Here is a 57384-nt window from a genome sequence, read left to right on the forward strand (position 1 = left end):
GCTGTGGGCGTCGCTGAACCAGCGCATGGTCGAATTCCTCGACTCGGTCACGCTTCAAAAACTGGTCGACGACCAGCTCGCCAAAGGCGTGCAGGTCGAGAACAAGCCGGTCATCAAGCGTGCGATCTCGGCCCAGCCGGTGGTCAAGCCAATGCGGATCAACGCACCGAATTCGGTGTTTGCGCTGGGCAACGTTTTCGCCAAGTCGTGATGTGGTCGGTGCCTTCGGGCACCGCGCCGAACGCCCCCGATTCAACAATCTTCTTCCTCCGCCAGCCCGAGCCAGCCATGGACGTCACTCCTCATTTCCCGATCTACCTTGACTACGGCGCGACCACGCCGGTCGATCCGCGCGTTGTCGACGCGATGATTCCCTGGTTGCGCGAGCATTTCGGCAACCCGGCGTCGCGCAGTCATGCCTGGGGCTGGGAAGCCGAAGAGGCGGTCGAAAAGGCTCGTGGCGAAGTGGCCGACCTGATCGGCGCCGACCCGCGCGAAATCGTCTGGACCTCGGGCGCCACCGAATCGAACAACCTCGCGATCAAGGGCGCGGCCCAGTTCTACAAGGGCAAGGGCAAGCACCTGATCACGGTCAAGACCGAGCACAAGGCGGTGCTCGACACGATGCGCGAGCTGGAACGCCAGGGCTTCGAAGTCACGTACCTCGACGTGCAGGAAGACGGCCTGCTCGACCTCGACAAGTTCAAGGCCGCGATCCGCGCCGACACCATCCTCGCGAGCGTCATGTTCGTGAACAACGAGATCGGCGTCGTTCAGGACGTGGTTGCGCTCGGCAACATCTGCCGCGAAAAGGGCGTGATCTTTCATGTCGACGCGGCACAGGCCACCGGCAAGGTCGAGATCGACATGGCAAAGCTGCCCATCGACCTGTTGAGCCTGGCTTCGCACAAGACCTATGGCCCCAAGGGCATCGGCGCGCTGTACGTGCGCCGCAAGCCGCGCGTCCGGCTGGAAGCCCAGATGCACGGCGGTGGCCACGAGCGCGGCATGCGTTCGGGCACGCTGCCCACGCACCAGATCGTCGGCATGGGCGAGGCCTTCCGGCTTGCCAGGCTCGAGATGAAGGACGACATCGCCAAGGCCGCCGCATTGCAGAAGCGCCTGCTCGACGGCCTGAAGGACGTGGAGCAGGTCTTCATCAACGGCGACCTCGAACGGCGCGTGCCGCACAACCTGAACATCAGCTTCAACTACGTCGAAGGCGAGTCGCTGATCATGGGCATCAAGGGTCTGGCGGTGTCGTCGGGCTCGGCATGCACGTCGGCCAGCCTGGAGCCCAGCTACGTGCTGCGTGCGCTGGGCCGCAGCGACGAGTTGGCCCACAGCAGCCTGCGCATGACGATCGGCCGCTTCACGACCGAGGAAGAGATCGACTACGCGATCTCCACCATCAAGCACAACGTGGCGAAGCTGCGCGAACTCAGCCCCCTGTGGGAGATGTTCAAGGACGGCATCGACATCAGCACGATCCAGTGGTCGGCCCACTGATATCCACGCCCTGATCAAGTTCAAAGAGGTAACCCCATGGCATATTCACCCAAGGTCATCGACCACTACGAAAATCCCCGCAATGTCGGCTCGTTCGAAAAGGGCGACGACTCGGTTGGCACCGGCATGGTTGGTGCACCGGCCTGCGGCGACGTCATGAAGCTGCAGATCAAGGTCAACGCCGAAACCGGCGTGATCGAAGACGCGCGCTTCAAGACCTACGGCTGCGGCTCGGCCATCGCTTCCAGTTCGCTCGTGACCGAGTGGGTCAAGGGCAAGACGCTCGACGAAGCGGCTGCGCTCAAGAATTCGCAGATCGCCGAAGAACTGGCACTGCCGCCGGTCAAGATCCATTGCTCGATCCTGGCCGAAGACGCGATCAAGGCCGCCGTGAACGACTACAAGGCCAAGCACGGCGCCCCGGCGCAAGCTGTATCGGAAGCAGCGGTTCACTGAGATGGCTGTGACGCTCACCGAAGCGGCCGCGCGCCACGTCACACGCTACCTCGGCAAGCGGGGCAAGGGCGTGGGGGTACGGCTGGGCGTCAAGACCACCGGTTGCTCGGGCCTGGCCTACAAGCTGGAGTACGTGGACGAGTTCGCCCCGGAAGACGTCGTGTTCGAAGACCATGGCATCAAGGTGCTGGTCGACCCGAAAAGCCTGGCCTACATCGACGGCACGCAGCTCGACTTCGTGCGCGAAGGCCTGAACGAGGGCTTCAAGTTCATCAATCCGAACGAGCGCGATCGCTGCGGCTGCGGAGAGAGCTTCCGGATTTAGCCCACCCCCGAGGCGGCTCACTTCGTGTAGCCACTTCCCCCTCTAGGGGGCAACACCAGCGGCCCGGCAAAGCCGGTTCCGCGGTGTTCCCCGAGCTGGCACCGACACAGCCGCCGCTGACTTTGCAGGCGGTTTTTTATTGCCATGAATCTCCAAGACACCGATTTCGAACTGTTCGACGTGCCGACGACCTTCGCGCAGGACCGCGCCGCACTCGATGCGCGCTGGAAGGAACTGCAGCGCGAGGCGCACCCCGACCGCTTTGCGGCCCAGGGCGCCTCTGCACAGCGCGTGGCGATGCAATGGTCGGTTCGCATCAACGAGGCCTACCAGCGTCTCAAGAGCCCGATCCGGCGCGCGAGCTACCTGTGCGAGCTGAACGGCTCGCCGATCGAGGCCGAGAACAACACGGCCATGCCGGGCGATTTCCTGGTGCAGCAGATGGAGTGGCGCGAGGCGCTGGAAGACGTGGCTGACGAAACCGGCCTGGATGCCTTGCGCGACGAGGTCGACGCGGGCCGTGCGCGCGCGCTGTCGGCGCTCGACTGGCTGATCGACGAAAAAGGCGACTACCCGGGCGCGGCGCGCCAGGTCAGAGCCCTGATGTTCATTGAGCGTTTTGCCGAGGACATCGATGCCAAAGCCGCGCAGTGGGGACAATAGCGACATGGCATTGCTGCAGATTTCCGAACCGGGCCAGGCGCCCGACCCGCACCAGCGGCGCATCGCGGTCGGTATCGACCTCGGCACCACCCACTCGCTCGTCGCTGCGGTGCGCAGCGGCGTGGCCGAGTGCCTGCCCGATACCGAGGGCCGCGTGCTGCTGCCCTCGGCGGTGCGCTATGTCGACCGCGAGCGCCGCCAGATGGGCTTCGATGCGCTGGCCGCGCGCGCCGGGGATCCGGCCAACACCATCACCTCGGCCAAGCGGCTCATGGGCCGTGGGCTGGCCGACATCGCGAACCGCGATGCCATGCCGTACCGTCTGGTCGACGAAGGCGGCATGGTCAAGGTGCAGACGGCCGCCGGCCTGAAGTCGCCGGTCGAGGTCAGCGCCGAGATTCTGGCGACGCTGCGTTTTCGCGCCGAGGACAGTTTTGACGACGAGGTCTACGGCGCCGTGATCACCGTGCCGGCCTATTTCGACGAGGGCCAGCGCCAGGCCACCAAGGACGCGGCCGAACTGGCCGGCCTCAACGTGCTGCGCCTGATCAGCGAGCCGACCGCGGCTGCCATTGCCTACGGCCTCGACAACGCGAGCGAAGGCGTCTACGCGGTCTACGACCTCGGCGGCGGCACCTTCGACATCTCGATCCTTCGGCTCACGCAGGGCGTGTTCGAGGTGGTCGCCACCGGCGGCGACTCGGCGCTGGGCGGCGACGACTACGACCATGCGCTGGCCGATCTCGTGCTGGCGCAAACCGGTCTGAAGGCCGACAGCGACACCGACAAGGCCGCCTTGCTGGCGGCCGCGCGAGCCGCCAAGGAAGCGTTGTCCGACACCGATTCGATTGCTTTCCAAGCCCAGTTGGCGGGCGCTGAAGTCCGTCTCGATCTGAAACGCGAGCAATTCGACGGAGCTACCCGGCCGCTGACCGACCGCACCATCGCCGCCGTGCGCAAGGCACTGCGCGACGCGAAGCTCAAGCCTGAAGCGTTGCAGGGCATCGTGCTGGTCGGCGGCGCCACGCGCATGCCGCAGATTCGCGAAGCAGTGGCTGCGTTCTTCGGCCGGCCGCCGCTGACCAACCTGAACCCCGACGAGGTCGTGGCGCTCGGCGCCGCGATCCAGGCGAACCAATTGGCCGGCAACGCCGGAGCCAGCGACCTACTGCTGCTCGACGTGATTCCGCTCTCGCTCGGCATCGAGACCATGGGTGGCCTGGTCGAGCGCATCGTGCCGCGCAACCAGACGATCCCGACCGCAATGGCGCAGGATTTCACCACCTACCAGGACGGACAGACCGCGCTGGCCCTCCATGTGGTGCAGGGCGAGCGCGATCTGGTGGCCGACTGCCGCAGCCTGGCGCGGTTCGAGTTGCGCGGCATCCCGCCAATGGTTGCGGGTGCTGCACGCATCCGCGTGACCTTCACGGTCGATGCCGACGGTCTGCTGAGCGTGGGCGCGAAGGAGCAAGGCAGTGGCGTCGAGGCGCACGTGACGGTCAAGCCCTCGTACGGGCTGTCGGACGACCAGATCGCGGCGATGCTGCAGGAAAGCTTTTCGACCGCCGCTGCCGACATGCAGGCCCGCGCGCTGGTCGAAGCCCGCGTCGATGCCGACCGCATGCTGCTCGCGACCCAGAGCGCACTCGACGCCGATGGCGATCTGCTCGAGGCCGAGGAGCGCGCCGCCATCGCATCGCTCATGGTTGCGCTGCGCGAAGCGCGCGGTGCGACCGAAGCAGCAACGGTCGAAGCTGCCACTAAGGCACTGGCCGACGGCACCGAGGCCTTTGCCGCACAACGCATGAACCAGGGCATCGCGCGCGCGCTGTCGGGCCGCAAGGTCGAGTCTCTCTAGAAGCACAAGTAGATGCCCATCATCAAGATCCTCCCGCATGCGGAGTACTGCCCGCAGGGCGCAGAAGTCACCGCGCCAGCCGGCACCTCGATCTGCGAGGCGCTGCTGGACAACCACATCAACATCGAGCACGCCTGCGAGATGAGCGCTGCCTGCACCACCTGCCACGTGCTGGTGCGCCAGGGCTTCGAGTCGCTCAATCCGTCGGACGAAACCGAAGACGATCTGCTCGATCGCGCCTGGGGGCTGGAGCCGCAGTCGCGGTTGAGCTGCCAGGCGATACTGGCGCAGAAGGACGTGACGATCGAGATCCCCAAATACTCGATCAATCACGCCAAGGAGAATCATTGATGAGCGCAGCGCCGGGCCGCCCCGAGCAAGCTCGCACCCCCTTGGGGGGTGGCGAGGACACGAAGTGCCGAGACAGGGGGCACACATGAGTCGCCAGATCGTTCTCGATACCGAAACAACCGGGCTCTCTGCCGAGAACGGCGACCGCGTGATCGAACTCGGCTGCGTCGAGCTGTTCGCCCGCAAGCTGACCGGCAACGACCTGCACATCTACTTCAACCCCGAGCGCGAGAGCCACGAAGACGCCCTCAAGGTGCACGGGCTCACCACCGACTTCCTGCGCGACAAGCCCAAGTTCGCCACGCTGGCGGGCGACGTTGTCGAGTACCTGCGCGGCGCAGAACTCATCATTCACAACGCCGCCTTCGACGTCGGCTTCCTCAACAAGGAGCTCGAACTGGCCGGCCTGCCGCCGCTGCGCACCTTCGTCGGCGAGATCACCGACACGCTCGCGATGGCCAAGCAGGTGTACCCGGGCAAGCGCAACTCGCTCGATGCGCTGTGCGACCGCTTCGGCGTGGATCGCTCCAATCGCACTTTCCACGGCGCCAAGCTCGACGCGCAACTGCTGGCCGACGTCTACATCAACCTCACGCGGGGACAAGACGCGCTGTTGATCGATGTGGCGTCGAACGAGCCCACGCTCGGCATGGCGATCGCGGTGGATCTGCGCAGCTTTGCGCTGCCGGTGCTGCGCGCAGGCGAGCATGAACTGGCCCTGCACGAGGCTGCGTTGCAGCAACTCGACAAAGCCAGCAACGGCCGCACACTGTTTCGCCAAGCTGGCGAAAATGCTGTGGCATAATCGCGGGCTTCGCACGAAAGTGTCGAACATTTCTGGCGGTGCCAGCAGCCCTCGCGGCTGTTCCAGGTACCGCTCGGGGCGGTTAGCTCAGGGGTAGAGCACAGCATTCACACTGCTGGGGTCGGAGGTTCGAAACCTCCACCGCCCACCAATTTCCTTCGTATTTGCGCACGCATGTCGGCCCCGGCCGACGCATGGTTGCGCGTGTCCACCGTGGCGGTCGACGCGCATCGGCGGTAGAAAGAAGCGAAGCGAAAGGAGGCCCGGCATGGCCACATTCCCCGATTTGCCCACCCCGATCACGCCCAACCCGGACGACCCCGCCGATTTGCCGGTTGAGCCCGACCAGGGGCCCGGCACGCCGCCGATCGAACCCGACGAGCCCGGCAGTCCGGCTCGCATGGCATTCCGTCGGGCCGGCGCTTGAACGCAGTCCCGTTGCGCGGCTAAGCTCGCGCGATGGATGAATTCGATTGCGCCGTCATCGGTGCCGGCGTGGTGGGTCTGGCCGTGGCGCGCGAACTGGCGCTCGCCGGGCGCGAGGTAATCGTGCTGGAGGGCGAAGGCGCGATCGGTACCGGCACCAGCTCGCGCAACAGCGAGGTGATTCACGCCGGCATCTATTACCCCAAGGGGTCGCTGAAGGCGCAGTTGTGCGTCGAGGGCAAACACCTTCTCTACGACTACCTCATCGCGCGCGGGCTGCCCCATCGCCGCTGTGGCAAGCTCATCGTGGCCACTTCACAGGCGCAAGTCGCCCAGCTCGACGCGATTCGCGCCAGGGCCGTCGACAACGGCGTCGATGACCTCGAATGGCTCACGGCCGATCAGGCTCGCGAGATGGAGCCGCAGTTGCATTGCCTGGCGGCACTGCATTCGCCCAGCACCGGCATCGTCGACAGCCATGCGCTGATGCTGAGCCTGCAAGGCGAACTCGAAAACGCCGGTGGCGTGGTGGCGCTCAAATCGCCGGTTGCGGGTGCCGAATGTGGGCCCGGGTCGATCGTCCTGGCCGCTGTGGACGGCACGCAACTGCGTTGCCGCAGCGTGGTCAATGCGGCAGGGCTGGGCGCACCTATGTTGGCGAAGCGGTTCGACGGGCTGCGTGCCGATGCCGTGCCGACCGCGTACTTTGCCAAGGGCAACTATTTCACTCTGGCCGGCCGCGCGCCATTCACGCGCTTGATCTACCCGGTGCCGGAAGCGGCGGGCCTCGGCGTCCATCTCACGCTCGATCTGGGCGGGCAGGCCAAATTCGGGCCTGACGTGCAATGGGTGGATTCTCCGCAGGATCTGGTCGTCGACCCGATCCGGAGCGAAGGCTTCTATGCCGAGGTGCGCCGCTACTGGCCGGCGCTTGCAGACGGCGCGCTCGTGCCCGGCTACGCCGGCATCCGGCCGAAGATCTCCGGGCCGGGCGAGCCGGCCGCCGACTTCATGATCCAGGGGCCGGCGCAGCACGGCGTGGCGGGGCTCGTCAATCTGTTCGGCATCGAATCCCCCGGGCTGACCAGCAGCCTGGCGATAGCCCGCCGCGTTGCGCAATTGCTGGCAAAAGTCTGAGCGCGGGCACGAAAAAGACCCGCGCAACCCATGTACGATGGAACGGCACGCCGCTTGCAGGCGTGCGGTGGCCGGCGCGGTGCCGGCGCAACTCACGGAGGGACGATTTCAATGACTGCATCCACTCAAAACCTCGAAGCGGCTGCCAACGCGGTGGCTGAAGATCTGGCGAACGACGTGCGCGGCGTTCTGGCCAGCAAGGAACTCGACGCGGTCCCCCACATCAAGGCGCTGCGCCAGCGGGTGGATGCCAAGTTGGCGATCGCCCGTGAACTGGCCGCCGAAAAGGGCAAGCTCGCCGCCAAGAAGGCGCGCGACGCGGCCGACACCGCCAACGCCTACGCGCACGATGAACCGTGGCAGATCGCCGGTGCCGCCCTCGCGGTCGGCGTGCTGGTGGGTCTGCTGCTTGGCCGCCGCAGCTGAGCGCGCGGCCCTACACGCGCAACGCCCGCCGCCTGAACGCCTGAATCGCAGGCTGGAGGCCTGTCGATGAAGCTCATGTCGCTGTTCGGGCTGGACGCCCGGCTGCGTCGGCTGCGCATTGCGGCCGGTGAGGGCGCGCTGGCGGCGGAAGACCGCGTTCAGCTGGTGCGCATGGCATGGGAGGACGAGAAGCGGCGTCTCAAGCAGATGCTGGTTCTGGTGATCGCCGTGCTGGGCCTCACCACGGTCACGGTGGCCTTGCTGTCGGTGGCAGTGGTGGTGCATTTCTGGGACACGCCGAGCCGCACCACGGCGGCCTGGTCGGTGGCCGGGGTATGGATCGCGCTCTGGCTGAGCGCCGTGGTGGCACTCGTGTCGACGCTGCAAGGTGCGAAGAGTGCCTTTGCACCCACCCGTCGCGAGTTCGAGCGCGACTGGGAATGGGCACAACAGCGCTTTGGCCTGGGTGGAGATCACGACGAGGAGGGCGACGCTGCCGCACCTTCCCCGCGTCCGGCCACGCAGGCGGAACTGCTCGCCCGCATCGAACGGCAGCGCCAGCGCATTGCGGTGCTTGAAACACCAGCGCCGGCGGCGACGCCCGGCGCCCCTCCACCCGACGAATCGCCAGCCGCCGCGGCGTTGCGCATAGCGCGGCAGCATCCGGTTGCTTCCGGCGTGGCTGCCGCCGCGGTGGTGGCAGCCCTCGGGCCGCGCCGATTGCTGCGGTGGGCCGCACTGATCGCGCCCGTGCTCTGGCGCATGCGTTGAACGGATGAGCGCTCAGGCGCTCTTCAGCGCCTTCGCGGCCTCGCGCACCAGCGCGGGGCCGCGGTAGATCAACCCGGTGTAGATCTGCACCACGTCGGCACCGGCCGCGATCTTGGCCCTGGCATCGGCCGCATTCAAAATGCCGCCCACGCCGATGATCGGGAACCCCTTCCCCAATGCTGCACGCAGCTGCGCAACCACACGGTTGCTGGCCTCGCGCACTGGCGCGCCCGAGAGGCCGCCGCTTTCGTTGCCGTGCGGCAGGCCCGCCACCGCATCGCGCGCCAGCGTGGTGTTGGTCGCGATCACGCCATCCATGGCGTGGCGCTTGAGCGTCGCGGCAATCACGGCAACCTGTGCTTCTTCGAGATCCGGCGCGATCTTCACGAACAGCGGCACGCGCTTGCCGTGCGCCGCGGCCAGTGCCTCCCGCCGTTGCGCCAGCGTGCCCAGCAGCGCATCGAGCGCCTCGTCGCTTTGCAGCGTGCGCAGGTTGGCGGTGTTGGGGCTCGAGATGTTGATCGTCACGTAGTCGGCGTGCGGATACACCCCTTCGAGGCACAGCAGGTAGTCGTCGGTGGCGCGCTCGATCGGGGTGGCCGCGTTCTTGCCGATGTTGAGGCCGAGCAGCATCGGGCCCGAACGGCCGGCGCGCTTGCGAAACCGTGCGCGCTGCACGTTCGAGATGAACGCATCGAGCCCTTGGTTGTTGAAGCCGAGGCGGTTGATCAACGCTTCGCGCTGCGGCAGGCGGAACATGCGCGGCTTGGCATTGCCGGGCTGCGCTTTCGGGGTGACCGTGCCGACCTCGACGAAGCCAAAGCCCATGGCTGCGAAGGCGTCGATGCAGCGTGCGTTCTTGTCGAGCCCGGCGGCAAGGCCGACCTTGTTGGGAAAGCTCAACCCCGCCAGCGTGACCGGGTCTTCCACGCGCGCGGCCGTGTAGACGCAGGCCAGCGGTGTGTTCTGCGTGCGGGCCAGCCCGTCGAGCGTGAGTTCGTGCGCATGCTCCGCGTCGAGGCCGAACAGGAAAGGGCGGGCGAGGGCGTAGGGCAGCAACAGCGACATCGGATAATCCAGGGCTTCAGACAGACAACGACAACCCAGGATTCTCCCCGATGACCGCCAGCCCGCTCCCCCAAGACGAACTCAAGACCCAGGTCGGCCGCGCCGCGCTCGACTACGTGGTGGCCGGCGAGATCGTCGGCGTCGGCACCGGCTCGACGGTCAACAAGTTCATCGAGGCGCTGGCGACGATCAAGCACACGATCCGCGGCGCGGTGTCGAGCTCGGTGGCTTCGACCGAACGCTTGCGTGCGCTCGGCATCGAGGTGTTCGACAGCAACGAGGTGGAGGAACTGGCCGTGTACATCGACGGCGCCGACGAGATCGACGGCCACGGTTTCATGATCAAGGGCGGTGGCGCGGCGCTCACGCGCGAGAAGATCGTCGCTGCGCAGTCCCGGCGTTTTGTCTGCATTGCCGATCTGTCGAAGCGGGTCGAGGTGCTTGGCGCGTTTCCGTTGCCGGTGGAAGTGATTCCGATGGCGGCGCGCCGCGTGATGCGCCAGTTCGAACGGCTGGGCGGACTGGCCCAGGTGCGCGAGCGGGACGGCCTGCCGCTGGTCACCGACAACGGCCAGCACATCGTCGACGTGACGGGCCTGAAGATCACCGATCCGCTCGCGTTCGAGACCGAGGTGAGCCAGTGGCCCGGCGTGGTGACGGTGGGCGTGTTCGCGCACCAGAAGGCCGACGTGTGCCTGCTCGGCACACCGGACGGCGTTCAGACGCTTGTCTTCGGCGGCGCGGCGTCGCTCAGAACTTGATGCCGGCCGGGTTGCTCTGCGTCGGGCCGGTTGCGGCGGGTGGAGGAGCCGGCGCAGCCGCCGGTGCGGGCGCTGCCGCGGGACGCGGGGGCGCTGCCTGTTGGACCGCCACCAGCGGTTGGGCCGGCGGACGGTTGTAGCCTGCCGGCAATTGGTTGCTCTTGGGGTAGCCGGCCGCGTCGAGGTACTGCGACCACTCACCGTCCGAATAGCCCTTGAGCTGCTGCGCGCCGATGGTCAGCAGCGGCAGCGAGTTCTGCCCGCTCAGGCGCTGGAGTGCGTCGATGTCTTCGTTGGTCTTGACGATGCGTTCGTCGAACGGAATGCCACGCGTGGTCAGCATCGAGCGCGCGGTGCCGCAGGGTACGCAGTCTTCGCCGGTGTAGATCGTGACCGGGTAGCGCTGAACCACCAGGCGCAATTCGTACGGCAGGCCCGCGCCGGTGGCGCCAGCCGCCGCGCCGCCGCCGCGTGGCGCGGTGGGCTGCACGTTGGCGGCCGGCGGCTGATCCGAGAAGGTGACCTTGCCATTCTTGTCGACGTTGCGGTACACGGGCTGCGCGATGGCGCCAGCGGCGACCAGCAAGAAGGCAAGCGCAGTGAGACGGGGGGTGGAAAGGGTCATCGGAAACTCCGGGTCAACGAATGACCCGAGTATCCATCAGGCCGCCTCGACTTCGGCCATGCCCTGGTGGCGCAACAGTGCATCGAGCTGCGGTTCGCGGCCGCGGAAGGCCTTGAACGACTCCATCGCGCTGCGGCTGCCGCCGGCCTCGAGAATCGCCTGCCGGTACTTGCGGCCGGTCTCGATGCTCGGCTCGCCATTGCTGCCCACGGTTTCCTCGAAGGCCGCATAGGCGTCGGCGCTCAGCACCTCGGCCCACTTGTAGCTGTAGTAGCCGGCTGCGTAGCCGCCCGAGAAGATGTGGCTGAAGGTGTTGGGCGTGCGGCTGAACTCGGGCGAGGGCATCACCGCGACCTCGCTGCGCACCTCGCCCAGCAGCGCCATCACCGCGCCGGGAGCGGCCGTCGCGGCGTCGTAGCGCGTATGCAGCAGCATGTCGAACAGCGAGAACTCGATCTGGCGCAGCGTCTGCAGGCCGCTCTGGAAGTTCTTGGCCGCGGTCATCTTGTCGAACAGCGCGCGCGGCAGCGGCGCGCCGGTGTCGACGTGCGAAGTCATGTGCGAAAGAACGTCCCACTCCCAGCAGAAGTTCTCCATGAACTGGCTCGGCAGCTCGACCGCATCCCATTCGACGCCGCTGATGCCCGAGACATCGCGCTCGTTGATCTGCGTGAGCATGTGGTGCAGGCCGTGGCCGAACTCGTGGAACAGCGTGGTCACGTCGTCGTGCGTGAGCAGCGGCGGCTTGCCGTCGACGCCTTCGGCGAAGTTGCAGACCAGTTGCGCGATCGGCGTTTGCAGCGCGCCGGTGTCGGGCCGCAGCCAGCGTGCGCGCACGTCGTCCATCCAGGCGCCGCCGCGCTTGCCGGCGCGCGCCGACGGGTCGAGGTAGAACTGGCCGATCTTCTGCCCTGCGCGCTCGATGCGGTAGAACTCGACGGCCGGGTGCCACACCGGTGCGCCGTCGCGTTGGATGTTCACTTCAAACAGCGTCTCGACAATCTTGAACAGGCCGGCCATCACCTTCGGCGCGGTGAAGTACTGCTTGACCTCCTGTTCGCTGAAGGAATAGCGCGCCTCCTTGAGCTTTTCGCCCACGTAGCTCCAGTCCCAAGGCTGCGGGTCGCTCATGCCAAGCTGCTCGCTCGCGAATGCACGCAGGTCGGCCAGGTCGCGCTCCCCGTAGGGCCTGGCCTTGGCGGCGAGGTCGCGCAGGAACTTGATCACCTGGTCGGGCGAATCCGCCATCTTCGGCACCACCGAGAGTTCGCCGAAGTTCTTGTAGCCGAGCAACTGCGCTTCTTCCTGCCGCAGAGCGAGGATCTCGCGGATCAGCGCCGTGTTGTCGAGCGCCGGATCGCCGAACTCGCTGGCGCGCGTGACATACGCGCGGTAGAGCGTCTGGCGCAACGCGCTGCTTTTTGCAAACTGCATCACGGGCAGGTAGCAAGGCATCTTGAGCGTGAGCTTGTAGCCTTCCTTGCCCTCGGATTCGGCCGCCGCACGCGCGGTACTGACCACGTCTTCGGGCACGCCTTCGAGTTCGCCCAGGGCCGCGTAGTACGCGAAGGCATCGGTGGCGTCGAGGGCGTTCTCGCTGAACTTCTGGCTCAGCTCGGCCTGGCGTTCCTGGATCGCGGCAAAACGCTCCTTGGCTGCGCCCTGCAATTCGGCGCCGCCAAGCACGAAGTTGCGCACCGCGTACTTGTGGGCCTGGCGCTGCTCGGGGTTCAGCGTGGCCGGGTCGATCGCCTTGTACTTGGCGTAGAGACGCTCGTCGGAGCCGAGCCGCGTCCAGAACGCCGTGACGCGCGGCATGGCGTCGTTGTAGGCGGCGCGCAGTTCGGGCGTGTCCGCCACCGCATTGAGATGGCCGATCGCGCCCCAGGCGCGGCTGAAACGCTCGGTCGACACATCGAGCACCTTCGCAATGGCCAGCCATTCGGCCGGGAACGCCGGCGCGGTGACGGTCTGCAGCGCGGTATCGGCCTCGGCCAGCAGCACGTCGACCGCAGGGGCAACATGCTCGGGCCGGATCTGGTCGAACAGCGGGAGGTCGGTGAAGTCGAGGAGCGGATTGGGGTTCATGGTTTCAATCAATTTGCGGCGCGTTCGGCCGCTTCAAGGGTGTTCACCAGCAACATCGTGATGGTCATGGGGCCCACGCCGCCGGGCACCGGCGTGATCCAGCCGGCCACTTCGCGCACGCCGTCGAAGTCGACATCGCCGCAGAGCTTGCCTTCGTCGGTGCGGTTCATGCCGACGTCGATCACGACCGCGCCGGGCTTCACCATGTCGGCCGTGAGCACATTGCGCTTGCCGACGGCGGCGACGATCACGTCGGCCTGGCGCGTCATGGCGCCGAGGTCGGGCGTTGCGCTGTGGCAGATGGTCACGGTGGCGCTCTGGGCCAGCAGCATCAGCGCCATGGGCTTGCCGACGATGTTGCTGCGGCCGATCACCACCGCATGCTTGCCGCGCAGCTTGTAGCCGATGGACTCCAGCATCTTCATGCAGCCGTAGGGTGTGCAGGGCCAGAAGCCGGGCGCGCCGGTCATGAGCGCGCCTGCGCTCGCGACGTGGAAGCCGTCGACGTCCTTGGCCGGCGAGATGGCTTCGATGACCTTTTGCGCGTCGATGTGGGCGGGCAGCGGCAACTGCACCAGGATGCCGTGGATGGCGGGGTCGTTGTTGAGCGCATCGACGCGTGCCAGCAGGTCAGCTTCGCTCAGTTCGGCCGGGTACTTTTCCAGGACCGAGTGCAGGCCGTTGTCTTCGCAGGCCTTGACCTTGTTGCGCACGTAGACCTGGCTGGCCGGGTTTTCGCCGACCAGCACCACGGCGAGGCCGGGCGTGACGCCTTTCGTCCTGAGGGCGGCGGCGCGGGAGGCGACCTCGGTGCGCAGGGTGCGGGACAGCGCGGTGCCGTCGATCAATTGAGCCGTCATGGGTTTCGATTCTCCAAGTAAAAACGCCCGCTGACGCAGGCGTGGCGGGCATTCATGGCTATCGCGGCGATAGGGTCGTCTAGGCCTTGGCCGGGGCGGCCTGCCCGAGCGCGATCTTGAGCAGATCGGCCACGGTATTGGCGTTGAGCTTCTCCATGATGTTGGCGCGGTGCGCTTCCACCGTCTTGATGCTGATGCCGAGGTCGTCGGCGATCTGCTTGTTCAGGCGACCGGCGACGATGCGCTCGAGCACCTGTGCCTCGCGGCCGGTGAGCTTGGACAGCAGCGCGTCGCGGCTGGCCGATTGCTGGTGCTGCGCAAAGGCGCCGCGGGCGTGCTCGAGCATGCGCTCGACCAGCGTGACCAGTTCCTCGTCGTTGAAGGGCTTCTGGATGAAATCCATCGCACCCTTCTTCATCGAGTCGACCGCCATCGGCACGTCGCCGTGGCCGGTGATGACGACGATCGGCAGCGGCGAGCGGCGCTCGATCAGCCGATCCTGCAACTCGAGACCGGTCATGCCGGCCATGCGGATGTCGACGATCAGGCAGGCCACTTCGCGCGGGTCGTAGCGCGACAGAAAGGACTCGGCCGAATCGAAACAGCGCACCCTGTAGTCCTTGCCTTCCAACAACCACTGGAGGGAATCGCGCACTGCTTCGTCGTCGTCGACGACGTAGACCGTGCCCTTCTTCGGAATCAAACTCATGCGGGTACCTTTGCCTCGTCGCTTGCTACGGAATTGATAGCGTCAAGCACCGGAATCCAGAAGGAAAAACGGCACCCGACGACCTCTGAACCATTGTAGAGGTTCTCTGCCTGCATACGGCCGCGGTGCGACTCGACGATGGTGCGGCACAGGTTCAGCCCGATGCCCATGCCTTCGGGCTTGGTCGAGAAGAAGGCCTCGTAGAGCCGGTCCATCACCTCGGGCGCCAGGCCCATGCCGGTGTCCTGCACCGAGAACTCGACGGCATTCTGGCCTTCGGCCATCCTCGGCAACACGCGCAGCTCGACGCTGCGGCGCGCCAGCGGCCGATCGGCCGCGTCGATCGACTCGGCTGCGTTCTTCAGCAGATTGACCAGCACCTGCTCGATCAGGATCGGATCTACGCGCAGGATCGGCAGCCGCGCCGCCACGTAGTGGTTGAGCCGCACGTTGCGCCGGCGCAGTTCGATACCGGCCAATTCGACCGCTTCGCTGACCATTGCGCCGACCTCGGCCGGCGTGCGGTTCGGCTCGCTGCGCTTCACGAAGGAGCGGATGCGCTGGATGATCTGGCCGGCACGCTGCGCCTGCTTGGACGTTTTGTCGAGGGCCGCCAGCAACGCTTCGTTGTCGATGGTCTGGCCGCGGATGCGCGAGGCCATGCCGTTGCAATAGTTGGTGATGGCGGTCAGCGGCTGGTTCAGCTCGTGTGCCACGCTGGAGGCCATCTCGCCCATCGTGATCAGGCGGCTGGCGGACTGCGCGCGATCCGCCTGTGCGGCCGACAGATCCTCGGCGTCGCGCCGCGGTGTGATGTCGGTGGCGATCACCATCTGTGCCAGCCGGCCGTCGACCCAGGTCAGGTAGCGCGAGCGCACTTCGAGCCACTTGCCGAGCTCGGGCACGAAGATCTCGTTGTTGGCCGGCTGCGCGCCGGTCAGCGTGTCGATCGGCAGGCCGGCGAACGGGTCGACGTCGTCCAGCCCCTCGTCGTGCGCCTGGGACGCCGGCACGCCAGCCTGCGCCACCATGCCGAGGTGGCCGATGGTGTCGGAGCCGAACCAGCTGCGGTAGAGCTTGTTGGCGAACAGCAGTTCCTCGCTGCCGAGCGGTGCCACCGACACCGAGGCGTCGAGCGCTTCCAGCACCGTGGTGAAGCGCTCGTGCGAGGCCGACAACTGCTCGCGGATGCGCGTGGGCTCGGTGATGTCGGTCATCGACGTCATCCAGCCGGTTTGATGTCCGCGCGCATCGATCAGCGGCGACACGTACAGGCGGGCGCTGAACACGCTGCCGTTCTTTCGCTTCACGCGCACCTGAAAGCCGCCGGGCAGGGCGCGGCCATGCAGCTCTTCCTCGAGCCGCTCGTTCATCACCTCGCGGTCGGATTCCAGCCAGTAGGGGAAAGGCGGCGTCTGGCCGACCAGCTCGGACTCGCTCCAGCCGGTCATCGCGCAGAACGCCGCGTTGACGTAGGTGATGCGGCCTTCGAGATCAAGCACGCGCATGCCGGTCAGCATGGAGTTCTCCATCGCCCGGCGGAAGTTGGTTTCGGCCATCAGCGCCTGTTGTGCCTGCAGGCGCCGCCGGGTGTGGCGCCACGTGCCGATCAGCATCCAGCTGGTGAGCACGCTGAGCGCGACCACCAGCCAGAACAGCCCGTTGCCGACGATGCCCTGCGAGGTGCGGTAGGCCTGTGCGCGCAGCAGCAGGCCGTTGCCGACCGGTGACACCGGTACCTCGTATTCGTTGGTGTGCTCGGCCCAGGGCAGCAGCCGCGCGCCGGCCTCGCGCGGATTGACGGTGTTGCCGGCGATCAATCCGTCCTTGGCGTCGAGCAGCGACACCGCATAGCGTGCCGACACCTCGGGCGGGATGCCGTAGCGCAGCAGCCCGTCGATCGAGAACTCCCCGAGCACCACGCCGGCAAACAGGCCCTGGTCGAACAGTGGAATGTGGAGCTGCAGCAGGCTTGGCGGATCGCTGCCCGCCACCGGCTGCGAAAACACCGGCTGGCGCAATTCGCGCGCGAGCGCGTAGTTGGTTTCGATATCGCCCGGACGCAGCACCTCGCCGATCGCATGTTGCTGGGCCGGATGCAGGCTGGGTGCCCCATAGGCCGCGCGCACACGGCGCCGGTCGTCGATCCAGGTCACGGCCTGCAGCTCGGGGAACTGGCTCACCAGCGACTCGGACCGGCTCGCGAACTCGGTCGGATCGATCTCGCGATTGGATGCATCGCGCGCGATGCGCATCAGCTGCTCCTGCCGCTCGAGTAACCGCAACCGCACGCGCTGCTGGGCGTATTCGACATCGCGCTTGACCGACTCCTGCTCGCGCCCGAGCTCTTCGGCGCGCAGATACCAGAAGGCCGACACGATGGCCGCCAGAAACAGCAACACCGCTGCCAGCGGCGCCAGCATGGCGACCGCGTCCTGCAACACCGGCGTTTGCCTGCGCCACCAGCGGCGCCACCACGACAACGGCGACGCGCTCACGACCTGGCGCGCTGCAGTGACGGGGGAAGAGAGGGGCATCGCGCGAGTTTAGGGGAACCCCCGACTTGTGCCGCTGGACACGCCTGAAATGGCTTTCGATGGGGCAGGCGATTAGCTGCCCCATCGCCCAACAAGTACTGCAATACGTTTCATAATAAGAAATCGATACGCACCATTTGAAATCTCTAAAAATTTGTGCGAAACTGCCGCGCGATGCAAACCCGGCGGTAAATTGCTGCCATCCACATCCAGGAGACAAACAACATGTCGGCAAATCCCGAGAATCTTTTTGGCTCGGCCGCGAACGACGCGGACAGGCAGGAAACGCGTGAATGGATGGACGCACTGTCCGCCGTGATCCAGAGCGAGGGCCCGGAGCGCGCCCACTTCCTGCTCGAGCAACTGCTCGAACATGCGCGCCAGAACAGCATCGACATGCCGTTCTCGGCCAACACCGGCTACGTCAACACCATCGAGCCCGACCAGGAAGCGCGCTGCACCGGCAACATCGAAGTCGAAGAGCGACTGCGCGCCTACATGCGCTGGAATGCGATGGCGATGGTGGTCAAGGCCAACCGCCATCACCCTGTCGATGGGGGCGACCTCGGTGGCCACATCGGCTCGTTCGGCTCGCTGGCCCACATGTTCGGCGCCGGCTTCAACCACTTCTGGCACGCCGAGAGTGAAAACCACGGCGGCGACTGCCTCTACATCCAGGGCCACGTGTCGCCGGGCGTCTATGCGCGCGCCTACCTCGAAGGCCGCCTGACCGAAGAGCAACTGCTGCACTTCCGCCAGGAAGTCGACGGCAAGGGCCTGTCGAGCTACCCGCACCCGAAGCTGATGCCCGAGTTCTGGCAGTTCCCGACCGTGTCGATGGGCCTCGGCCCGCTGATGGCGATCTACCAGGCCCGCTTCCTCAAGTACCTGCACGCCCGCGGCATCGCCAACACCGAGAACCGCAAGGTCTGGGTGTTCTGCGGCGACGGCGAAATGGACGAGGTCGAGTCGCTCGGCGCCATCGGCCTGGCCGCCCGCGAGAACCTCGACAACCTGGTGTTCGTCGTCAATTGCAACCTGCAGCGCCTCGATGGCCCGGTGCGCGGCAACGGCAAGATCGTGCAGGAGCTCGAAGGCGAGTTCCGCGGCTCGGGCTGGAACGTGATCAAGCTGCTGTGGGGCAGCGAATGGGATCCGCTGCTGGCGCGCGACAAGGATGGTGCGCTCAAGAAGCTCATGATGGACACGCTCGACGGCGACTACCAGGCCTTCAAGGCGAACGACGGCGCGTATGTCCGTAAGCATTTCTTCGGCCGCGATCCGCGCACGCTCGAGATGGTTGCCCACATGACGGACGACGAGATCTGGCAGCTCAAGCGCGGCGGCCACGACCCGAAGAAGGTCTATGCAGCGTTCCATGCGGCCGTCAACCACACCGGCCAACCGACGGTGTTGCTGATCAAGACCGTCAAGGGCTTCGGCATGGGCAAGAGCGGCGAGGGCAAGAACAACGTGCACCAGACCAAGAAGCTCACCGACGAAGACATCAAGGCGTTCCGCGACCGCTTCAACATTCCGATTCCCGACAGCCAGCTGGCCGAGATTCCGTTCTACAAGCCGGCCGACGACACGCCCGAAATGCAGTACCTGCACGAGCGCCGCAAGGCGCTGGGCGGTTACCTGCCGCATCGCCGCACCAAGGCCGATGAGAGCTTCACGGTGCCTTCGCTGGAAACCTTCAAGTCGGTGGTCGAGCCCACGGCCGAAGGCCGCGAGATCTCGACCACGCAGGCCTATGTGCGCTTTCTCACGCAGCTGCTGCGCGATCAGGCGCTCGGCCCGCGCGTGGTGCCGATCCTGGTCGACGAAGCGCGCACTTTCGGCATGGAAGGCCTGTTTCGCCAGATCGGCATCTACAACCCCGCAGGACAGCAGTACACCCCGGTCGACAAGGACCAGGTCATGTACTACCGCGAAGACAAGGCCGGCCAGATCCTGCAGGAAGGCATCAACGAAGCCGGCGGCATGGCCAGCTGGATTGCGGCAGCCACGTCGTACAGCACCAACAACCGCATCATGGTGCCGTTCTATGTGTACTACTCGATGTTTGGCTTCCAGCGCATCGGCGACCTGGCCTGGGCGGCCGGCGACATGCAGGCGCGGGGCTTCCTGCTCGGCGGCACCTCGGGGCGCACCACGCTGAACGGCGAAGGCCTGCAGCACGAAGACGGCCACAGCCACATCCTGGCCAACACCATCCCGAACTGCGTCAGCTACGACCCGACCTTCGCGCACGAAGTCGGCGTCATCCTGCACCACGGCCTCAAGCGCATGGTCGAGCGCCAGGAAAACGTCTACTACTACCTGACGCTGCTCAACGAGAACTACCCGATGCCCGGCCTACAGCCCGGCACTGAGGAACAGATCATCAAGGGCATGTACCTGTCCAAGCAGGGGCCGGCTCTGAAGGCCAAGGCGCCGACCGTGCAGCTGCTCGGCAGCGGCACGATCCTGCGCGAGAGCTTCGCGGCGCAGGAACTGCTCGAGAAGGACTGGGGCGTGAGCGCGAGCGTGTGGAGCTGCCCGAGCTTCAACGAACTCACGCGCGACGGCCAGGATGCCGACCGCTGGAACCTGCTGCACCCGACCGACACGCCGCGCGTGCCGTTCATCGCGCAGCAACTCGCTGCCAGCACCGGCCCGGTGGTTGCCTCGACCGACTACATGAAGGCCTATGCCGAGCAGGTGCGTCCGTTCATTCCGAAGGGCCGTACCTACAAGGTGCTGGGCACAGACGGCTTCGGCCGCAGCGACTTCCGCAGCAAGCTGCGCGAGCACTTCGAGATCAACCGCCATTTCATCGTGGTGGCCGCACTCAAGGCACTCAGCGAAGACGGCACGCTGCCGGCCGCCAAAGTGGCTGAAGCGATCAAGAAGTACGGCATCGACGCCGACAAGATCAACCCGCTTTACGCGTAATCATCAACGCCACAAGGCGGGAGACACACAACATGGCAACAGTGGAAGTCAAAGTGCCGGACATCGGCGATTTCGATGAAGTCGCGGTGATCGAGGTGCTGGTGAAGGTGGGCGACACGGTCAAGGCCGAGCAGTCGCTGATCACGGTGGAGTCGGACAAGGCGTCGATGGAAATCCCGTCGAGCACGGCCGGCGTGGTGAAGGAACTCAAGGTCGCCGTTGGCGACAAGGTCAAGGAAGGCTCGGTCGTGCTGGTGGTGGAGGCCGAAGGCGCCGCCGCCGCTCCCGCCCCTGCAGCCGCTGCGGCCCCTGCAGCCGCGCCTGCCCAGGCGGCTGCACCCGTGCCTGCTGCGGCGGCGCCTGCAGCGGCGGCTGGCCCGATCGACGTCAAGGTGCCGGACATCGGCGACTTCAAGGACGTGGCCGTCATCGAAATCCTGGTCAAGGCCGGCGACACGATCAAGGTCGAGCAGTCGTTGATCACGGTCGAGTCGGACAAGGCGTCGATGGAGATTCCCTCGTCCGCCGCCGGCGTGCTGAAAGAGCTCAAGGTCAAGGTCGGCGACACGGTCAACATCGGCGATCTGATCGCGGTGATCGAAGGCTCGGGCGGCGGTGCTGCGGCACCCGCGGCCGCACCGGCCCAGGCTGCAGCCGCGCCTGCGCCGGCCACCGCATCGGCTCCCGCTGCTGCGGCGCCGGCGGCGTCCGCAGCAGCAGCGCCTGCTGCGCACCAGCCGACGGTGGCTCCCAGCGCCGGTCTGCCGCACGCATCCCCCTCCGTGCGCAAGTTCGCGCGTGAGCTCGGCGTGCCGCTGGAAGAGGTCAAGGGTTCGGGGCCGAAGGGGCGCATCACGCAGGAAGACGTCCAGGGCTTCACCCGCGCCGTGATGAGCGGCCAGTCCAGCACCAAGGCGGCCGGCGCGAAGGCACCGGCGGGCGGCGGCGGTGCCGATGGTGCGGCGCTGGGCCTGATCCCCTGGCCCAAGGTCGACTTCACGAAGTTCGGCAGCGTCGAGCGCAAGGATCTGTCGCGCATCAAGAAGCTCAGCGGTGCCAACCTGCACCGCAACTGGGTGATGATCCCGCACGTCACGAATAACGACGAGGCTGACATTACCGAGCTCGAGGCTTTCCGCGTCTCCACCAACAAGGAGAACGAGAAGTCCGGCGTCAAGGTGACGATGCTGGCCTTCGTGATCAAGGCGGTGGTGGCGGCGCTGAAGAAGTTCCCGGATTTCAATGCCAGCCTGGACGGCGACACGCTGGTCTATAAGCAGTACTACAACGTTGGCTTCGCGGCCGACACGCCCAACGGGCTCGTGGTGCCGGTGCTGAAAGATGCCGACAAGAAGGGCATCCTGCAGATCAGCGTGGAAATGGGCGAACTCGCCAAGAAGGCGCGCGACGGCAAGCTGGGCTCGGCCGACATGCAGGGTGGATGCATGTCGATCAGCTCGCTCGGCGGCATCGGCGGCACGCACTTCACGCCCATCATCAATGCGCCCGAAGTCGCCATTCTGGGCCTGTCCAAGGGCCAGATGAAGCCGGTATGGGACGGCAAGCAGTTCGTGCCGCGCCTGACGCTGCCGCTGTCGCTGTCGTACGACCACCGGGTGATTGACGGAGCTTTGGCGGCGCGCTTCAACGCGTACCTGGGGCAGGTGCTCGCCGACTACCGCCGCATCCTGCTATGACCACGGTGGTGGCCGCCCGCAAGGGCGGCCAGGTGGCAATGGTGGCCGACTCGCTCGTGACCTTCGGGGACACGCGCATGTCGCAGCGCATGGAGGCCAACCGCAAGATGTTCAAGGTCGACGATGCGGCCGGACAAAGCGTGATGGCGGTGGCCGGCTCGGCCGCGCACTTCCCTGCGTTGCGGCATGCGCTGGCCAGCATCTCGCGCGAGGAGCTGCGCCTGGGCAGCAAGGACGAGGTGTACCGCACCTTTCTGCAGTTGCATCCGGTGCTGAAGGACTCGTTCTTCCTGCAGACCAAGGAAGACGAGCACGAGCCCTACGAATCGAGCCAGTTCACCGTGTTGCTGGCCAACCCGAGCGGCATCTACGGCATCTACAGCTACCGCGAAGTGTTCGAGTTCAAGGAGTTCTGGGGCATCGGCTCCGGACGCAGCTTTGCACTCGGCGCCATGCATGCGGCTTACCCCAAGGCGCGCAGTGCGCTGGAAGTCGCGCAGGCCGGCATCGCCGCGGCTTGCGAATTCGATCGCAATTCGGCCGAACCGGTCGACGTTCTCACACTCAAACTCAAGGTGTCCAAATGAGCGAACAACAAATTCAGGTGCCCGACATCGGTGACTTCGACGAAGTCGCGGTGATCGAGGTGCTGGTGAAGCCAGGCGACACGGTCAAGGTCGAGCAATCGCTGATCACGGTCGAATCGGACAAGGCCTCGATGGAAATCCCGTCATCGGCAGCAGGCGTGGTCAAGGCGCTGGCGGTGAAAGTCGGCGACAAGGTCAAGCAAGGCTCGGTGGTGCTGACGCTGGAAGTCGATGGCGCCGTGGCGCCCGCTGCTGCGCCGGCAGCAGCCCGCGCGCCGGCCGCCGCAGCAGCGAAACCGGCCGCAGCGCCGCCCCCGGCGCCGGCCCCCGCAGCTGCATCGAGTTATGGCGGCGCGGTCGATGTCGAATGTGATGTGGTTGTTCTCGGCGCTGGCCCCGGCGGTTATTCGGCCGCCTTCCGCGCGGCCGACCTCGGCCTCAAGGTGGTGCTGGTCGAGCGCTACGCGACGCTCGGCGGCGTTTGCCTGAACGTCGGCTGCATTCCATCGAAGGCGCTGCTGCACGTTGCGTCGGTGATGGACGAGGTCAAGCACTTCGAGTCGCTTGGCGTCACGTTCGCAGCGCCGACGGTCGACCGCGCCAAGCTGCTGGGCCACAAGAACAAGGTGGTGGGCAAGCTCACCGGCGGCCTGACCGCGATGGCCAAGATGCGCAAGGTGACCGTGGTGCGCGGCGTCGGCAATTTCATCGACCCGTACCACCTCGAGGTGGAAGAAACCTCGGGCACGAGCTGGGACACGACCGGCAAGAAGCAGGTCGTCAAGTTCCGCAACGCCATCATCGCGGCTGGCTCGCAGTCGGTCAGCCTGCCGTTCATGCCGAAGGACGATCCGCGCATCGTCGACTCCACGGGCGCGCTCGAGATGGGCACCGACCCGAAGCGCATGCTGATCCTGGGCGGCGGCATCATCGGCCTCGAAATGGGCACGGTGTATTCGACCCTCGGCGCACGGCTCGACGTGGTCGAAATGCTCGACGGCCTGATGCAGGGCGCCGACCGTGACCTGGTCAAGGTCTGGCAGAAGATGAACACGCCGCGCTTCGACAACATCATGCTCAAGACCAAGACCGTGGGCGCCGAAGCGACCAAGGAAGGCATCAAGGTCACGTTCGAGGGTGAACAGGCGCCGAAAGAGCCGCAGGTCTACGACCTGGTTTTGCAGGCCGTGGGCCGCAGCCCGAACGGCAAGAAGATCAGCGCCGAGAAGGCCGGCGTGGCCGTGACGGATCGCGGCTTCATCAACGTCGACATCCAGATGCGCACCAACGTGCCGCACATCTTCGCGATCGGCGACATCGTCGGCCAGCCGATGCTGGCGCACAAGGCGGTGCATGAGGCGCACGTGGCGGCCGAGGTCATCGCGGGCGAGCAGAAGGGCGACAAGGAACTGTCCAGCGCCGCCTTCAACGCCCGCGTGATCCCGAGCGTGGCCTACACCGACCCCGAGGTGGCGTGGGTCGGCCTCACCGAAGACCAGGCCAAGGCCGAAGGCATCAAGGTCAAGAAGGGCCACTTTCCGTGGACGGCTTCCGGCCGCGCCATCGCCAATGGCCGCGACGAAGGCTTCACAAAGCTGCTGTTCGACGCCGAGACGCATCGCATCCTGGGTGGCGGCATCGTCGGCACCCATGCGGGCGACATGATCGGAGAGATCGCGCTGGCCATCGAGATGGGCGCGGACGAAGTCGACATCGGCAAGACCATCCATCCGCATCCGACGCTGGGCGAGAGCATCGGCATGGCGGCGGAAGTGGCGCACGGCACCTGCACCGATCTGCCGCCTTCAAAGCGTTGAACCTGCAGGCGCAGCAGTGCCGCCCATGAAAAAACCCGCCGCCGGCGGGTTTTTTCATGGGGGCGGTCGATGACCGCGCTGCCGTGGGTTCAGTCGCCAGCCTTGGCGGACGGCCCCTGCGCCGCTTCGACCCGGCGCGCGCCATTGAAGCGTCTTTGCCAGTAGCTGCCCGTCATGTCTTCGACGCGCACTTCCGCGCCGGGTTTCGGAGAATGGATGAACTTGCCTTCGCCGACGTAGATGCCGACATGGCTGAATGCGCGCCGCATGGTGTTGAAGAAAACCAGATCACCCGGCTTCATGTCGGCGCGCGCCACCGGCTGGGTGGCTGCGGCCTGCTCTTCAGCGCGACGCGGCAGCACGAGGCCGACCGTCTGGTTGTACATGGCGCGGACGAAGCCGCTGCAATCGAACCCCGTTTCGGCGGTGTTGCCGCCGCGGCGGTAGGGAACACCGAGAAATCCGATGGCGCTCACCACGAGTTCGGAGGTGCGGTCGGTCACCGTCTGGCGAACTTGATCGAGTTGCCCGATCAAACCCTTGTCGCCAAGCACGCGTTCCATGTCGTCTGAGCGTTCCTGGTGCGGCGCAGCATGCGCTGCGAAGGCAAGGAGGAGGGAAGCGGGTAAGACGAAAAAACGCATGGTGCGTAGGATATTGATGACAAACAGTGATGTCAATTTCATGCGAGTTCGCGATTTTGCATGTAAGTGCTTGTCCTGCATATGTTTTTTTTAAAATTCGTTATGTGATATGTAAAGATGCACCGATTCGGATCGCGCCCTGTCACGGCGATGTAATCCGAAAGTTTGTTAAACAGCTTCAATGGCTTGCAACGGGTCTTTAACTTCCGACTTCACAAACCTGAGGAACGGCAATGCATAGCAAATTCGGGGCCCGTTGGTGGTGCACGCGGGCCGGCTGGCTCATTGCGGGTGTTTGCTGCGGTGCAATAGCTGCACCGCGACCGGTCATTCTGGTCAGCGGGTTCGACCATCCGTGGGGCGTGAGTTTTCTGCCCGAAGGCAGATTCCTGGTGACGGAACGACCGGGGCGGCTGCGCGTGGTCGAGGCCGACGGCAAGCTCGGCGCCGCTGTCACGGGCCTGCCGGCCATTGCGGCCGGAGGCCAGGGCGGCCTGCTCGACGTGCTGGTCGACTCGGCGTTTGTGCGAAACCGCACCGTGTACTTCTGTTTTTCGGAGCCCGAGGCGGGCGGCGGCAGTGCCAACAGCACCGCGCTGGCAAGCGCGCAGCTGTCGGCCGACCGCAGCCGGCTGGAGGGCTTGAAGATCCTTTTCAGCCAGAAGCCCAAGTTCGCCAGCCGCTCGCACTTCGGCTGCCGCATCGTCGAGTCCGGCGACGGCAACCTGTTTCTCACGCTCGGCGACCGCTTCAGCCGCAAGGAAGATGCGCAGACGCTCGACAACCACCACGGCAAGGTGATCCGCATCCGGAAAGACGGCACGGTGCCGAACGACAACCCCTTTGTGGGCAAGGCCGGCGCGCTGCCCGAGATCTGGAGCTACGGCCATCGCAACGGCCAGGGCGCTGCACTCGCGTCGGACGGCCGTTTCTGGATGACCGAGCACGGGCCGCAGGGCGGCGACGAGATCAACGTGGCGCAAGCCGGTCGCAACTACGGGTGGCCGGTGATCACCTATGGCGAGAACTACGGCGGCGGCAAGATCGGCGATGGCCTGACCGCGAAAGACGGCATGGAGCAGCCGCTGCATTACTGGGTTCCTTCGATCGCGCCCTCGGGCATGACCTTTCTCACGAGCGATCGCTACGGCGCCGGCTGGAAGGGCAACCTGTTCGTCGGCTCGCTGAAATTCGGCTATCTGGACCGCATCGAGCTCAAAAATGGCAAGGTCGTGGCCGAGCACAAGCTGCTGCAGGAGGGCCGGGCGCGGATCCGCGACGTCAAGCAGGGGCCGGACGGGCTGCTGTACGTGCTGACCGATGAATCGAACGGCCAGCTGATCCGTTTGATGCCGGATTGATCGGGCGGCCGGCGCGACCTGTTCGGTGGTACGGTCTAGCCCCCGTTTCAAAAGACACCCGCTCCCATGCTGCTCGACGCCTCCCAATCCCAACTCGTGCTGGTCGACTACCAGGCACGTCTGATGCCGGCGATCTTCGAAGGCGATGCGGCCGCGGCCAATGCGGTGCGGCTCGGCCAGCTTGCAAAACTGGTCGACGTGCCGGTGTTCGGTACCGAACAGAACCCGTCGAAGCTCGGCGAGAACCTGGCCGCGATTCGCGCCCTGTGCCAGCGCACCTTGTCCAAAATGCATTTCAGCGCCGTGGAAGAGGGCCTGGGCGAATGGCTGCGCGTGCCGGCCAAAGCGGCGCCGCAAGGAAACGCGCGCAGCCTGCCCAAGCATCTGCAGAAGCCGCCGGCTGCGGCCGAAGAGCGCAACACCATCGTCATTGCAGGCTGCGAAGCCCATGTCTGCCTGCTGCAGACCGCGCTCGACTTGCTGGAAGACGAGTTCGAAGTCTGGGTCGTGACCGACGCCTGCAGTTCGCGCACCGAGCGCAACCGGGACGCCGCGTTCGACCGCCTGGCCGGTGCCGGCGCCGAACTCGTGACCACCGAGATGGTCGGCTTCGAGTGGTTGCGCAGTGCCGAGCATCCCGCGTTCCGCGAATTCCAGGCGCTGATCCGCTAGTCAGGAGACAACTGCATGGGTGCCTACAGCGACTTCTACCGCCGTTCCGTCGATGACGCCGAGGCTTTCTGGGCCGAGCAGGCGAATCTGATCGACTGGCAGACGCCTCCGCGGCAAATCCTCGATGCAAGTCGCCCGCCGTTCGCGAACTGGTTCGTCGGTGGCACCACCAATCTCTGCCACAACGCGGTCGACCGGCACCTGGCTGCGCGCGGCGACCAACCGGCGCTGATCTTCGTCTCGACCGAAACCGGCGTCGAACGCAGCTACAGCTTCGCCGAACTGCATGCCGAGGTTCAGCGCGTGGCTGCGAGCCTGATCGAACTCGGCGTAGGGCAGGGCGACCGCGTGCTGATCTACATGCCGATGATTCCCGAGGCAGCGTTCGCCATGCTGGCCTGTGCGCGCATCGGCGCGATCCACTGCGTTGTGTTCGGCGGCTTCGCGAGCGGCTCCCTCGCCTCGCGCATCGAGGATGCCGAGCCCAAGGTGGTCGTCAGCGCCGATGCAGGCTCGCGCGGCGGCAAGGTGCTTGCCTACAAGCCGTTGCTGGACGAGGCCATCCGGCTGTCGAAACACAAGCCCGCCAGCGTGCTGCTGGCCGACCGTGGCCTGGCCGCCATGGAGTTGGTGGCGGGCCGCGACCATCTGATGGCCGCCCTGGCCCGCAAACACCTGAACGCCGTGGTGCCCTGCGTCTGGCTGGAATCGACCGCCATCAGCTACACCATCTACACCAGTGGCACCACCGGCAGGCCGAAGGGCGTGCAGCGCGACACCGGCGGCTATGCGGTGGCGCTGGCGGCCAGCATGCAGCACATCTTCGACGGTCGGGCCGGCGAAACCTACTTCTCGACCAGCGACATCGGCTGGGTCGTGGGCCACAGCTATATCGTCTACGGGCCGCTGATCGCCGGCATGGCGACCCTCATGTATGAGGGCTTGCCCACCCAAGGGCTGGATCGGCAGCCGGATGGCGGCATCTGGTGGCGCCTGGTCGAAAAGTACAAGGTCACCGTGATGTTCAGCGCCCCGACCGCGGTGCGCGTGCTCAAGAAGCAGGATCCGGCGCTGCTGAAGAAATACGACCTGTCGAGCCTGCGCGCGCTCTTCCTGGCCGGCGAGCCACTGGACGAGCCGACCGCGCGCTGGATCAGCGACGGGCTCGGCGTGCCGATCATCGACAACTACTGGCAGACCGAATCGGGCTGGCCGATCATCACCATCGCCAATGGCGTCGAGAAGAAGCCAAGCAAGTTCGGCAGCCCCGGTGTGCCGATGTACGGCTGGCGCGTGAAGATCCTGCACGAGTCGACCGGCGAGGAACTCACCGCGCCCAACCAGAAGGGCGTCGTCGTGATCGAGGGCCCGACACCGCCCGGCTTCATGCAGACCGTCTGGCGCGACGACGCGCGCTTCGTCAACACCTACTGGAACAGCATTCCCGGCAGGATGGTCTACTCGACCTTCGACTGGGGCATCCGCGACGAAGACGGTTACTTCTACATCCTGGGCCGCACCGACGACGTGATCAACGTGGCCGGCCACCGCCTCGGCACGCGCGAGATCGAGGAAAGCATTTCCGGCCATGCCGACGTGGCCGAGGTTGCGGTGGTCGGTGTCGCCGATCCGTTGAAGGGGCAGGTGGCGATGGCCTTCGTCGTGCCCAAGTCGGGCCATGCGGCAACCGATGCCGACGCGGCGCTGAAGCTCGAAGGCGAAATCATGAAGCGCGTCGCGGACCAACTCGGCGCGCTGGCGCGGCCCGCGCGCGTGCGCTTCGTGACAGCGTTGCCCAAGACGCGCAGCGGCAAGCTGTTGCGGCGCGCGATCCAGGCCGTGTGCGAGCAACGCGATCCGGGCGACCTGACCACCATCGACGATCCGGCCTCGCTGCAGCAAATCAGACAATCGATGACGCCTTGAAAGCCTGGTGAAAGGCTCGCATGTTGTGTCACATTCAACGTGGCACAATGCCGGGGTACCTAGGCCCCTTCCCCAGCCACAGTCGCATCCGCCAATCGGTTCAGCCGTGTCGCGGAAGGTTTCTTGAACCAGCTAGTGCTTCCTCCAGGGAAGCGAAGGTCAGCGCAATATGAGCAACTCGACGCCGTCGGCGTACCAAGCCTATCAGGGCAATACCTACCTCTTCGGCGGCAATGCGCCCTATGTCGAAGAGATGTACGAAAACTACCTCGCCAATCCGGGCAGCGTGCCTGACAACTGGCGCTCGTATTTCGACGCACTCCAGAACGTGCCCGCCACCGACGGCAGCAACACCAAGGACGTGGCGCACCTGCCGGTGATCAACGCCTTCGCCGAGCGCGCCAAGCAGGGCACCACGCGTGTGGTGCAGGCCAGCGGTGCCGACTCCGAACTCGGCCGCAAGCGTACCGCGGTGCAGCAACTGATCGCCGCCTACCGCAACGTCGGCGCCCGCTGGGCCGATCTCGATCCGCTCAAGCGCACCGAGCGGCCGTCCATTCCCGAACTCGAGCCCTCGTTCTACGGCTTTGCCGACGCCGATCTCGAAACGGTGTTCAACACCAGCAACACCTTTTTCGGCCGCGAAACGATGTCGCTGCGCGACCTGTTGAACGCCCTGCATGAAACGTACTGCGGCACGATGGGCGCCGAGTACATGTACACGACCGACCAGAACCAGAAGCGCTGGTGGCAGCAAAAGCTCGAGAGCGCGCGCACCAACCCGCAACTGAGCGTCGAGCAGAAGAAGCATGTGCTGAACCGCCTGACCGCCGCCGAAGGCCTCGAGCGCTTCCTTCACACCAAGTACGTCGGCCAGAAGCGTTTTTCGCTGGAAGGCGGCGAAAGTTTCATCGTTGCGATGGACGAGCTGATCAACCAGGCCGGCGCCAACGGCGTGCAGGAAATCGTGATCGGCATGGCCCACCGCGGCCGCCTCAACGTGCTGGTCAACACGCTCGGCAAGATGCCGGCCGACCTGTTCGCCGAGTTCGACCACACCGCACCCGAAGACCTGCCGAGCGGCGACGTCAAGTACCACCAGGGCTTCAGCTCGGACGTGACCACGCCCGGCGGCCCGGTGCATTTGAGCCTCGCGTTCAACCCGTCCCACCTCGAAATCGTGAACCCCGTGGTCGAAGGCTCGGTGCGCGCGCGCATGGACCGTCGCGGCGACACGGAAGGCGACTCGGTGCTGCCGATCATCGTGCACGGCGACGCGGCCTTTGCCGGCCAGGGCGTCGTGATGGAAACGCTGGCGCTGGCCGAGACCCGCGGCTACTACACCGGCGGCACGGTGCACATCGTCATCAACAACCAGATCGGTTTCACCACCAGCGACCCGCGCGACAGCCGCTCGACGCTGTACTGCTCGGACATCGTCAAGATGATCGAGGCGCCGGTGCTGCACGTGAACGGCGACGACCCCGAAGCCGTGGTGCTGTGCACGCAGCTCGCATTGCAGTACCGCCAGGAATTCAACAAGGACGTGGTGGTCGACATCGTCTGCTTCCGCAAGCTGGGCCACAACGAGCAGGACACCCCCTCGCTCACCCAGCCGCTGATGTACAAGAAGATCGCCCAGCATCCCGGCACCCGCAAGCTCTACGCCGACAAGCTGGCCGCGCAAGGGCTGGGCGACACGCTCGGCGACGACATGGTCAAGGCGCAGCGCGCCGCCTTCGACGAAGGCAAGAACACCATCGATCCGGTGCTCACCAACTTCAAGAGCAAGTACGCGGTCGACTGGACGCCCTTCCTCAACAAGAAGTGGACCGACGCCGGCGACACCGCCATTCCGACCGCCGAATGGAAGCGACTGGCCGAGCGCATCACGACCGTGCCGGCCGGCTTCACCGTGCACCCGCTGGTGAAGAAGGTGCTGGACGACCGCGCCGCCATGGGCCGTGGCGACGTCAACATCGACTGGGGCATGGGCGAGCACATGGCTTTCGCCTCGCTGGTGGCCAGCGGCTATCCGGTGCGCCTGTCGGGCGAAGACAGCGGCCGCGGTACCTTCACGCACCGCCACGCCGTGCTGCACGACCAGAACCGCGAAAAGTTCGACGAAGGCACCTACACGCCGCTGCAGAACGTTGCCGACAACCAGGCGCCGTTCGTCGTGATCGATTCGATCCTCTCGGAAGAAGCCGTGCTGGCCTTCGAGTACGGCTATGCCTCGAACGACCCCAACACCTTCGTGATCTGGGAAGCCCAGTTCGGCGATTTCGTCAACGGCGCGCAGGTCGTGATCGACCAGTTCATCGCATCGGGCGAAGTGAAGTGGGGCCGCGTCAACGGCATCACGCTGATGCTGCCGCACGGCTACGAAGGCCAGGGCCCGGAACACAGCTCGGCACGCATCGAACGCTTCATGCAACTGAGCGCCGACACCAACATGCAGGTCTGCCAGCCGACCACGGCCAGCCAGATCTTCCACCTGCTGCGTCGGCAGATGGTGCGCAACCTGCGCAAGCCGCTGATCATCATGACGCCGAAGTCGCTGCTGCGGAACAAGGACGCGACCTCGCCGCTGTCCGAGTTCACCAAGGGCGGTTTCCAGACCGTCATTCCCGACAGCAAGGAGCTCAAGGCGGAGAAGGTCAAGCGCGTGATCGCCTGCTCGGGCAAGGTCTACTACGACCTGGCCAAGAAGCGCGAGGAACGCGGCGGCGACGACGTGGCGATCCTGCGCGTCGAGCAGCTCTATCCGTTCCCGCACAAGGCCTTCGGTGCCGAACTCAAGAAGTACCCGAACCTGGTCGATGTGGTGTGGGCGCAGGACGAGCCGCAGAACCAGGGCGCCTGGTTCTTCGTGCAGCACTACATCCACGAGAACATGCTGGACGGCCAGAAGCTCGGCTACTCCGGCCGTGCCGCGTCGGCCTCGCCGGCTGCCGGCTATTCGCACCTGCACCAGGAACAACAAAAAGCGCTGGTCGACGGCGCGTTCGGCAAGCTCAAGGGCTTCGTGCTGACCAAGTAATTCCAACCTCACGACACAACTTAGAAGCACGCGAAGCGGAGCCAAACTCAAATGTCTATCGTAGAAGTCAAAGTCCCCCAGCTGTCCGAATCGGTGGCCGAAGCCACCATGCTCACCTGGAAGAAGAAGGTCGGCGATGCCATCGCCATCGATGAAATCCTGATCGAAATCGAGACCGACAAGGTCGTGCTCGAGGTGCCGGCGCCCTCGGCCGGCGTGCTGGCCGAGATCGTCCAGCCCGACGGGGCCACGGTACTGGCCGAGCAATTGATCGCGAAGATCGATACCGAAGGCAAGGCCGGCGCCGCGGCGCCTGCTGCAGCCGCGGCACCCGCCGCCGCAGCACCTGCAGCGGCACCTGCCGCAGCCGCTGCTGCCACCGGCGGTTCGAAGTCCGACGTGGCGATGCCGGCAGCTGCCAAGCTGCTGGCCGACAACAAGCTCGGCACCGGCGACGTGGCCGGCTCGGGCAAGGACGGCCGCGTCACCAAGGGCGACGTGCTCGGCGCCGTTGCTGCCGGCGCCACCGCCAAGGCCGCACCGGCACCCGCCGTGGCCGCACCGGCCGCCAAGCCCGCGCTGCAACAGGTCAGCGCACCCACCGGCGCGCCGGATCTGGGTGATCGCCCCGAACAGCGCGTGCCGATGAGCCGCCTGCGGGCGCGCATTGCCGAACGCCTGCTGCAATCGCAGTCGTCCAACGCCATCCTGACGACCTTCAACGAGGTCAACATGGGCCCGGTCATGGAGATGCGCAAGAAGTTCCAGGACGTGTTCACCAAGGAACATGGCGTCAAGATCGGCTTCATGAGCTTCTTCGTGAAGGCCGCCGTGCATGCACTCAAGAAGTACCCGGTGCTGAATGCCTCGGTCGACGGCAACGACGTGCTGTACCACGGTTACTTCGACATCGGCATTGCAGTCGGTTCGCCGCGTGGCCTGGTGGTGCCTATCCTGCGCAATGCCGACCAGATGAGCTTTGCCGACATCGAGAAGAAGATCGCCGAATACGGCAAGAAGGCGCAGGAAGGCAAGCTGGGCATCGAAGAGATGACCGGCGGCACCTTCTCGATCAGCAATGGCGGCACCTTCGGCTCGATGCTGTCGACCCCGATCATCAACCCGCCGCAGTCGGCCATCCTCGGCGTGCACGCCACCAAGGATCGTGCCGTCGTCGAGAACGGCCAGATCGTGATCCGTCCGATGAACTACCTCGCGATGAGCTACGACCACCGCATCATCGACGGCCGCGAAGCCGTGCTGGGCCTGGTCGCGATGAAGGAAGCGCTGGAAGATCCGTCGCGCCTCCTGTTCGATATCTGATCCACCCCCAGTCTTCGCGCACTTCGTGTCGCTTCGCCAACCCCCTGCAAGGGGGCAACACCAGCGGCCCGGCAGAGCCGGTTCCGCGGTGTTCTGGCGAGGAGCACTTCTTGAAAGAGGTTTATGTCCAAACAATTTGATGTCATCGTCATCGGTGGTGGCCCCGGCGGCTACATCGCGGCAATCCGCGCGGCGCAACTCGGCTTCAATGTCGCCTGCATCGACGAGTGGAAGAACGCCAAGGGCGGCCCGGCACTGGGCGGCACCTGTACCAACGTGGGCTGCATTCCTTCCAAGGCGCTGCTGCAATCGTCGGAGCACTACGAGCATGCCGGCCACGGCTTTGCGGACCACGGCATCAAGGTGGAGGGGCTCAGCCTCGACATCGGCAAGATGCTGGCCCGCAAGGACCAGGTCGTGAAGCAGAACAACGACGGCATCACCTACCTGTTCAAGAAGAACAAGATCGCGTCGTTCCATGGCCGCGGCTCGTTCGTCAAGGCGGGCGACGCGGGCTACGAGATCAAGGTGGCGGGCGCGACCGAAGAAACGATCAGCGGCAAGCAGATCATCATCGCGACCGGCTCCAACGCGCGCGCGTTGCCGGGTACGGCATTCGACGAAGAAAACATCCTGTCGAACGACGGCGCGCTGCGCATCGGCGCCGTGCCGAAGAAGCTGGCGCTGATTGGCTCCGGCGTGATCGGCCTCGAGATGGGGTCGGTCTGGCGCCGCCTCGGCGCCGAAGTGACGGTGCTCGAAGCGCTGCCGACCTTCCTGGGCGGTGTCGACGAACAGATCGCCAAGGAAGCCAAGAAGGCGTTCGACAAGCAGGGCCTGAAGATCGAACTCGGCGTCAAGGTCGGCGAGATCAAGTCGGGCAAGAAGGGCGTCAGCATCGCCTGGACCAATGCCAAGGGCGAAGCGCAGACGCTCGATGTCGACAAGCTGATCGTGTCGATCGGCCGCGTGCCGAACACCATCGGCCTCAACGCCGAAGCGGTGGGCCTCAAGCTGGACGAACGCGGCGCCATCACGGTGGACGACGACTGCAAGACGAACCTCCCGGGCGTCTGGGCGATCGGCGACGTGGTGCGCGGCCCGATGCTCGCGCACAAGGCCGAGGAAGAGGGCGTGGCCGTGGCTGAGCGCATTGCCGGCCAGCATGGCCACGTCAACTTCAACACCGTGCCGTGGGTGATCTACACGCACCCCGAGATTGCATGGGTCGGCCAGACCGAGCAGCAGCTCAAGGCCGCGGGCCGCGCCTACAAGGCCGGCACCTTCCCGTTTCTGGCGAACGGCCGCGCACGCGCGCTGGGCGACACGACCGGCATGGTCAAGTTCCTGGCCGATGCGACAACCGACGAGATCCTCGGCGTGCACATGGTGGGCCCGCAGGTGAGCGAGCTGATCTCCGAAGCAGTGGTGGCGATGGAGTTCAAGGCGAGCAGCGAAGACATCGCACGCATCTGCCATGCACACCCCTCGCTCTCGGAAGCGACCAAGGAAGCGGCGCTGGCCGTGGACAAGCGCACCCTGAACTTCTGATCTCTTGAGCGTCAAAAAGGCCTACGAAGCGGAGCTCGCCACGCGCGGGTTCCAGAGCGATCCGGCGCAACTGCGCGCGGTCGAAGCGCTGGATCGCTGCGCCGGCGAATGGGCGGCCTACAAGGAGCAGCGCTCCAACGCGTTCAAGAAGCTCATCCGCCGGCCGGAGATTCCGCGCGGCGTCTACATGTACGGCGGCGTCGGGCGCGGCAAGAGCTTCCTGATGGATCTGTTCTTCAACGCGGTGCCGCTGCGGCGCAAGACACGCCTGCACTTCCACGAGTTCATGCGGGAGGTGCACCGCGAGCTGGCCGATCTGCAGGGAACAGTCAATCCGCTCGACGAACTCGGCCTGCGGATCTCGAAGCGCTACAAGCTCATCTGCTTCGACGAGTTTCACGTCGCCGACATCACGGACGCGATGATTCTGCACCGGCTGCTGGCTGCGCTGTTCGACAACGGCGTGGGCTTCGTCACGACCTCGAACTTCAAGCCCGACGACCTGTATCCGAACGGGCTGCACCGCGACCGCATCCTGCCGGCGATCGCGCTGCTCAACGAGAAGCTCCAGGTGCTGAGCGTCGACAACGGCACCGACTACCGGCGTCGCACGCTCGAGCAGCTGCGCATGTACCTCACGCCGAACGGCGCGGCGGCCGACCACGAGATGCGCGACGCCTTCGACAAGCTGGCCGAAACCGCCGACGAGAATCCGGTGCTGAAGATCGAAACGCGCGAGATCCACGCGCGGCGCAAGGCCGGTGGCGTGGTCTGGTTCGATTTCAAGACCCTGTGCGGCGGCCCGCGCTCGCAGAACGACTACCTCGAGATCGCAACCCAGTTCCACACGGTTCTGTTGTCCGATGTGCCGCAACTGTCGGTGAACCGGGCCTCCGAAGCACGCCGGTTTACCTGGCTGGTCGATGTGTTCTACGATCGTCGGGTCAAGCTGATCCTGTCGGCCGAGGTCGCGCCCGAGGCGTTGTACACCGACGGGCCACTGGCCCACGAGTTTCCCCGCACCGTCTCCCGGCTCAACGAAATGCAGTCGGCCGAGTTTCTGGCGCTCGAGCGCCGCACGGTCGACACCCGCCTCACATGAAGAAGATCACGCTTTCGCTGTTGTTCGCTGCCGTGGTCTGGCCCGCATGGGCCCAGACGGGCGCCACCACGGGCGGACTCAACCCCGAAGTCGAGCGCGCGCGCATCGCGACCGAACGCCAGGCGCTCGACAAGCGTGTTGCCGCCGAGCGCGCGGCCTGCTACCAGAAGTTCGCGGTCGAAGACTGCCTCGTGGACAGCCGCAGGCGGGCGCGCACGGCCTCGGACGACCTGAAGCGGCAGGAGGCTGCGCTCAACGACGTCGAACGCAAGCGCCGCGCGGCTGCGCAACTGCAGCGGATCGAGGACAAGGCCGCGCCGCAGCGCGCGCAGGAACAGGCGGCGCAGCACGAGCGTGCCGGCGAAGCCCAGAAGGCGCGCGAAGAGCGGGCCGCTGGCCATGCGACCAGCCGTGAGGGGTTGGCTGCACAAGAGGCAGAACGCCAGCGCGCGTTCGAGGCCAAGCAGCGCGCGCATGTCGAGGAACAGGCCAAGCTCGCGCGCCAGCGTGGCAAGGCGCCTTCGATGGTGCAAGAGCAGGAGAACAAGCTGGAAAAGGCGGCAAAGCATCGTGCCGAGGTCGAACGGCGCAACGCCAGTCGCGACAAACCGCGATCCGCGCCGCTGCCTGCGGCGCCCTGAACTCAATGCTCCTTGGGGAGCGCCTCGAGCTTGAGGATCGCAATGCAGAGGTTGTCGCCGGTTCCGCGCGCCCGTTTGCGCGCTTCGGCCACCAGCAACTCGACCGCCGCCCGGGGTGATTGCTCGGCCACCACCGCGCCCATCTCCTCGGGCGTGAAGTAGTGCCAGAGCCCGTCGCTGCAGGCCATGAGCACGTCGCCGGGCTTGAGCCGCGTCAACTGGTGCGTGACGATCGGCGGGGGTGCAGCGGCCATGCCCAGGCATCCCAGCAGGATGTTGCCCTGCGGATGCACGTTGGCCTCTTCCTCGTTGAGCTCGCCGCGGTCGATCAGCGCCTGCACGTAGGAATGGTCGAGCGTGCGCTTCACCAGCCTGCCGCGCTGAAAGTGGTAGATGCGCGAATCGCCGGCATGGATCCAGGCACCGTCGCCGCCCGGGTTCATCACGAAAGCGGCCACGGTGCTGTGCGGCTCCTGCTCGCTCGACTGCGCCGTGAGCTTGATCACCGTGTGGGCGTCGTTCACGATCTGGCGCAGCAAGTCATGCAGGTCGTCCGTGGCCGGCGCATAGCGGCTGAACAGCTGCTTGGCGGTCATGAGCACCTGATCCGATGCCTTGCGCCCGCCGCTGCGTCCACCCATGCCATCGGCCACCACGCCGAGCAGGCAGCCTTCCACGCGTGGATGGTTCATCAGCAACACCTGGTCTTGCTGATAGGGCCGATCCCCCATGTGGAGGCCGGTGGCGGCGGAAATTCGAAAGCCTCGGGTCATGGGCGCTGCATGCGCCTGTGGCGCGATCTCGTTCGTTGTTCGTCAGTCGGTGAGACGACGTATTATCAAGCGAAGACGGGAAGCTCCGAAATGCTCCCGAACCGCGCCCGTTGGACTCCAATCTCCACTCCCTTTCCCGTCAACTGATCGAGCTGCGCATCGAGCACGGCGACCTGGACGCCACCATCGACCGGCTGGTCGAGTCGACGCCGCAGGACGAGTTGCTGCTGCGCCGGCTCAAGAAGCGGCGCCTTGCGCTGCGGGATCAGATCGAGCGGCTGGTGCGGCTGCTCGATCCGCAAGAGCCGGCGTGAACATGAATTGCCACCAGGCTTTGTGCACTTCCTGGCGTCTCGTGCGCTGGCCGCGTCGACTTCGTGCGCCGCGCCCCGTGCGCAGCGCTGAAAAAAGCTGAGATGTCCCTGGAAGACAAAGTGCGCGAAGCCTTCGCGCAGCACGGCGCGCTGTCCCGCGCCGCCGACCAGTTCCGCGAACGCGCGGGCCAGACCGAGATGGCGTTGGCCGTGGCGCGCACCATCGACGACGGCGGGCAACTCGTGGTCGAGGCCGGTACCGGCGTCGGCAAGACTTTCTCGTACCTGGTGCCGGCGCTGCTGAGCGGCGAACGCGTGCTGCTGTCGACCGCCACCAAGACCTTGCAGGATCAGCTCTTTGGCCGCGATCTTCCGCGCCTGGTCGAGGCGCTCGGACTGCCGGTGCGCACCGCACTGCTCAAGGGCCGCGCGAGCTACCTGTGCCTGCACCGGCTCGAACTGGCGCGTCACGATGCGGGCCCCGAGCGCGCGTCGGCCCGCACGCTGGCCAAGATCGAGCAATGGTCGAAATCCACACGCACCGGCGACCTGGCAGAACTGCCGGGTCTCGACGAGCGCTCGCCGCTGATCCCGCTTGTGACCTCGACCCGCGAGAACTGCCTTGGCGCACAGTGTCCGCAGTTCCGCCCCTGCCACGTGAACGCCGCGCGGCGCGAGGCGTTGGGTGCCGACGTTGTGGTGATCAACCATCATCTGTTCTTCGCCGACCTGGCCGTGCGCGAGTCCGGCATGGCCGAACTGCTGCCGACCGTGCGCGTGGTGGTGTTCGACGAGGCGCACCAGCTCAACGAAACCGGTGTTCAGTTTCTTGGCGTGCAGTTGGGCACCGCGCAGGCGCTCGATTTCGCGCGCGACCTGCTCGCGGCCGGCCTGCAGCATGCGCGCGGGCTGGTCGACTGGACGAGCGCTGTCGCTGCGGTGGAACGCGCTGCGCGCGAGCTGCGGCTTGCAGTCGGCAAGCAGTGGCCCGGTACCAAGTTGCGCTGGATCGATGCCGCGCCCGAGGGCGTCGACGCCCGGATCTGGCAGCAGTCGATGGAGGCCTTGCAGCAAGGCTTTGCGCAGGCGGCGGACGCGCTCGACAGCGTGAGCGAGATCGCGCCCGACTTCGTGCGCCTGCACGAACGCGCGACGCAGCTTGCGCAACGCGCGGCGCGTTTTGCGCTGGCTTGTGCGCCCGAGTCGGTCCGCTGGGTTGACGTGGGGCAGCAGTTGCGGCTGATCGAATCACCGCTCGATATCGCGGAGGCGGTGCAAACGCGCGTGCTCAAAGCCGACAAGGCAGAGCCCGATGCCGTCGGGCGCGCCTGGGTTTTTACCTCTGCAACGCTCGGCGATGACCCGAAGCTGCGCTGGTTCACCGAACCCTGCGGCCTCGGCGAAGCCGAAGTTCTGCGCGTGGCCAGCCCGTTCGACTATGCCAATCAGGCGGCACTGTATGTGCCGCGCGGGTTTCCGAAGCCCAACGATCCCGGCCACAGCGGCGCGGTTGCACAACTCGCGGCGCGTGGCGCAGCATTGCTCGGTGGCCGCACGCTGGTGCTCACGACCACGCTGCGCGCGTTGCGCACGATCGGCGACGCCATTCGGCAGCAGTTCGACCATGCCGAGGCGGAGGGAATGCCCGAAGTGCTGGTGCAGGGCGAACTGCCCAAGCGCGTGCTGATGGATCGCTTCCGCGAAGGCGCGAGCGCCGGGCGTATCGGCTGCGTGCTGGTCGCTTCGGCCTCCTTCTGGGAAGGCTTCGACGCGCCGGGTGATGCGTTGCAGCTGGTGGTGATCGACAAGCTGCCGTTTCCGCCGCCCAACGACCCGCTGGTCGAGGCGCGCTCACGCCGCCTCGAAGGGCAGGGCCGAAGCCCGTTCAACGATTATTTCCTGCCGGAAGCCGGTGTGTCGCTCAAGCAGGGTGCGGGGCGGTTGATCCGCCGCGAAACCGATCAGGGCCTGCTGGTGATCTGCGATACCCGGCTGGTTGCGATGGGCTACGGGCGGCGATTGCTGAATGCGTTGCCGCCGATGCGCAGGCTGGAGACCGAGGCGGATTTCGACGCGGCGCTGGCCGAACTCAGCGCCAGCGCCTGAACGACGCCGCCCGCGTGGCTACCAGAACTTCCACCAGGGGTCGTCCTTGCTGCGGAAGCCCTTGGCCAGGTACTCGCTCTTCGGGTAGTTGCTCGTCAGCACGCGCTGGGCGTCGTCGCGCAATTGCGTGAGCCCGAGCGCGTCGTACGACTTGACCATGATGTAGAGCGCCTCCTCGAGCGCCGGCACTTCGCGGTAGTCGGCCAGCGCGAGCTGGGCGCGGTTGATTGCGGCCAGGTAGGCACCGCGCGTGTAGTAGTAGCGCGCCACGTGGACTTCGTACTGGGCCAGCGAGTTCACGATGTAGTTCATGCGCTGGCGCGCATCGGGCGCGTAGCGCGACTCTGGGAAGCGCGTGACCAGTTCCTTGAACGACTCGAACGATTCCTTGGCGGCTTTCTGGTCGCGCTCCGACAGATCCTGCCGGGTCATGAACGAGAAGATGCCGAGGTCGTCGTTGAAGTTGATCACGCCCTTCATATAGAGCGCATAGTCGAGCGCCGGGCTGGCCGGGTGCAGCTTCATGAAGCGGTCGAGCGTGGCGAGCGCGTTGGGTTTTTCGCCGGCCTTGAACTGGGCATATGCCTTGTCGAGCTGTGCCTGCTGGGCCAGCGGCGTGCCGGCGGCGCGGCCTTCGAGCTTTTCGAACAGCGGAACGGCCTTGTCGTAGGCGCCCGAGTCGGACTCGTCCTTGGCTTCGGCGTAGATCTTGTTCGGGCTCCAGTTCGCCGTTTTGTCGACATTGGTCGACGAGCAGCCGACCACCAGCCACGCTGCGGCGCAAACCGCGAGCCAGCTGGGGACAACCGATAATTTGGCGCGAAACATCACATGAAGCTTTCGTGAAACAGTTACCCTCAATTATATCGACCGACCATCCGGATGCCGCCGCGGCAGCCGCCGAGCAGGAGGAGGGGGCCGAACTGGTCGAGGCGAGCGAGGCGCGGGCCTTCACGATCGGCGTGGCCCAGCATGGACAGCGGCTCGATCGGGCGCTGGCGGCGCTGGTGCCCGAGTTCTCGCGCAGCTACCTGCAGCAACTGATCGAGGCCGGCGCCGTGCAGTTGCAGGGCGGGCGTGCTGCCACCAAGCCTTCGGCCACCATGCGCGCCGGCGAGGCCGGCACCATCGAGCTGAAACCGACGCCGCAGAGCCAGGCGTTCCGGCCCGAGGCGATGGATCTGCGCGTGGTGCATGAGGATGCCCATCTGCGCGTGATCGACAAACCTGCCGGGCTGGTGGTGCACCCGGCACCGGGCCACTGGAGCGGCACGCTGCTCAACGGCCTGCTGGCGCTCGATGACCAGGCGGTGATGCTGCCGCGCGCCGGCATCGTGCACCGGCTCGACCGCGACACCAGTGGCCTCATGGTGGTCGCGCGCACGCGGGCCGCCATGGATGCGCTGGTGGCGCTGATTGCGGCGCGCGAGGTCACGCGCCAGTACCTCGCGATCGCCCACAAGCCCTGGCAGGGCGCGGCGGCGCGCCAGGTCGATGCGCCGATCGGGCGCGACCCCCGCAACCGGCTGCGCATGGCGGTGGTCGATCTCGAGCGGCAAGGCGGCAAGCCCGCCCGCACGCTGATCGAGCGGCTCGACAGCCACGATCGCGGTTGCGTGGTGCGGTGCACCCTCGAAACCGGCCGTACCCACCAGATCCGGGTGCACATGGCCTCGATCGGCCATCCGCTGGTCGGCGATGCGACCTATGGCGGCGCGCCCGCGGCCGGTATCGGGCGCCAGGCGTTGCATGCGTTCCGGCTGGCGTTCGTGCACCCTGTCACGCAAGCGGCGTTGACCTTCCATTCGCAGTTGCCGCCCGACCTGGCCGACGGGGTGCAGGCCTGGGGGCTGGATTACAATCGCGCCTGAGACGGCCCGAGGGCCGCGCCGGCCACCTGGAGCCGGCCTTGCGTTGCACTGCCCCAAGTGCCTGCGGCGCCCCCCGAATTTTCAATTCTTCTGAACGCGCGCCCTCGGGCGCCTTGTCCCGGACAACGCGAACCATGAATACGGCGGATGCCAAGCGCATTCTGGAAACGGCCTTGATCTGTTCGGCCCAGCCGCTGCAGGTGCGCGAACTGCGCGTGCTGTTCGATGACGAACTCGGTGCCGACACCATCAAGTCACTGCTCGTCGAGTTGCAGGAAGACTGGACACAGCGCGGGCTCGAACTGGTGAGCGTCGGCAGCGGCTGGCGCTTCCAGAGCCGGCCCGAACTGCGCGACCACCTCGACCGCCTGCACCCCGAAAAGCCGCCGCGCTACACCCGCGCCGTGCTGGAAACGCTGGCGATCATTGCCTACCGGCAGCCGGTGACGCGCGGCGACATGGAAGACATTCGCGGCGTCACGATCAATTCGCTGATCATCAAGCAGCTGGAAGACCGCAATTGGATCGAGGTGATCGGCCACCGCGAGACGGTCGGGCGCCCGGCACTGTTCGCAACCACGCGCCAGTTTCTCGACGACCTGGGGCTCGCGTCGCTCGACCAGTTGCCGCTGATCGAAACCCCGGCACAGCAGGGCGCACTGCTCGATGTGCTGGCGCAGGCCGCCGATGACAGCCCGCCCGCACTGCCGATGGACGTCGAGCCTGAAGTCGAGGCCACGGCCGACGCCGCAGCCGATGTGCACATGCCCGAACCTGCCGAAGTACCCGTCGAATCTCCCGTCGAAGCACCTGCCGACCCTGAAGCCGATCCCGACCCCGAGTCCGCTGCCGACCTGCCCCCTGTCCCTTCCGGAACACCATCATGAGCCCCTCCGATCCTGACGCGGTGAACCTGCCGGTCGCGCCCGTTCTCGAAGACAAAGAGGCGCCAGCGCCCGCTTTGCCTGCGGAGGGCGCTACCGAATCGATAGCGAGTGAAGCGCTCGCCGGCGACGCCGAGGCGCCGCGTAAACGGCGGCCGCGTCGCCGCAAGCCTGATGTGCAGGAAACCGCCGAGGCACCGGTCGAATCGGCTCAAGAAGCCGAACCACCGGAGCCGGTCGAGGCCGCTGCGCCGTCGCCAGCCGTGGTGCCGGAGCGGGTGGAGCCGGTGGCGCAAGCCCGCGACGAAGACGACTACGACGAAGACGAGGAAGAACCAGACGAGGAAGAGGACGACCTCGACCGCGCCCGCCGTATCGCCGAGCGCGAGCAGCGCAATGCGCCGCCACCGCAGCCGATCCGTTTTGCCGACGTGGTCTCGGGCCAGTTCGATGCCGACGAGGACAGCCCGGAAGTGCCGCCGCTCAAGCGCGTGCTGCTGCCCGAAGCCGATTCGCCCAAGCTGCACAAGGTGCTGGCCCAGTCGGGGCTCGGCTCGCGGCTCGAGATGGAAGCGCTGATCCTGCAAGGCCGCATCTCTGTCAACAACGAGCCGGCCCACATCGGCCAGCGCATCCAGTACGGCGACTCGGTGAAGGTCAACGGCAAGCCGATCCGCTACCGCATCGCACCGCCGCCGGCACGCGTGATCGCGTACCACAAGCCGGCTGGCGAGGTCGTCACGCACGACGATCCGCAGAACCGGCCCACCGTGTTCCGCAAGCTGCCACGCCTGCAGCAGGGCAAGTGGCAGTCGGTCGGCCGACTCGACCTCAACACCGAAGGGCTGTTGCTGTTCACGAGTTCGGGCGAACTCGCCAACAACCTGATGCACCCGCGCTTCGGGCTCGAACGCGAGTACGCGGTGCGCGTGCTCGGCGCCATCAACAAGGAAGAGCGCCAGAAGCTGCTGGAGGGCGTGCGCCTCGACGACGGCATGGCCCAGTTCGGCACCATCGAAGACGGTGGCGGCGAAGGCTCGAACTGCTGGTACCGCGTCACGATCTCCGAAGGCCGCAACCGCGAGGTGCGGCGCATGTTCGAAGCGGTGGGTCACGCGGTGAGCCGTTTGATCCGCATCCGCTATGGCGCCATGGTGTTGCCGCGCGGGCTCAAGCGGGGTGCGTGGATGGAGCTCGACGAGCGCGACATCCGCTCGCTGTTCCAGGCCGCAGCGGGCGGGCCAGGCGGTGCAGAGCGCGGCCCGCGCCCGGCGCCGCGCGGCCCCGGCAACGGCCCTGGGGGCGAGGGAGGCCGCAGCAAGCGCCGGCGAGGCAAGGGCGGCAAGGGCCCCGCCGGCCCGCGCGACGACATGCGCGGCCAGCAGATTCCCGACCCCATGGGCGGCGGCCGCGGCCCGAAGGGCAACCGCGGCGGCGCCGGCGGGCCGGGGCAGGGTGGTCCGCGCCGCAACAACAACAACAACCGTGGCGATGGCCCACCGGGCGGGGCCAATCAGCCTGATCCGATGAAGACCTCGCTCGGCTACATCGGCGCCGACAGCTTCTCGCGCCAGCGCAAGGAGCAACGCCAGGGTCCGCGTCGCGGCGGCCCGGGCGGTGCGCCCGGCGGTGGTGGCGGTGGCGGTCCGCGGCGCCGTCCGCGTTGAATCCGGTGGTGGCAGCGGTCTTTCGCTGCTCCGTCACCGAACCGGCATGCCGTGCCGGTTAAAATCAGAGGCTTTGTCAAGGTTGTGCAACCGATCGTTGCAACCTTGATCGAACACTTCAAAATCCAAGCTCCCAGGAAGCATTTTCAATGGCCATCGAACGCACCCTCTCCATCATCAAGCCCGACGCAGTGGCAAAGAACGTCATCGGCAAGATCGTCTCCCGCTTTGAAGCGGCCGGTCTCAAGATCGTCGCCGGCAAACTGGTGCATCTGTCGCGCAGCGAAGCCGAACAGTTCTACGCTGTGCACAAGGAACGTCCCTTCTTCAAGGATCTGGTCGAGTTCATGATCTCGGGCCCGGTGTTCGTGCAAGTGCTCGAAGGCGACGACGCCATTGCCAAGAACCGTGACCTGATGGGCGCCACCGATCCCAAGAAGGCTGCCGCCGGCACCATCCGCGCCGACTTCGCCGACAGCATCGACGCCAACGCCGTGCACGGCTCGGACGCGCCCGAAACCGCCAAGGCCGAGATCGCCTTCTTCTTCGCCGGCCTCAACGTCTACCAACGTTAAGGCGCGACCTCGCCAAGCCCCATGACCACGGCCAACCTGCTCGAATTCGACCTCGAGGGGCTGGCTGCGTTCTGCGAAAAACTCGGCGAGAAAAAATTCCGCGCGACGCAGCTGTTCCGCTGGATCCACCAGCGCGGCGCGAGCGATTTCGCGCAAATGACCGACCTCGCCAAGTCGCTGCGCGAAAAGCTCGCCGGCACCGCGCGGGTCGAAGCATTGCCGGTGCTGAGCCGGCATGAATCGGCCGATGGCACCATCAAGTGGCTGTTCGACGTCGGTGACGGCAATGCGGTCGAGGCCGTGTTCATTCCCGAAGACGACCGCGGTACCTTGTGCGTGTCGTCGCAAGCTGGTTGCGCGGTCGGCTGCCGCTTTTGCTCGACCGGGCACCAGGGCTTCAGCCGCAACCTCACCGCCGGCGAGATCGTGGCCCAGCTCTGGTTCGCAGAGCATTTCCTGCGCAAGCACCTGAAACGCGACGAACGTGTCATCTCCAACGTGGTGATGATGGGCATGGGCGAGCCGCTGCAGAACTACTCGGCACTGGTGCCGGCGCTGCGCACCATGCTGGACGACAACGCCTATGGCCTTTCGCGCCGCCGCGTCACGGTGTCGACCTCGGGCGTGGTGCCGATGATGGATCGGCTCGGTACCGACTGCCCGGTGGCACTGGCGGTTTCGCTGCACGCGCCGAACGACGCACTGCGCGACGACCTGGTGCCGCTCAACCGCAAATACCCGATCGCCGAACTGCTCGACGCCTGCCGCCGCTACCTGGCGCATGCGCCGCGCGACTTCATCACCTTCGAGTACTGCATGCTCGATGGCGTGAACGACCAGCCCGAGCACGCGCAGCAGCTGATCGAGCTGGTAAGGCCGCGCGGTGGCCAGGGCGGCGTCTCGTGCAAGTTCAACCTGATTCCGTTCAACCCCTTTCCCGCCTCCGGCCTGCTGCGCTCGCCGCAGCCGCGCGTGCTGGCGTTCGCGAAGGCGTTGAGCGAAGCCGGCATCGTGACCACGGTGCGCAAGACGCGCGGTGACGACATCGATGCAGCGTGCGGCCAACTGGCCGGCGACGTAAAGGATCGCACGCGTGCCGCCGAGCGCATGGCGCAACGCCGACTCACCGAGCACACCGTGGCCATGCATCCGGCGCGCCGCGCCGCAGCGGCGCCCGATGTCCAGGAGCATTGAAGCAATGAGCAACGTTATTCCCCGCTGGCTGATCCGTGCCGCCTTTCTCGCGGCTGCAGCGCTGACGCTGGCCGGCTGCGCGAACAAGGGTGGCCCGGTCGCCAGCACCGCCGGCCATGGCACCGAAATGGCGACCGACTCCGACGAAGGCAATGGCCGCAAGCGCGCACGCATCCGCCTCGAACTCGCGATCGGCTATTTCGAAGCCGGCCAGGCCACGGTGGCGCTCGACGAAATCAAGCAGTCTCTGTTCGCCGATCCGACCTACGCCGAAGCCTACAACCTGCGCGGCCTGATCTACATGCGGCTCGACGATGCCGGGCTGGCCGAAGACAGTTTCCGCCGCGCGATCGCGCTCAATCCGCGCGAACCGAACACCATGCACAACTACGGCTGGCTGCTGTGCCAGCAGAACCGCTACAACGACGCGATGCAGCAGTTCGGCCAGGCGCTCGCGATCCCGGGCTATGCCGACACTGCCAAGACTTTGATGACCCAGGGTGTGTGCCAGATCCGCGCAGGCCAGCGTGCCGAGGCCGAGAAGACCCTGCTCAAGGCCTACGAGATCGACGCCGGCAACCCGGTGACCGGTTACAACCTGGCGGCGCTGCTCGTTCAGCGCGAAGACTGGACGCGCGCGCAGTTCTATGTGCGCCGCGTCAACAACAGCCCCTCGGCGAATGCCGAAACGCTGTGGCTCGGCATCAAGATCGAACGCAAGCTCAACAACCGGGAAGCGCTGGCTCAACTGGCCAGCCAGTTGCAGCGGCGGTTCCCCCAGTCGCGGGAGGCGATTGCATACGAGCGCGGAAACTTCAATGATTGAGCGGGCCAGTGAGTTTGGTGCCTCGGCCGCAGTGCCGCTGGTTGGTGGAGACAGTTCGCTCATGACGGCAGGCGACATGCTGCGCCAGGCGCGCGAGGCGCACGGGCTCCACGTTGCGGTGGTGGCGGCCGCGCTCAAGGTTCCGACGCAGAAGCTCGAAGCGCTCGAGAACGACGACATCGATGCGCTGCCCGACCCGGTGTTCGCGCGCGCACTGGCCGCCAGCGTTTGCCGCGCGCTCAAGATCGATCCGGCGCCGGTGCTGGCCAAGTTGCCGGGCGCGTTGCGCCCCGGGCTGGCCGATGCCGACCGCACCATCAGCACCCACATTCGTTCGGGCGCCCCCCACCAGGGGCGCAGTTCGGGGGGCTCGCTGCCTTCGCGCACCCTGATGGCCGTGGTGATCCTGCTGCTGGTGGGCGCGGCCGCACTCTTCTGGCTGCCGCAGTCGGTGTTCGATCAACTCAGTGGCACGGTCTCCCGATGGATGGCCCGCTCCGAGTCGCCCGCTGCGAGCACGGAATCGGCCAACACGGCATCCCCGGCGCCGGCCGGCACCGTGGTCGAATCGGTGACGCCGCCTGCGCCGGCCGTCGAGCCGATGCCGCCTGCTGCAGCACCCATCGCGGCCGCGCCGGCGCCTGCGGCAACCGCCCCGACGGCTGCCACTCCGGGCGGCAACGTGCTTGTGTTCACTGCACGCGCCGATTCCTGGATCACCGTGACCGAGCCTGGCGGCAAGCAGGTGTTGCGCCGCACCGTGCAGGCTGGCGAAACGGTCGGTGTTGCGGGCACGCTGCCGCTCGCCGTGGTGGTGGGACGCGCGTCCGGCATCGACGTACAGGTGCGCGGCAAGCCGTTCGACCTCGCGCCGCTGGCCAAGGCCGGTGGCGTGGCCCGCTTCGAGGTCAAACCGTGAATGCGCTGAACGGTACGCCCTGCCTGCCGATCGAGCCGGCTGCGCCGAGCGCGCGTCGCTCGCGCCAGGCCAATGTGGTCTGGGGCCCGCGTACCGTCACGGTCGGTGGCGACGCGCCGGTGCGGGTGCAGTCGATGACCAACACCGACACGGTCGATGCCATTGGCACTGCCATCCAGGTCAAGGAGTTGGCGATTGCCGGCTCCGAGATGGTGCGCATCACGGTCAACACGCCCGAAGCTGCGGCGCAAGTGCCCTACATCCGCGAACAGCTCGACCGCATGGGCATCGACGTGCCGCTGATCGGCGACTTCCACTACAACGGCCACCGTTTGCTGACCGACTATCCGGCCTGTGCCGAAGCGCTCAGCAAGTACCGCATCAACCCCGGCAACGTGGGCAAGGGCGACAAGAAGGACAAGCAGTTCGGCCAGATGATCGACGCTGCGATGCGCTGGAACAAGCCAGTGCGCATCGGCGTCAACTGGGGCAGTCTCGACCAGGAACTGCTCGCGGGCCTGATGGACATCAACAGCCAGCGCCCCGAGCCGTGGGATGCCAAGTCGGTGATGTACGAGGCGCTGGTCACGTCGGCGATCGATTCCGCGAAGCTGGCCGAGTCGATGGGCATGAACGGCAACCAGATCATCCTGAGCTGCAAGGTCAGCGGTGTGCAGGACCTGATTTCGGTCTACCGCGAACTGGCGAAGCGTTGCGACTACACGCTGCACCTGGGCCTGACCGAAGCCGGCATGGGAACCAAGGGCACGGTGGCCTCGGCCACGGCGTTGTCGATCCTGCTGCAGGAGGGCATCGGCGACACGATTCGCGTGTCGCTCACGCCGCAGCCGGGCGAGTCGCGCACGCAGGAAGTGCTGATCGCCAACGAGATCCTGCAGGCGCTGGGCCTGCGCGTGTTCGTGCCGAGCGTCACGGCCTGCCCGGGCTGCGGCCGCACCACGAGCACCACTTTCCAGGAACTGGCCAAGCAGATCGACGACTATCTGCGCCTGCAGATGCCGCTGTGGCGCAAGAAATACCCCGGCGTCGAAACGCTGAAGGTGGCCGTGATGGGCTGCATCGTCAATGGCCCCGGCGAGAGCAAGCACGCCGACATCGGCATCAGCCTGCCGGGCACCGGCGAGGCACCTGCCGCGCCCGTTTTCATCGACGGCGAGAAGGCGCTGACCCTGCGCGGCGACAACATCGCGAACGAATTCCACCAGCTGGTCGAAACCTACATCGAAAAGCGCTTCGGCGGCGAGCACGCCGTCGTCGCCTGACATCCCCGTATCCATGGCCGACAAACTGAATGCCGTCAAAGGCATGAACGACATATTGCCGCCCGAATCGGCGCGCTGGGAGTGGCTCGAGGCCATCGTGCGCGAGCTGATGGGGCGCTACGCGTACCGCAACGTCCGCACGCCGATCCTGGAGCACACGGCACTGTTCGTGCGCGGCATCGGCGAGGTGACCGACATCGTCGAGAAGGAGATGTACGCGTTCGAAGACCGCTCCGACAAACACGGGCAGGCGGAGCATCTGGCCATGCGGCCCGAAAACACCGCCGGCCTCGTGCGTGCGGTGGTCGAGCACAACCTGTTGTACGACGGCCCCAGGCGCCTTTGGTACACCGGCCCCATGTTCCGGCGCGAGAAGCCGCAGCGCGGCCGCTATCGCCAGTTCCACCAGATCGGCGCCGAGGCGCTCGGCTTTGCCGGGCCGGATGTCGATGCCGAACTGATCCTGCTGGCCGCCGCGCTGTGGAAGGAGATCGGCCTGGTCGACGTGCGCCTCGAACTCAACAGCCTGGGCCAGCCGGCCGAGCGTGCGCGGCACCGCGCGGAGCTCATCGCGCATTTCGAGCAGCATGCCGACAAGCTAGACGAAGACGGCAAGCGCCGCCTGCACAGCAACCCGCTGCGCATCCTGGACACCAAGAACCCGGCCATGAAGGACGTGGTCGAGTCGGCACCGAGACTCATCGACTTTCTGGGTGCCGAATCGCTTGCGCACTTCGAGGGGCTCAAGGCCATCCTCGACGCCAACGGTGTCGCCTACACCATCAATCCGCGCCTTGTTCGCGGCCTGGATTACTACAACCTCAGCGTGTTCGAGTTCGTGACCGATCGGCTCGGCGCTCAGGGCACGGTGTGCGCGGGCGGCCGCTACGACGACCTGATCGTGCAGATGGGCGGCAAGCCGGCGCCGGCGGTCGGCTGGGCGCTCGGCGTCGAGCGCGTACTCGCACTGCTGGAAGAGCAGGGCGCGAAGATTCCGGCGGCGAGCCCCGACGCCTATGCCGTGGTGTCCGATGCCGCAGCCATGCCGCAAGTGCTGCGCACGCTGCAGCAGCTGCGCGCGACCGGCATCAGCGTGCAGATGCATGCGGCGACGGCCGAAGGCCTCGCCAGCTTCAAGTCGCAGTTCAAGAAGGCCGACGCCAGCGGTGCGCGTTTTGCGCTGATCTTCGGCACCGACGAACTCGCCCGTGGCGAGGTCACGGTCAAGTCGCTGCGTGGCGGCGGCGGTGCCCAGGTGGCCCGCCCGCTCACCGAGGTGGCCCACTGGGCCGCCACCCTACAATCCCCGGCTCCCCAGGAAACACCGGGCCGCTCCCAAGTTTCCGGGGCCCCAACAATCAACTGACAGCGCATGGCAACACCTCTCGATCTCCAAGAACAGGAACAGCTCGACCAGATCAAGCATTTCTGGAACACCTGGGGCACCCTGATCACCTCGGTGTTGATGGTGGCGGCACTCGCCTTTGCCGGCTGGAACGGCTGGCAGTACTACCAGCGCAGCAAGGCGGCCCAGGCCGCCGCGCTCTACGACACGCTCGAGCGCAACGTGGAAGCCGGCGACCCGGCCCTGGTCGATCGCACCTTCGGTGAAATGAAGGAGCGCTTCGGCACCACGATCTATGCGCAGCAGGCCGGCCTGCTGGCCGCGAAGGCGTTGCACGACAAGGGCAACGCAGACGGCTCACGCGCTGCGCTGACCTGGGTCGCCGACAAGGCGATCGATCCGGGCTACCAGGCGATCGCCCGCCTGCGGCTTGCAGCCGAGCTGCTCGACAGCAAGGCCTACGACGACGCGTTGAAGCAGCTCGGCGGCGGCTTCCCCAAGGAATTCGAGCCGCTGGTGGCCGACCGCAAGGGCGACATCTACCTGGCGCAGGGCAAGCGCGACGAAGCGCGGGCCGAATACCAGAAAGCCTGGTCGGCGTTCGAGCCACGCACCGATTACCGCCGCCTGGTGGAGATCAAGCTCAACGCGGTCGGCGTCGACCCGCAAACCCTGAAGCCTGCAAACAGTGCCGCGGCGCCTGCAGCCCCCAAACAACCCTGATCGCACCATGAATTTCAAGCGTTTTGTGCCTGCAGCGCCCGTCCTCCGGGCGGGAGCTGCCATTGTTCTGACAGCAACACTGGTCGCTTGTTCGAGCCCCAGCAAGCCGAAGCCGGCTGAGTTGCCGGCCAACGTGGCGCTGCTCGGCGTGCGCCAGGCCTGGAACGTGAAGGTGCCGGCGGTCAGTTTCGGCCTCCAGACCAACGTCAGCGGCGACACGGTCACGGTGGCCGGTGCCGATGGCACGGTGGTCGCGATCGATGCGCGCACCGGTGCCGAGAGCTGGCGCGCCAGCGCCGGCGCTCCGCTTTCGGCCGGTGTCGGCAGCGATGGCTCCATCGCCGCCGTGGTCACCAACAGGAACGAACTCGTCGCGCTGCAGGGCGGCAAGGTGCTCTGGAAGCAGCAGCTCACGGCCGAGACCTTCACCGCACCGCTGGTGGCCGGCCGCCGCGTGTTCGTGCAGACAGCCGACCGCACCACCAGCGCGTTCGACGGCCAGAGCGGTCGCCGCCTCTGGGTTCAGCAGCGCAGTGCCGAGAACCTCGTGCTGAAGAAGCCGGGCGTGCTGATCGCGGTGGGTGACACGCTGGTCACCGGCATCGGTGGCCGCCTGGTCGGCATCAATCCGGCCAACGGCTCGTCGCGCTGGGAGTCGCCGATCGCGGCGCCGCGTGGCACCAACGACGTCGAGCGCCTGGTCGATCTGACCGGCAGCGTGAGCCGCGTGGGCGACAGCGTCTGCGCGCGCGCCTACTACGCCACCGTCGGCTGCGTCGACACCGCGCGCGGCGCGCTGGTCTGGAGCAAGCCGGCGGTCAGCGCCGAAGGCGTCGGCGGCGACGATCGACTCCTGTTCGGCACCGAATCCGACGGCAACCTCACGGCTTGGCGCCGTGCCGACGGCGAGCGCGCCTGGCAAACGGATCGCCTCAAGTACCGCGAGCTGACTGCGCCGCTCGCCGCAGGACGCTCGGTCATCTTCGGCGACAGCAGCGGCTTGCTGCACTTCGTCTCGCGCGAAGACGGCGCGCCGCTCAATCGCCTCAGCGTCGACGGTTCGGCCATCGCCGCGGCGCCGGTGCTGGCTGCCAACACGGTCGTGGTCGTCACCCGCAATGGCGGCGTGTTCGGCTATCGCCCGGAATAACCGCCTTGAAAGACCGACCATGAAGCCAGTCATCGCTCTGGTCGGGCGCCCCAACGTCGGCAAATCGACGCTGTTCAACCGACTGACCCAGACCCGCGACGCCATCGTCGCCGACTTCGCCGGGCTCACGCGCGACCGCCACTATGGCAACGGCCACCAGGGCAAGCGCGAGTTCATCGTGATCGACACCGGTGGCTTCGAGCCCGATGCCGGCAGTGGCATCTTCAAGGAGATGGCCAAGCAGACGCGCCAGGCCGTGGCCGAGGCCGACGTGGTGGTGTTCGTGGTCGATGCGCGCGAAGGCATTTCGGCGCAGGACCATGACATTGCCAAGGAGCTGCGTCGGCTCGGCAAGCCGACTGTGCTGGTGGCCAACAAGGCCGAGGGTATGCAGGACGGCACCCGGCTGGTCGACTTCTACGAACTGGGCCTGGGCGACGTGCATGGCGTGTCGGCGGCGCACGGGCAGGGCATTCGCGACCTGGTCGACCTGGCGCTCGATCCGCTGAACCTGCCCGAGCCTGAGGACGACGAAGACGACGGCGAGGCCAAGCCGATCAAGCTGGCCGTGGCCGGGCGTCCGAACGTCGGCAAGTCGACGCTGATCAACACCTGGCTTGGCGAAGAGCGTCTCGTCGCCTTCGACCTGCCGGGCACGACGCGCGATGCGATCACCGTGCCGTTCGAGCGTATGGGCCAGCGCTTCGAACTCATCGACACCGCCGGGCTGCGTCGCAAAGGACGGGTGTTCGAAGCGATCGAGAAGTTCTCGGTGGTGAAAACGCTGCAGGCCATCGAGTCCTCGAACGTGGTGCTGCTGCTGCTCGACGCCACCCAGGGCGTGACCGATCAGGACGCCCACATCGCGGGCTACATTCTCGAATCGGGCCGCGCCGTGGTGATCGCCATTAACAAATGGGATGCGGTCGACAGCTACCAGCGCGAGCAGATCCAGCGCCAGATTGAAACCCGGCTGCCGTTCCTGAAGTTCGCGGCGCTGCATTTCATTTCGGCGATCAAGCGGCAGGGGCTCGGGCCCGTGTGGCAATCGATCGCGCAGGCCCACAAGTCGGCCACGCGCAAGATGTCGACCCCGGTGCTCACGCGCCTGCTGCTCGAAGCCGTGCAATTCCAGTCGCCGCAGCGCGCCGGCATGTTCCGGCCCAAGATGCGCTATGCGCACCAGGGCGGCATGAATCCGCCGGTGATCGTGATCCACGGCAACTCGCTGGAACACGTGACCGACGCGTACAAGCGCTTTCTCGAGGCACGGTTCCGCAAGGAGTTCGAACTGGTGGGAACGCCCATGCGCATCGAGTTCAAGACCTCCACCAACCCCTACGCTGACAAACCCGGCCAGAAGGGTTGACGCCGGAAGACGGCAGTTGAACCATTGCTCGGTACAAAGTTCCGGCGAATAAGAGACGTTATTTTTTCAGGGCCATTGCCGCGCTTGCTGCAGCGCGGAAACCCTGTGTTAAGGTCACCTTTCCTATAACTCTTCCTTGAACACGGAGAATATCGTGAGCAACAAAGGGCAACTTTTGCAAGACCCGTTCCTGAACACTTTGCGTCGGGAGCATGTGCCGGTTTCCATCTATCTGGTGAACGGTATCAAGCTGCAGGGTCAGATCGAGTCTTTCGATCAGTACGTCGTTCTGCTGCGTAACACCGTCACCCAGATGGTCTACAAGCATGCGATTTCCACCATCGTTCCGGGCCGCGCGGTCAACTTCTCGGCTGCCGAGAGCGACGACGCGGCTGCTTGAGCGGTACGCAGCGCGGCGGCATTGCCCGTCGCGCCTTTCCTTGATCGGTACGCATCCGTTTGTCTGAGCTGACTTCACAACAGGAAGGCGCCGCCGTTCTCGTCGGCGTTGACTTCGGGTTGCCTCATTTCGACAGCGAACTGGAGGAACTCGGCCTGCTCGCGCAGACCGCGGGACTGCAGCCGGTGGCTCGCATCGTGTGCAAACGCAAGGCGCCCGACGCGGCCCTGTTCGTGGGCAGCGGCAAGGCCGACGAGATCAAGGAACTGGCTGAGCTCCATCGCGCGAGCGAGGTGATCTTCGACCAGACCCTGAGCCCGGCCCAGCAGCGCAACCTCGAGCGCCAGCTCGACGTTGCGGTGTACGACCGGACGTTCCTGATCCTCGAAATCTTCGCCCAGCGTGCGCGCTCGCACGAAGGCAAGCTGCAGGTCGAGCTTGCGCGGCTGCAATACCTCAGTACGCGCCTCGTGCGGCGCTGGTCGCATCTGGAGCGCCAGACCGGCGGTGCAGGCGTGCGCGGCGGCCCGGGCGAAAAGCAGATCGAGCTTGACCGCCGCATGATCAGCGAGTCGATCAAACGAACGCGCGAACGGCTCGTCAAGGTGCAAAAGCAGCGCGGCACGCAACGCCGCCAGCGCGAGCGGCGCGCGACCTTCAACATTTCGCTGGTCGGCTACACCAATGCCGGCAAGTCCTCGCTGTTCAATGCGCTGGTGAAGGCGCGCGCCTATGCAGCGGACCAGCTGTTCGCCACGCTCGATACCACCACCCGCAACCTGTACCTCGGCACGACCGCAGAAGGCGGGCGGCGGCAGGTTTCCATTTCCGACACGGTGGGGTTCATTCGCGATCTGCCACACGGACTGGTCGACGCCTTCAAGGCCACGCTGCAAGAGGCGGTCGATGCCGACCTCCTGCTGCACGTGGTCGATGCCTCGAACCCGAACCATCCTGAGCAGATGGCCGAAGTTCAGCGCGTGCTGGCCGAGATCGGTGCCGACACCGTGCCGCAACTTCTGGTGTTCAACAAGCTCGATGCCCTTGAAAGCGCGCAACATCCGCTGCATCTGCAAGACGAGATCGAAGTCGAGGGTGTCCAGGTGCCGCGCATTTTCCTCAGTGCCCATACGGGCGAGGGCGTGCCGGCGCTGCGGGCCGAACTGGCTTTGCGTTCCGGCTCCGTCGGCCCGGCCATGACCTTAGAGGCCGACGCTGAATTGCACGACGCAGCCCCTTGATTGGGCACAATCCCGCCACTGACGAGAGAAGAAGCCAAACGAATGAATGCAATGCCAGTGTGGAGACGGTTTCAGGGCATGTTCAACCTGAACGACGGCCGATGGGGCCGGGGCGACGACACGTCGACCAATGGTGAACAACGCCCGGCTGGCAATCGGCCCGATGGCGAGCCGCCGGCTGTGCCGCCGCCGCCCCCGTCACCCCCGCCGCAACCGAATCGTCCGCGCGGCCAGGGCCCGAACCAGGGCCCGCCCGATCTCGATGAACTCTGGCGCGATTTCAACCGCAAGCTCGGCGGCCTGTTCGGCGGCGGACGCGGCGGCGACAACAACAATCGCCCCACCGGCGGCAACGGCGGTGGCTTCCAGCCCGACATGAAAAACGCGGGCTTCGGCCTCAGCCTGGTGGCCGGCGTTGCAGTGCTGATCTGGCTCGGCACCGGATTCTTCATCGTGAACGAAGGCCAGCAGGCCGTCATCACGCAATTCGGCCGCTACAAGACCACGGTCGGCGCGGGCTTCAACTGGCGCCTGCCTTACCCGATCCAGCGCCACGAACTCGTGGTCGTCACGCAGATCCGTTCCACCGACGTGGGCCGTGACAGCATCGTGCGCTCGACCGGCCTGCGCGAATCCGCCATGCTGACCGAGGACGAGAACATCGTCGAAATCAAGTTCGCCGTGCAATACCGCCTGAGCGATGCGCGTGCCTACCTGTTCGAGAGCAAGAGTCCGGCCGACGCGATCGTGCAGGTGGCCGAAACGGCTGTGCGCGAAGTCGTTGGCAAGATGAAGATGGACAAGGCGCTGGCCGACGAGCGCGACCAGATCGCGCCGCGCGTGCGTGCGCTGATGCAGACCATCCTGGATCGCTACAAGGTCGGCGTCGAGGTGGTCGGCATCAATCTGCAGCAAGGTGGCGTGCGTCCGCCCGAGCAGGTGCAGGCTGCCTTCGACGACGTGCTCAAGGCCGGCCAGGAACGCGAGCGCGCCAAGAACGAAGCCCAGGCCTATGCCAACGACGTGATCCCGAAGGCGACCGGCACTGCCTCGCGGCTCAAGGAAGAATCGGAAGCCTACAAGGCCCGGATCGTGGCGCAGGCACAGGGTGACGCCGGCCGCTTCAGCCAGGTGCTGACCGAATACCAGAAGGCGCCGCAAGTGACGCGCGACCGCATGTACACCGACGCGATGCAGCAGATCTACGCGAGCACCACCAAGGTGCTGGTCGATTCGAAGCAGGGCTCGAACCTGCTCTACCTGCCGCTCGACAAGCTGATGCAGATGAGCGGCCAGGGCGCGGGCCCCACGCCCAGCGATGCGGCGAGCCCGAACGTGGCGGGCACGGCGCCCGCCCAGTCTTCGGTGATTCCGGTGGCCCCGGCATCCAGTGGCGATACGCGTGCCCGCGACGGCCGCTCACGTGACCGCGACGGTCGCTAAGCGGAGAACAAGACATGAACAGAATCGGATTCATCGCAACGTCGTTCCTGGTGGCGCTTGCGCTGCTGAGCTCCACGCTTTTCGTGGTCGACCAGCGCCAGTTCGGCGTGGTCTACCAACTCGGCCAGATCAAGGAAGTGATCACCGAGCCCGGCCTCAATTTCAAGATGCCGCCCCCGTTCCAGAACGTCTCGTACATCGACAAGCGCCTGCTGATGCTGTCGAGCCTCGACACCGAGCCGATGCTCACCGCCGAGAAGCAGCGCGTCGTGATCGACTGGTACGTGCGCTGGCGCATCAGCAACCCGTCTGAGTACATCCGCAATGTCGGCCTCGACGAGAGTGCCGGCGCGATGCAGCTCAACCGCGTGGTGCGCAATGCGTTCCAGGAAAACATCAACAAGTACACGGTGCGTGACCTGATCTCGGCCAGCCGCGAGAAGCTCATGGCCGATGTGCAGCGCGAGGTGCTTTCGGTCGTCAAGGGGGCGAAGCCCTGGGGCGTGGACGTGGTCGACGTGCGCATCACGCGGGTCGACTATGTGGAAGCCATCACCGAATCGGTGTACCGCCGCATGGAGGCGGAACGCAAGCGCGTCGCCAACGAATTGCGCTCGAC

52 protein-coding genes and 1 tRNA gene (2 of these 53 running past the window's edge) are annotated in these 57384 nt (G+C 66.1%); 44 read left to right on the forward strand and 9 right to left on the reverse strand.

Annotation, left to right across the window (positions count from 1 at the left end):
- From iscR to QTI05_RS22990, 13 genes are all read left to right on the forward strand, one after another.
- Positions 1-211, forward strand: the 3' portion of a protein-coding gene (gene iscR / locus QTI05_RS22930; RefSeq protein WP_286542953.1) for a Fe-S cluster assembly transcriptional regulator IscR. 326 nt of this gene lie to the left of the window's left edge; the window shows 211 of its 537 coding nt (coding positions 327-537); its start codon lies off the left edge, out of view; its stop codon occupies positions 209-211.
- Between the two features lie 77 nt (positions 212-288).
- On the forward strand, positions 289-1509 hold the full coding sequence (locus QTI05_RS22935) for an IscS subfamily cysteine desulfurase (RefSeq protein ID WP_286542954.1): 1221 nt from the start codon (positions 289-291) through the stop codon (positions 1507-1509).
- Positions 1510-1545: 36 nt separating this feature from the next.
- Complete coding sequence (gene iscU / locus QTI05_RS22940; RefSeq protein WP_286542955.1) at positions 1546-1965, forward strand: Fe-S cluster assembly scaffold IscU; 420 nt, start codon at positions 1546-1548, stop codon at positions 1963-1965.
- 1 nt (position 1966) lies between these two features.
- Positions 1967-2290, forward strand: a complete 324-nt coding sequence (iscA, locus tag QTI05_RS22945; RefSeq protein WP_286542957.1) for an iron-sulfur cluster assembly protein IscA — start codon at positions 1967-1969, stop codon at positions 2288-2290.
- Positions 2291-2434: 144 nt separating this feature from the next.
- Positions 2435-2953 carry a Fe-S protein assembly co-chaperone HscB gene (gene hscB / locus QTI05_RS22950; RefSeq protein ID WP_286542958.1) on the forward strand — a complete coding sequence of 173 codons (519 nt, stop codon included), beginning with the start codon at positions 2435-2437 and terminating at the stop codon, positions 2951-2953.
- Positions 2954-2957: 4 nt separating this feature from the next.
- Positions 2958-4814: a Fe-S protein assembly chaperone HscA gene (gene hscA, locus QTI05_RS22955; protein WP_286619738.1), complete on the forward strand. Its 1857-nt coding sequence runs from the start codon at positions 2958-2960 to the stop codon at positions 4812-4814.
- A gap of 12 nt (positions 4815-4826) precedes the next feature.
- A complete protein-coding gene (gene fdx / locus QTI05_RS22960; protein WP_286542960.1) occupies positions 4827-5165 on the forward strand; it encodes an ISC system 2Fe-2S type ferredoxin in 339 nt (112 codons plus the stop codon).
- An 85-nt stretch (positions 5166-5250) separates the two neighbouring features.
- Positions 5251-5970, forward strand: a complete 720-nt coding sequence (gene dnaQ / locus QTI05_RS22965) for a DNA polymerase III subunit epsilon (RefSeq protein WP_286542962.1) — start codon at positions 5251-5253, stop codon at positions 5968-5970.
- Between the two features lie 76 nt (positions 5971-6046).
- Positions 6047-6121 (forward strand) — tRNA-Val (locus tag QTI05_RS22970).
- A 117-nt stretch (positions 6122-6238) separates the two neighbouring features.
- Positions 6239-6397 (forward strand): hypothetical protein, encoded by a 159-nt coding sequence (locus QTI05_RS22975; protein WP_286542964.1) that lies wholly within the window; start codon positions 6239-6241, stop codon positions 6395-6397.
- A gap of 32 nt (positions 6398-6429) precedes the next feature.
- Positions 6430-7533, forward strand: coding sequence for an NAD(P)/FAD-dependent oxidoreductase (locus QTI05_RS22980; RefSeq protein ID WP_286619739.1), 1104 nt, complete (start codon positions 6430-6432; stop codon positions 7531-7533).
- 111 nt (positions 7534-7644) lie between these two features.
- Entirely contained in the window at positions 7645-7959 is a 315-nt protein-coding gene (locus QTI05_RS22985; RefSeq protein ID WP_286542968.1) for a glycine zipper domain-containing protein, read from the forward strand.
- A 66-nt stretch (positions 7960-8025) separates the two neighbouring features.
- Entirely contained in the window at positions 8026-8730 is a 705-nt protein-coding gene (locus QTI05_RS22990) for a phage holin family protein (protein ID WP_286542972.1), read from the forward strand.
- A gap of 12 nt (positions 8731-8742) precedes the next feature.
- On the opposite strand, the gene QTI05_RS22995 is transcribed toward QTI05_RS22990, so the two are convergent.
- Positions 8743-9798 carry a quinone-dependent dihydroorotate dehydrogenase gene (locus QTI05_RS22995; protein WP_286619740.1) on the reverse strand — a complete coding sequence of 352 codons (1056 nt, stop codon included), beginning with the start codon at positions 9796-9798 and terminating at the stop codon, positions 8743-8745.
- A gap of 50 nt (positions 9799-9848) precedes the next feature.
- On the opposite strand from QTI05_RS22995, the gene rpiA reads away from it, so the two are divergent.
- Entirely contained in the window at positions 9849-10559 is a 711-nt protein-coding gene (gene rpiA / locus QTI05_RS23000; protein WP_286619741.1) for a ribose-5-phosphate isomerase RpiA, read from the forward strand.
- Here rpiA and QTI05_RS23005 read toward each other — a convergent pair.
- The 5 genes from QTI05_RS23005 to QTI05_RS23025 all read right to left on the reverse strand — a co-directional run bounded on the left by QTI05_RS23005 (position 10549) and on the right by QTI05_RS23025 (position 17378).
- Entirely contained in the window at positions 10549-11184 is a 636-nt protein-coding gene (locus QTI05_RS23005) for a glutaredoxin family protein (protein ID WP_286619742.1), read from the reverse strand. The genes rpiA and QTI05_RS23005 overlap by 11 nt on opposite strands.
- Before the next feature lie 36 nt (positions 11185-11220).
- On the reverse strand, positions 11221-13272 hold the full coding sequence (locus tag QTI05_RS23010; protein ID WP_286619743.1) for a M3 family metallopeptidase: 2052 nt from the start codon (positions 13270-13272) through the stop codon (positions 11221-11223).
- 8 nt (positions 13273-13280) lie between these two features.
- Entirely contained in the window at positions 13281-14132 is an 852-nt protein-coding gene (gene folD, locus QTI05_RS23015; RefSeq protein WP_286542979.1) for a bifunctional methylenetetrahydrofolate dehydrogenase/methenyltetrahydrofolate cyclohydrolase FolD, read from the reverse strand.
- 79 nt (positions 14133-14211) lie between these two features.
- A complete protein-coding gene (locus QTI05_RS23020; protein WP_286542981.1) occupies positions 14212-14841 on the reverse strand; it encodes a response regulator transcription factor in 630 nt (209 codons plus the stop codon).
- On the reverse strand, positions 14838-17378 hold the full coding sequence (locus tag QTI05_RS23025) for a PAS domain-containing sensor histidine kinase (protein WP_286619744.1): 2541 nt from the start codon (positions 17376-17378) through the stop codon (positions 14838-14840). The genes QTI05_RS23020 and QTI05_RS23025 overlap by 4 nt, the downstream gene beginning before the upstream one ends.
- Before the next feature lie 225 nt (positions 17379-17603).
- On the opposite strand from QTI05_RS23025, the gene aceE reads away from it, so the two are divergent.
- From aceE to lpdA (QTI05_RS23045), 4 genes are read left to right on the forward strand one after another with little or no spacing between them, the layout of a single operon-like run.
- Positions 17604-20318, forward strand: a complete 2715-nt coding sequence (gene aceE, locus QTI05_RS23030; RefSeq protein WP_286542984.1) for a pyruvate dehydrogenase (acetyl-transferring), homodimeric type — start codon at positions 17604-17606, stop codon at positions 20316-20318.
- A gap of 32 nt (positions 20319-20350) precedes the next feature.
- Positions 20351-22015: a dihydrolipoyllysine-residue acetyltransferase gene (gene aceF / locus QTI05_RS23035; protein ID WP_286619745.1), complete on the forward strand. Its 1665-nt coding sequence runs from the start codon at positions 20351-20353 to the stop codon at positions 22013-22015.
- A complete protein-coding gene (locus QTI05_RS23040) occupies positions 22012-22602 on the forward strand; it encodes an Ntn hydrolase family protein (RefSeq protein WP_286542988.1) in 591 nt (196 codons plus the stop codon). Before aceF ends, QTI05_RS23040 begins: the two co-directional genes overlap by 4 nt.
- Entirely contained in the window at positions 22599-24419 is a 1821-nt protein-coding gene (gene lpdA, locus QTI05_RS23045; RefSeq protein ID WP_286619746.1) for a dihydrolipoyl dehydrogenase, read from the forward strand. Before QTI05_RS23040 ends, lpdA (QTI05_RS23045) begins: the two co-directional genes overlap by 4 nt.
- A gap of 89 nt (positions 24420-24508) precedes the next feature.
- On the opposite strand, the gene QTI05_RS23050 is transcribed toward lpdA (QTI05_RS23045), so the two are convergent.
- On the reverse strand, positions 24509-25063 hold the full coding sequence (locus tag QTI05_RS23050; RefSeq protein WP_286543617.1) for a C40 family peptidase: 555 nt from the start codon (positions 25061-25063) through the stop codon (positions 24509-24511).
- 233 nt (positions 25064-25296) lie between these two features.
- Between QTI05_RS23050 and QTI05_RS23055 the strand changes: the two genes are divergently transcribed.
- The 8 genes from QTI05_RS23055 to QTI05_RS23090 all read left to right on the forward strand — a co-directional run bounded on the left by QTI05_RS23055 (position 25297) and on the right by QTI05_RS23090 (position 36682).
- Entirely contained in the window at positions 25297-26424 is a 1128-nt protein-coding gene (locus QTI05_RS23055; RefSeq protein WP_286619747.1) for a PQQ-dependent sugar dehydrogenase, read from the forward strand.
- A 66-nt stretch (positions 26425-26490) separates the two neighbouring features.
- Positions 26491-27096: an isochorismatase family protein gene (locus QTI05_RS23060; RefSeq protein ID WP_286542992.1), complete on the forward strand. Its 606-nt coding sequence runs from the start codon at positions 26491-26493 to the stop codon at positions 27094-27096.
- A gap of 15 nt (positions 27097-27111) precedes the next feature.
- Positions 27112-29022 carry a propionate--CoA ligase gene (locus QTI05_RS23065; RefSeq protein WP_286542994.1) on the forward strand — a complete coding sequence of 637 codons (1911 nt, stop codon included), beginning with the start codon at positions 27112-27114 and terminating at the stop codon, positions 29020-29022.
- 169 nt (positions 29023-29191) lie between these two features.
- Positions 29192-32065, forward strand: coding sequence for a 2-oxoglutarate dehydrogenase E1 component (locus QTI05_RS23070; RefSeq protein WP_286542995.1), 2874 nt, complete (start codon positions 29192-29194; stop codon positions 32063-32065).
- Positions 32066-32116: 51 nt separating this feature from the next.
- Positions 32117-33388 (forward strand): 2-oxoglutarate dehydrogenase complex dihydrolipoyllysine-residue succinyltransferase, encoded by a 1272-nt coding sequence (gene odhB / locus QTI05_RS23075; RefSeq protein WP_286619749.1) that lies wholly within the window; start codon positions 32117-32119, stop codon positions 33386-33388.
- Between the two features lie 123 nt (positions 33389-33511).
- Positions 33512-34939 (forward strand): dihydrolipoyl dehydrogenase, encoded by a 1428-nt coding sequence (lpdA, locus tag QTI05_RS23080; protein WP_286542999.1) that lies wholly within the window; start codon positions 33512-33514, stop codon positions 34937-34939.
- A gap of 4 nt (positions 34940-34943) precedes the next feature.
- Positions 34944-36041 (forward strand): cell division protein ZapE, encoded by a 1098-nt coding sequence (zapE, locus tag QTI05_RS23085; protein WP_286619750.1) that lies wholly within the window; start codon positions 34944-34946, stop codon positions 36039-36041.
- Positions 36038-36682 carry a hypothetical protein gene (locus tag QTI05_RS23090; RefSeq protein WP_286619751.1) on the forward strand — a complete coding sequence of 215 codons (645 nt, stop codon included), beginning with the start codon at positions 36038-36040 and terminating at the stop codon, positions 36680-36682. The genes zapE and QTI05_RS23090 overlap by 4 nt, the downstream gene beginning before the upstream one ends.
- A gap of 2 nt (positions 36683-36684) precedes the next feature.
- Here the strand turns inward: QTI05_RS23090 and QTI05_RS23095 are convergent, their stop codons facing one another.
- Positions 36685-37455, reverse strand: coding sequence for a PP2C family protein-serine/threonine phosphatase (locus tag QTI05_RS23095; protein WP_286543003.1), 771 nt, complete (start codon positions 37453-37455; stop codon positions 36685-36687).
- Positions 37456-37565: 110 nt separating this feature from the next.
- On the opposite strand from QTI05_RS23095, the gene QTI05_RS23100 reads away from it, so the two are divergent.
- Both QTI05_RS23100 and yoaA read left to right on the forward strand, forming a co-directional pair.
- Entirely contained in the window at positions 37566-37769 is a 204-nt protein-coding gene (locus QTI05_RS23100; RefSeq protein WP_286543004.1) for a DUF465 domain-containing protein, read from the forward strand.
- 102 nt (positions 37770-37871) lie between these two features.
- On the forward strand, positions 37872-39875 hold the full coding sequence (gene yoaA, locus QTI05_RS23105) for a DNA repair helicase YoaA (RefSeq protein WP_286619752.1): 2004 nt from the start codon (positions 37872-37874) through the stop codon (positions 39873-39875).
- A gap of 18 nt (positions 39876-39893) precedes the next feature.
- Here yoaA and QTI05_RS23110 read toward each other — a convergent pair whose 3' ends face one another.
- Entirely contained in the window at positions 39894-40703 is an 810-nt protein-coding gene (locus QTI05_RS23110) for an outer membrane protein assembly factor BamD (RefSeq protein WP_286619754.1), read from the reverse strand.
- Between the two features lie 14 nt (positions 40704-40717).
- Between QTI05_RS23110 and QTI05_RS23115 the strand changes: the two genes are divergently transcribed.
- The 16 genes from QTI05_RS23115 to hflC all read left to right on the forward strand — a co-directional run.
- Complete coding sequence (locus QTI05_RS23115; protein WP_444812954.1) at positions 40718-41746, forward strand: RluA family pseudouridine synthase; 1029 nt, start codon at positions 40718-40720, stop codon at positions 41744-41746.
- Between the two features lie 134 nt (positions 41747-41880).
- Entirely contained in the window at positions 41881-42633 is a 753-nt protein-coding gene (gene scpB, locus QTI05_RS23120; protein ID WP_286543007.1) for an SMC-Scp complex subunit ScpB, read from the forward strand.
- On the forward strand, positions 42630-44297 hold the full coding sequence (locus QTI05_RS23125; protein ID WP_286543009.1) for a pseudouridine synthase: 1668 nt from the start codon (positions 42630-42632) through the stop codon (positions 44295-44297). Before scpB ends, QTI05_RS23125 begins: the two co-directional genes overlap by 4 nt.
- A 149-nt stretch (positions 44298-44446) precedes the next feature.
- The gene (gene ndk / locus QTI05_RS23130; protein ID WP_286543010.1) at positions 44447-44872 is read left to right on the forward strand and encodes a nucleoside-diphosphate kinase; all 426 of its coding nucleotides are present in this window, start codon (positions 44447-44449) and stop codon (positions 44870-44872) included.
- A gap of 21 nt (positions 44873-44893) precedes the next feature.
- Positions 44894-46066: a dual-specificity RNA methyltransferase RlmN gene (gene rlmN / locus QTI05_RS23135; protein ID WP_286543011.1), complete on the forward strand. Its 1173-nt coding sequence runs from the start codon at positions 44894-44896 to the stop codon at positions 46064-46066.
- Positions 46067-46070: 4 nt separating this feature from the next.
- The gene (pilW, locus tag QTI05_RS23140) at positions 46071-46892 is read left to right on the forward strand and encodes a type IV pilus biogenesis/stability protein PilW (RefSeq protein WP_286543012.1); all 822 of its coding nucleotides are present in this window, start codon (positions 46071-46073) and stop codon (positions 46890-46892) included.
- A gap of 61 nt (positions 46893-46953) precedes the next feature.
- Complete coding sequence (locus tag QTI05_RS23145; protein WP_286619755.1) at positions 46954-47811, forward strand: helix-turn-helix domain-containing protein; 858 nt, start codon at positions 46954-46956, stop codon at positions 47809-47811.
- 5 nt (positions 47812-47816) lie between these two features.
- Positions 47817-49094, forward strand: a complete 1278-nt coding sequence (gene ispG / locus QTI05_RS23150) for a flavodoxin-dependent (E)-4-hydroxy-3-methylbut-2-enyl-diphosphate synthase (RefSeq protein ID WP_444812961.1) — start codon at positions 47817-47819, stop codon at positions 49092-49094.
- Positions 49095-49107: 13 nt separating this feature from the next.
- Complete coding sequence (gene hisS / locus QTI05_RS23155; RefSeq protein WP_286543016.1) at positions 49108-50460, forward strand: histidine--tRNA ligase; 1353 nt, start codon at positions 49108-49110, stop codon at positions 50458-50460.
- A gap of 6 nt (positions 50461-50466) precedes the next feature.
- Positions 50467-51162: a YfgM family protein gene (locus QTI05_RS23160; protein WP_286543017.1), complete on the forward strand. Its 696-nt coding sequence runs from the start codon at positions 50467-50469 to the stop codon at positions 51160-51162.
- Between the two features lie 7 nt (positions 51163-51169).
- The gene (bamB, locus tag QTI05_RS23165) at positions 51170-52312 is read left to right on the forward strand and encodes an outer membrane protein assembly factor BamB (protein ID WP_286619759.1); all 1143 of its coding nucleotides are present in this window, start codon (positions 51170-51172) and stop codon (positions 52310-52312) included.
- Positions 52313-52331: 19 nt separating this feature from the next.
- On the forward strand, positions 52332-53681 hold the full coding sequence (gene der, locus QTI05_RS23170) for a ribosome biogenesis GTPase Der (RefSeq protein WP_286619761.1): 1350 nt from the start codon (positions 52332-52334) through the stop codon (positions 53679-53681).
- A 154-nt stretch (positions 53682-53835) separates the two neighbouring features.
- Complete coding sequence (gene hfq / locus QTI05_RS23175) at positions 53836-54081, forward strand: RNA chaperone Hfq (RefSeq protein WP_162566896.1); 246 nt, start codon at positions 53836-53838, stop codon at positions 54079-54081.
- Positions 54082-54140: 59 nt separating this feature from the next.
- Positions 54141-55322: a GTPase HflX gene (gene hflX, locus QTI05_RS23180; protein ID WP_286619763.1), complete on the forward strand. Its 1182-nt coding sequence runs from the start codon at positions 54141-54143 to the stop codon at positions 55320-55322.
- A 78-nt stretch (positions 55323-55400) separates the two neighbouring features.
- Entirely contained in the window at positions 55401-56765 is a 1365-nt protein-coding gene (gene hflK / locus QTI05_RS23185) for an FtsH protease activity modulator HflK (protein WP_286619765.1), read from the forward strand.
- A 14-nt stretch (positions 56766-56779) separates the two neighbouring features.
- Positions 56780-57384 carry the 5' portion of a protease modulator HflC gene (gene hflC, locus QTI05_RS23190; RefSeq protein ID WP_286543023.1) on the forward strand. 310 nt of this gene lie beyond the right edge of the window, so only the first 605 of its 915 coding nucleotides appear in the window; its start codon is at positions 56780-56782; its stop codon lies off the right edge, out of view.

Source organism: Variovorax fucosicus (genome assembly GCF_030316825.1).
GTDB classification, from domain to species: Bacteria; Pseudomonadota; Gammaproteobacteria; order Burkholderiales; family Burkholderiaceae_C; genus Variovorax; species Variovorax fucosicus.

What these genes read in the sequence shown, in the direction of transcription:
- QTI05_RS23055 (WP_286619747.1), top strand. Translation starts at nt 25,297, where the DNA reads ATGCATAGCAAATTCGGGGCCCGTTGGTGGTGCACGCGGGCCGGCTGG.
- QTI05_RS22975 (WP_286542964.1), top strand. Translation starts at nt 6,239, where the DNA reads ATGGCCACATTCCCCGATTTGCCCACCCCGATCACGCCCAACCCGGAC.
- odhB (WP_286619749.1), top strand. Translation starts at nt 32,117, where the DNA reads ATGTCTATCGTAGAAGTCAAAGTCCCCCAGCTGTCCGAATCGGTGGCC.
- QTI05_RS23060 (WP_286542992.1), top strand. Translation starts at nt 26,491, where the DNA reads ATGCTGCTCGACGCCTCCCAATCCCAACTCGTGCTGGTCGACTACCAG.
- QTI05_RS23040 (WP_286542988.1), top strand. Translation starts at nt 22,012, where the DNA reads ATGACCACGGTGGTGGCCGCCCGCAAGGGCGGCCAGGTGGCAATGGTG.
- QTI05_RS23025 (WP_286619744.1), bottom strand. Translation starts at nt 17,378, where the DNA reads ATGCCCCTCTCTTCCCCCGTCACTGCAGCGCGCCAGGTCGTGAGCGCG.
- QTI05_RS22995 (WP_286619740.1), bottom strand. Translation starts at nt 9,798, where the DNA reads ATGTCGCTGTTGCTGCCCTACGCCCTCGCCCGCCCTTTCCTGTTCGGC.
- rlmN (WP_286543011.1), top strand. Translation starts at nt 44,894, where the DNA reads ATGACCACGGCCAACCTGCTCGAATTCGACCTCGAGGGGCTGGCTGCG.
- fdx (WP_286542960.1), top strand. Translation starts at nt 4,827, where the DNA reads ATGCCCATCATCAAGATCCTCCCGCATGCGGAGTACTGCCCGCAGGGC.
- der (WP_286619761.1), top strand. Translation starts at nt 52,332, where the DNA reads ATGAAGCCAGTCATCGCTCTGGTCGGGCGCCCCAACGTCGGCAAATCG.
- yoaA (WP_286619752.1), top strand. Translation starts at nt 37,872, where the DNA reads ATGTCCCTGGAAGACAAAGTGCGCGAAGCCTTCGCGCAGCACGGCGCG.
- QTI05_RS23125 (WP_286543009.1), top strand. Translation starts at nt 42,630, where the DNA reads ATGAGCCCCTCCGATCCTGACGCGGTGAACCTGCCGGTCGCGCCCGTT.
- iscU (WP_286542955.1), top strand. Translation starts at nt 1,546, where the DNA reads ATGGCATATTCACCCAAGGTCATCGACCACTACGAAAATCCCCGCAAT.
- hisS (WP_286543016.1), top strand. Translation starts at nt 49,108, where the DNA reads ATGGCCGACAAACTGAATGCCGTCAAAGGCATGAACGACATATTGCCG.
- ndk (WP_286543010.1), top strand. Translation starts at nt 44,447, where the DNA reads ATGGCCATCGAACGCACCCTCTCCATCATCAAGCCCGACGCAGTGGCA.
- QTI05_RS22980 (WP_286619739.1), top strand. Translation starts at nt 6,430, where the DNA reads ATGGATGAATTCGATTGCGCCGTCATCGGTGCCGGCGTGGTGGGTCTG.
- bamB (WP_286619759.1), top strand. Translation starts at nt 51,170, where the DNA reads ATGAATTTCAAGCGTTTTGTGCCTGCAGCGCCCGTCCTCCGGGCGGGA.
- QTI05_RS23090 (WP_286619751.1), top strand. Translation starts at nt 36,038, where the DNA reads ATGAAGAAGATCACGCTTTCGCTGTTGTTCGCTGCCGTGGTCTGGCCC.
- QTI05_RS23010 (WP_286619743.1), bottom strand. Translation starts at nt 13,272, where the DNA reads ATGAACCCCAATCCGCTCCTCGACTTCACCGACCTCCCGCTGTTCGAC.
- iscA (WP_286542957.1), top strand. Translation starts at nt 1,967, where the DNA reads ATGGCTGTGACGCTCACCGAAGCGGCCGCGCGCCACGTCACACGCTAC.
- QTI05_RS23020 (WP_286542981.1), bottom strand. Translation starts at nt 14,841, where the DNA reads ATGAGTTTGATTCCGAAGAAGGGCACGGTCTACGTCGTCGACGACGAC.
- dnaQ (WP_286542962.1), top strand. Translation starts at nt 5,251, where the DNA reads ATGAGTCGCCAGATCGTTCTCGATACCGAAACAACCGGGCTCTCTGCC.
- QTI05_RS22985 (WP_286542968.1), top strand. Translation starts at nt 7,645, where the DNA reads ATGACTGCATCCACTCAAAACCTCGAAGCGGCTGCCAACGCGGTGGCT.
- QTI05_RS23005 (WP_286619742.1), bottom strand. Translation starts at nt 11,184, where the DNA reads ATGACCCTTTCCACCCCCCGTCTCACTGCGCTTGCCTTCTTGCTGGTC.
- pilW (WP_286543012.1), top strand. Translation starts at nt 46,071, where the DNA reads ATGAGCAACGTTATTCCCCGCTGGCTGATCCGTGCCGCCTTTCTCGCG.
- QTI05_RS23160 (WP_286543017.1), top strand. Translation starts at nt 50,467, where the DNA reads ATGGCAACACCTCTCGATCTCCAAGAACAGGAACAGCTCGACCAGATC.
- rpiA (WP_286619741.1), top strand. Translation starts at nt 9,849, where the DNA reads ATGACCGCCAGCCCGCTCCCCCAAGACGAACTCAAGACCCAGGTCGGC.
- lpdA (WP_286619746.1), top strand. Translation starts at nt 22,599, where the DNA reads ATGAGCGAACAACAAATTCAGGTGCCCGACATCGGTGACTTCGACGAA.
- scpB (WP_286543007.1), top strand. Translation starts at nt 41,881, where the DNA reads ATGAATACGGCGGATGCCAAGCGCATTCTGGAAACGGCCTTGATCTGT.
- hscA (WP_286619738.1), top strand. Translation starts at nt 2,958, where the DNA reads ATGGCATTGCTGCAGATTTCCGAACCGGGCCAGGCGCCCGACCCGCAC.
- lpdA (WP_286542999.1), top strand. Translation starts at nt 33,512, where the DNA reads ATGTCCAAACAATTTGATGTCATCGTCATCGGTGGTGGCCCCGGCGGC.
- QTI05_RS23110 (WP_286619754.1), bottom strand. Translation starts at nt 40,703, where the DNA reads ATGTTTCGCGCCAAATTATCGGTTGTCCCCAGCTGGCTCGCGGTTTGC.
- QTI05_RS22990 (WP_286542972.1), top strand. Translation starts at nt 8,026, where the DNA reads ATGAAGCTCATGTCGCTGTTCGGGCTGGACGCCCGGCTGCGTCGGCTG.
- QTI05_RS23070 (WP_286542995.1), top strand. Translation starts at nt 29,192, where the DNA reads ATGAGCAACTCGACGCCGTCGGCGTACCAAGCCTATCAGGGCAATACC.
- QTI05_RS23065 (WP_286542994.1), top strand. Translation starts at nt 27,112, where the DNA reads ATGGGTGCCTACAGCGACTTCTACCGCCGTTCCGTCGATGACGCCGAG.
- aceE (WP_286542984.1), top strand. Translation starts at nt 17,604, where the DNA reads ATGTCGGCAAATCCCGAGAATCTTTTTGGCTCGGCCGCGAACGACGCG.
- hscB (WP_286542958.1), top strand. Translation starts at nt 2,435, where the DNA reads ATGAATCTCCAAGACACCGATTTCGAACTGTTCGACGTGCCGACGACC.
- QTI05_RS23095 (WP_286543003.1), bottom strand. Translation starts at nt 37,455, where the DNA reads ATGACCCGAGGCTTTCGAATTTCCGCCGCCACCGGCCTCCACATGGGG.
- QTI05_RS22935 (WP_286542954.1), top strand. Translation starts at nt 289, where the DNA reads ATGGACGTCACTCCTCATTTCCCGATCTACCTTGACTACGGCGCGACC.
- folD (WP_286542979.1), bottom strand. Translation starts at nt 14,132, where the DNA reads ATGACGGCTCAATTGATCGACGGCACCGCGCTGTCCCGCACCCTGCGC.
- aceF (WP_286619745.1), top strand. Translation starts at nt 20,351, where the DNA reads ATGGCAACAGTGGAAGTCAAAGTGCCGGACATCGGCGATTTCGATGAA.
- hflK (WP_286619765.1), top strand. Translation starts at nt 55,401, where the DNA reads ATGTTCAACCTGAACGACGGCCGATGGGGCCGGGGCGACGACACGTCG.
- QTI05_RS23145 (WP_286619755.1), top strand. Translation starts at nt 46,954, where the DNA reads ATGACGGCAGGCGACATGCTGCGCCAGGCGCGCGAGGCGCACGGGCTC.
- QTI05_RS23050 (WP_286543617.1), bottom strand. Translation starts at nt 25,063, where the DNA reads ATGCGTTTTTTCGTCTTACCCGCTTCCCTCCTCCTTGCCTTCGCAGCG.